Below are 55747 nucleotides of genomic sequence, written 5' to 3'. Positions count from 1 at the left end.
GTAGACGTTCCAGGCCGGCGGGGTCCGCCGGGCGCCCACCCGCACCTCCAGCCCCTGGAGCACCACGGCCTGTTCCCCTGTGCCGTGGAGGGTGACCTCGACGGTCTGGGTCCCGGCGTGCACGGCCCGCTGCACCCGCGCCCAGGCGGGCGCGTCCGCTTCCACGGGCAGCGGGGGGACGGACTCCGGGGCCCGTTCGGAGAGGTAGGCGTGCTCGCAGCCGGCGGCCTCCTGGCAGGACTACGGGAAGCCGGCCGTCGAGGAGGGCGCGCACGTCTACGGCGTCGGCGCCTCCATCCCGGAGTCCGAGCCGGGCGTGCACCTGTACGGGATCGGACGCGACGGCTCCACCGTGACCGTCGTGAAGTGGGGCCAGATGGGCAACCTGCCCGACGCCCCCGTACCCGCCTTCAAGAAGACGACCACGACGGCCGTGAACAAGCTCAGTCCCTGAGCCTCGGCCCCCGGGACCGGCCGCCCGGTGGGACCATGGAACCGAGGCCTCCGAGCAGGGTGAGGCGATGGCCATGCGTACCGGAAACGAGCCGGCGACCGCCCGCAGTCCGCTGCGGCTGCGGTTCTGGCTGAGCCTGTGGGGTCTGGTCTGGGCCGCCGCCGGGGCGGCCGCGTTCTCGCTGGCCGGCCGTCCCGGATGGGCGGCCGCCTGCGCGGCGCTCGCGCTGGTGGCCGCCGTCGACCTGGCCGTCGTCGTCCGGCACATCCACCAGGGCCCGCACTACCAGCCGGGCCCGGACGTCCCCCCGTACGAGCCTCCGCGCGGCACCCCCTAGGGGGTGGTCCGGCGGGTCAGGATCGGACAGTCCCGGGCCCGGCCCTGATCCGCCGGCCCCCCTAGCTCTCGAAGCGGGCCGCCTCCAGGTACTCGGGCTGGGGATCGAGGGCGGCGGCGAGCCTGAAGTGGCGGCGGGCCCGCTCGGGGCGGCCGGCCCGCTCGTGGGTACGGGCGAGCGCGAAGTGGGCGAAGGCGTTGTCCGGCTCCCGCTCCAGCACCAGCTCGAACTCCAGCTGTGCGGGCCGCAGCTGCGCCGCCGCGAAGAAGGCCCGGGCGCGCAGCAGCCGGGCCGCGGTGTTCTCCGGGTGCGCGGCTATGACGGAGTCGAGCAGCCGGACCGCGCCGCGCGGGTCCCGGGCGGCGAGGAGCTGCTCGGCGGCCCGGTAGTCGATGACGTGCGTCTCGGGGCTCGCGGAACCCGACGACCCGGCGGGTCCGGGTCCGGTGGACGGCGGCGGCGGCGGGGGCGTGGTGTCGGACACGGTGTCTTTCCTTCCCTCTACGGGCGCGTTCAACGCCCTTCGCCGCCGCGCCTATTCCGCGGCGGCCCGGGCCGTCAGCTCCTCCCAGACCTTGCGCACCTGGGGCTCCAGCGCCTCCAACGGCCCGTCGTTGTCGATCACGAGCGTGGCCACCGCCAGCCGCTGCTCCCGCGTGGCCTGGGCTGCCATCCGGGCGCGGGCCTCCTCCTCCGTCATCCCGCGCAGTGCGGTCAGCCGGGCCAGCTGCGTGCCGGGGGCCGCGTCCACGACCACGACGAGGTCGTACAGGGGCGCGAGGCCGTTCTCCGTGAGGAGCGGTACGTCGTGCACCACGATCGCGCCGGGTCCCGCCGCCGCCTCCAGCTCGGCGGACCGGGCCCCGACGAGCGGGTGCACGATGGCGTTGAGGGTCTGGAGCTTCGCCGGGTCGGTGAAGACGATCGCCCCCAGCCCGGGGCGGTCCAACCGCCCGTCGGCGGTGAGCACGGAGTCCCCGAAGGCCTCCACCACGGCCGCGAGCCCGGGCGTGCCCGGCTCCACGACCTCCCGCGCGATCCGGTCGGCGTCGACGACGACCGCCCCGTACCCCGCCAGCAGCCGCGAGACCTCGCTCTTGCCGGCACCGATTCCGCCTGTCAGGCCCACTTTCAGCATGCTCAGCACCCTAGGCGGTGTCCCCCTCCCGAGGAACACCGCCCGACGAACACCGCCCGGGGGACGGCCCCGGTCCTACCCTTCGCCCTCGCGCTCCGCCAGGAACCGCTCGAACTCGCGGCCGATCTCGTCCGCCGACGGGATCTCGGCCGGCTCGGCGATCATGTTGCCCCGGGTCTCGGCCCCGGCGGCGGCGTCGTACTGGTGCTCCAGGCCCTGGACGAGGCCGACGAGCTCCTCGTCTCCCTCGCGGATCTGCCGGTCGATCTCCGTCTGGGTGCGGTGCGCCTCGGTGCGCAGGGCGTGCGCGACGGCCGGCAGGACCAGCCCGGTGGCGGCCGTGATGGCCTCCAGGGCGGTCAGTGCCGCGTCCGGGTACGCGGAGCGGGCGACGTAGTGCGGAACGTGCGCGGCGACGCCGAGCACGTCGTGTCCGGCCTGGGCGAGGCGGAACTCGACCAGCGATTCCGCGCTGCCGGGCACCTGGGCCTCGTCGAAGGGGCTGCGGTGGCCGGGCATCAGGTCGGTGCGGTTGCCGTGCGGGGTGATGCCGACGGGCCGGGTGTGCGGAACGCCCATGGGGATGCCGTGGAAGTTGACCGAGAGGCGGACCCCGAGCCGCTCCACGATCTGCCGGACGGCGACGGCGAAGCGCTCCCATTCCACGTCCGGCTCGGGGCCGGAGAACAGCAGGAACGGCGCGCCGGTGGCGTCCTGGACCAGGCGCACCTCCAGGCGGGGCTCCTCGAACTCGCTCCAGTGGTCGCGCTGGAAGGTCAGCAGCGGACGGCGTGCCCGGTAGTCCACCAGCCGGTCCGCGTCGAAGCGGGCCACCACCTGGTGGGGCAGGGTGTCGAGGAGGCGTTCGACGATCTGCTCGCCGGTCTCGCCCGCGTCGATGTACCCCTCGAAGTGGTACAGCATGACCAGTCCGGCCGAGTCCTGGGTCAGCGCCAGGTCCGCCACCGCCAGACCCTTGGCATCCCATTCGTACAGACCCTGTGGATCAAGCACCGTCACCACTCCTCCCTCGCGCCGTGTTCCCTGCGAAGAACGTCCGGGACCGCGCGGCCATTCCCAGGTGGGCGGTATTGACACAAACGCAATGCGACGGCGGGCGGACCCACGGTGGCGGTGGGGCCCGCGCCCGGCGCCCGCCAACCGGGAACGCGGCGAGGCCCGCCCCCCGAAGGGGACGGGCCTCGTCGTTCAGCTCAGCTCACACCGGGGTGTGATGCGCTGCGATCAGCTCTGGCCGCCGGCCAGCTTCTCGCGGAGCGCGGCCAGGGCCTCGTCCGACGCCAGGGCGCCGGAGGTCTCGTCCGCACCCTCGGAGGAGTACGAACCACCGGAGACGCCCGCACCGGCGTTGCCACCGGCGGCCGGGGCGGCAGCGCCCTCGGCGGCAGCGGCCTCGTCGGCCTCGCGGCTCTTGATGACCTGGGCCTGGTGCTGCTCGAAGCGGACCTGCGCCTCGGCGTACTGGCGCTCCCACGTCTCGCGCTGGGTCTCGTAGCCCTCGAGCCAGTCGTTGGTCTCGGGGTCGAAGCCCTCGGGGTAGATGTAGTTGCCCTGGTCGTCGTAGGACGCGGCCATGCCGTACAGGGTCGGGTCGAACTCGACCGACGCCGGGTCGGCACCGAAGGACTCGTTGGCCTGCTTGAGGGACAGCGAGATCCGGCGACGCTCGAGGTCGATGTCGATGACCTTGACGAAGATCTCGTCGTTGACCTGGACGACCTGCTCCGGGATCTCCACGTGGCGCTCGGCCAGCTCGGAGATGTGGACCAGACCCTCGATGCCCTCGTCCACGCGGACGAACGCACCGAACGGAACCAGCTTGGTGACCTTACCCGGGACGACCTGGCCGATCTGGTGGGTCCGGGCGAACTGCTGCCACGGGTCCTCCTGCGTCGCCTTCAGCGACAGGGAGACACGCTCGCGGTCCATGTCGACGTCGAGGACCTCGACGGTGACTTCCTGGCCGACCTCGACAACCTCGGACGGGTGGTCGATGTGCTTCCAGGACAGCTCGGAGACGTGGACGAGACCGTCGACGCCGCCCAGGTCCACGAAGGCACCGAAGTTGACGATCGAGGAGACGACGCCGGAGCGGACCTGACCCTTCTGCAGGGTGGTGAGGAACGTCTGGCGAACCTCGGACTGGGTCTGCTCGAGCCAGGCGCGGCGGGACAGGACCACGTTGTTGCGGTTCTTGTCCAGCTCGATGATCTTCGCCTCGAGCTCCTTGCCCACGTAGGGCTGGAGGTCGCGGACGCGACGCATCTCGACGAGGGAGGCCGGCAGGAAGCCACGGAGGCCGATGTCGAGGATGAGACCACCCTTGACGACCTCGATGACGGTACCGGTGACGATGCCGTCTTCTTCCTTGATCTTCTCGATCGTGCCCCAGGCACGCTCGTACTGAGCGCGCTTCTTGGACAGGATCAGGCGGCCTTCCTTGTCCTCCTTCTGGAGAACCAGGGCCTCGATCTCGTCGCCGACCTTGACGACCTCGTTCGGGTCGACGTCGTGCTTGATCGAGAGCTCGCGGCTCGGGATCACGCCTTCGGTCTTGTAACCGATGTCGAGCAGGACCTCGTCCCGGTCGACCTTCACGATGACGCCGTCGACGATGTCGCCGTCGTTGAAGTACTTGATCGTCTCGTCGATCGCGGCCAGGAAGGCTTCCGCGTTACCGATGTCGTTGACCGCTACCTGCGGAGGGGTGGTGGCGGTGGTCTCGGTGCTGCTCGTCATGTGGGAAAGGGCTCCGGTTACGGACAGAAAGTCGTAGGTACTGCTACGCCGGGAGCCCTTATCGGCACCTGCCGAAGAAGCCGGACAGCCAAAGAAGCCCCAAGATCCCCTGAAAGGGGGAAGGGCCTCGAAAACCGAGGGGACATTCAACAGATGCAAGCGCAGCCTGCTAGGTCTGAGGAGCACAGGCTCGCAGCGCAACTTGTAGCATACGGGGGCAGCCGGACAGGGTCAATGCGCGAAGGCGCACACCGCGGGCAGATCACCGCATAACCGGCGCAATTCGTGGGCGGAGACGCGGTGATGAGCGCTCCGCACGAGTTTTCCGGCCACCCGGACCACCGAGCCATCCGCAGACTACGACGACGGGCCCCATGAACCAAGAGGACTACGCCCCCGAAACCGACGCCGAGGACGACGCCGAGGCCACCCGGCGCGACGCCGGCGAGGCGGAGAGCAGCCGGGCCAGCCGCGGCTGGTGGGACCGCAACGCCGACGAGTACCAGAGCGAGCACGGCGCCTTCCTCGGCGACGACCGCTTCGTCTGGGGCCCCGAGGGCCTCGACGAGGCCGACGCCGCGCTGCTGGGCCCCGCCGCCTCCCTCAAGGGCAAGGACGTCCTGGAGATCGGCGCCGGCGCCGCCCAGTGCTCGCGCTGGCTCGCCGCGCAGGGCGCCCGCCCGGTGGCCCTGGACCTCTCCCACCGCCAGCTCCAGCACGCCCTGCGCATCGGCGGTGACGTCCCGCTCGTCGAGGCCGACGCCGGCCGGCTGCCCTTCCGCGACGGCTCCTTCGACCTCGCCTGCTCCGCGTACGGGGCCGTCCCCTTCGTCGCCGACCCGGTGAACGTCATGCGGGAGGTGTACCGCGTCCTGCGCCCCGGCGGCCGCTGGGTCTTCTCCGTGACCCACCCGATCCGCTGGGCCTTCCCCGACGAGGCGGGCCCCGAGGGGCTCTCCGTCTCCGCGTCGTACTTCGACCGGACCCCGTACGTCGAGCAGGACGACGAGGGCCGCGCCGTCTACGTCGAGCACCACCGCACGATCGGCGACCGGGTCCGCGACGTGGTCGCGGGCGGCTTCCGGCTGCTGGACCTGGTGGAGCCGGAGTGGCCGGAGTGGAACAGCCAGGAGTGGGGCGGCTGGTCCCCGCTGCGCGGCAACCTGATCCCGGGCACCGCGGTCTTCGTGTGCGAGAGGGACTGATCGCTTGATCCGCCAGGCCGCCCTCGACTCCCTCCCCGTACGGGAGGCCGTTCCCGCGCTCCTCTCGGCGCTGGACGGCCACGGCACCGCCGTGCTGTGCGCCCCGCCCGGCACCGGCAAGACCACGCTCGTGCCCCTCGTGCTCGCCGGACTGGTGGGCGGGGGCCCGCGGCGGCGGGTGGTCGTCGCCGAGCCCCGCCGGATCGCCGCCCGCGCGGCGGCGCGGCGGATGGCGTGGCTGCTGGGCGAGGCCGTCGGCGGCTCGGTGGGCTTCACGGTGCGCGGGGAGCGCGTCGCGGGCCGGGACACGGCGGTGGAGGTGGTGACCACCGGGGTGCTGCTCCAGCGCCTCCAGCGTGACCAGGAGCTGGCCGGGGTCGACGTGGTGGTGCTGGACGAGTGCCACGAGCGGCACCTGGACGCCGACACCGTCGCCGCGTTCCTGCTGGACGTGCGCGAGACCCTGCGCCCGGAGCTGCGCCTGGTGGCGGCCTCGGCGACGACCGACGCGGCCGGCTGGGCCCGGCTGCTGGGGGACGCGCCGGTGGTGGAGGCCGCCGGGGTCGCGTACCCGGTGGAGACGGTGTGGACGCCGCCGGCCCGGCCGGTGCGGCCGCCGCACGGGATGCGGGTGGATCCGGCGCAGCTCGCGCACGTGGCGGCGGTGGTGCGCCGGGCCCTGGCGGAACGTTCCGGCGACGTGCTGTGCTTCCTGCCCGGCGTCGGCGAGATCGCCCGGGTCGCCGGGCAGCTGGCCGGGGTGGACGCGGAGGTGCTCCAGGTGCACGGCCGGGCGCCGGCCGTGGTGCAGGACGCGGCGCTGACCGCCTCGGAGCACCGCCGGGTGATCCTGTCGACCGCCGTCGCGGAGTCGAGCCTGACCGTGCCGGGCGTACGGGTGGTCGTGGACTCCGGGCTGGCCCGCGAGCCCCGGGTGGACCACGCCCGGGGGCTGGGCGCGCTGGCGACGGTACGGGCTTCCCGCGCGGCGGGCCGCCAGCGGGCGGGCCGGGCCGGGCGGGAGGCGCCGGGCGTGGTGTACCGGTGCTGGGCCGAGGCGGAGGACGGGCGGCTGCCCGCGTTCCCCTCCCCCGAGATCCGGATCGCGGACCTGGCGCCGTTCGCCCTCCAGGCGGCCTGCTGGGGCGACCCGGACGCGGCCGGGCTGGCGCTGCTGGACCCGCCGCCGGCCGGGGCCATGGCCGCGGCGCGGGAGGTCCTGACGGCCGTCGGCGCGGTGGACGCGGCCGGGCGGCCGACGCCGCGCGGGCTGCGGATGGCCCGGCTGGGGCTGCACCCGCGGCTGGCCCGGGCCCTGCTGGACGGCTCCGCCGCGCTGGGTGCCCGGCGGGCGGCGGAGGTGGTGGCGCTGCTGAGCGAGGAGCCGCCGCGGGAGTACGGGGACGACCTGGCCGCCGCGTGGCGCCGGGCGCGGCACGGGGGCGACCCGTACGCCGGGCGCTGGCGCGCGGAGGTCGCCCGCCTGGAGCGGTCGCTGTCCGGTGACACCGCTGCGCGGGGCCACTCCCCCACCCCGCCCCCGGCGGCCGGGCCCGCCCCCGGGGCGGACGACCACGCCGCCGGGCTCGTCGCTGCGCTCGCCTTCCCCGAGCGGGTGGCACGGGCCAAGGGCCAGGGGGCCTTCCTCATGGCCGGCGGCACCGCCGCCGAGGTGGGCGAGGGGTCGCCGCTGCGGAACGCTCCCTGGCTGGCGGTGGCCGTCGCCGACCGGGCACCGCATTCGGCGTCCGCACGGGTCCGGCTGGCCGCCGTCCTCGACGAGGACACCGCCCGGACCGCCGCCGCGCACCTGTCCGCCTCCGGCGAGGAGGTGCACTGGGAGGACGGCGACGTGGTCGCCCGCGCCGTGGAGCGGCTCGGGGCGGTCGAGCTGGTCGCGCGCCCGCTGCGCGAGCCGGCCCCGGAGCTGGTGCGGGCCGCCCTGCTGGACGGGCTGCGCGCCGAGGGGCTGGACCTGCTGCGCTGGTCCCCGGACGCGCTGGCGCTCCGGGCCCGGCTCGGCTTCCTGCACCGCACGCTGGGCGGCGCCTGGCCAGACGTAGCGGACGACGCGGCGCTGCTGGAGCGGGCCGGGGACTGGCTGGAGCCCGAGCTGTCGCGGGCCCGCCGCCGCGCCGACCTGGGGCGGATCGACGCGGGGCAGGCCCTGAACCGGCTGCTGCCCTGGGCCACCGGTGAGGCGGCCCGGCTCGACGAGCTGGCGCCCGAGCGGATCGAGGTGCCCAGCGGGTCCCGGATCCGCGTGGACTACACGGCCGGGCAGCCGGTGCTGGCGGTGAAGCTCCAGGAGCTGTTCGGGCTGGCCGAGACGCCCCGGGTGGCGGGGGTTCCCGTACTCGTCCACCTGCTGTCGCCGGCGGGCCGGCCGGCCGCCGTCACGGCCGACCTGGCCTCCTTCTGGCAGGGCGGCTACCGCGCCGTCCGGGCGGAGCTGCGCGGCCGCTACCCGAAGCACCCGTGGCCGGAGGATCCGGCGGCGGCCGAGCCCACCCGGCACACCAACGCCCGGCTCAGGGGGCGGTGATCCCGGGGGTCCGGCGTCCCCGGGCCTCCAGCCAGAGGGCGGCGGCGAGCAGCGCCAGGCCGGCCAGGGCGAGGCCGGCCGGGGCGTGGGTGTGGAGCGCGAGGACCTTCGTACGGTTGGCGGCGACCAGGTCGAGGGTGTGCTTCGCGTAGTCCTCGCGCATGGTGACGTGTCCGGCGAAGGCGGTCAGCTTGCCGTCGGGGGCTCCGGCCGCGATGCCGCCGCGCATCTCCTGCTGGATGTCCTGTTCGGCGTTGACGGGCGCGCCGGTGACGGGGTCGACCCAGAACCTGGCCTTGACCGTGTACCAGAGGGTGGTGCCGGTGGTCTGTTCGATGGTGGCGGGGTCGATGCCCTCGATCGGCATCTTCTTCGGCATGGGGACCTTGGTCCAGGGGACGGTCTGCTCGAAGTAGTAGACCTCCATGCCCCGGTAGGTGCGCGGGCCGACGTAATGGACCGGCGAGGAGGTGCGGGTCTGCGCATCGAAGTAGAGGTAGTCGCGCGGCTCGGTGAAGAAGGGCCATTTGAACTCGATGCCCTCGCGTTTGACCGGGTCCCCGTCGACCATCTCGCCGGTGGCGTGCACCGGGTCCTGGGTGTGGGCGTCGAAGATGTAGCGCTCGGGGATCTGGGAGACCATCTTGCCGTCCGGCCCGATGATGTAGGAGAGCGTGTCCCAGACGACGACGTCCTTGCCGGCGTCGGCCTCGATCTCCTTCGACGCCTCGACGTTGCCCTTGAGGGTCTGGACGATGGTGACCTTGTCGACCTTCTTGGGCTGCATGCCGCCCGCGTAGTCGAGGAGGGTGGCGTCCTTGGCCTCCAGGACCATCTCCTGGTACTGGCTCGGCGGGATCTTGGCGAGCCTGGGGTACGCGTACCAGCGCAGCAGCGGTGCCAGGGCTGCGCAGAACACGGCCAGGGCAAGCAGCACGAGGCTCGCTCTGCGTCGCACGGCCGGCCTCCTCTACTTTCCGGGCGCGGCGGGCGCGGTGGTGAGCAGCGGTCTGGGCGAGGTCTTGCCCTCCGGCACCCCGGCGGCCGTTACGGCGAGGACGAGGGCCAGCGCGGCGGCCAGCCCGACGGCGGCGGCGGCGAGTGCGCGCATGGCGGGGCCTCCGGAATCTGATGGATCGTCAGCGGAGGCGTACCGTAGCAACGCGGCGGCGAGATGAGAACCGTCTGGGCCCGCGGGTACGGGCACCGGCCGGCCCCGGGTGTCCGTACCCAGGCGGGCGGCTGCTCCGGGCTCGGGTTCAGGACTGGTCCCAGGCGTCGATGGTGAGCACCTGGTCCGCCGGGCAGGCGGCGATGCGGTCGGGGTGCAGCCTCACGTCGAAGGGTGCGCGGCCGTGTCCGGAGCCGGAGCCGGGCAGGTGTCCGTCCGCGAACAGCGGCAGTACGTCACCGGCGCGGGCGGTGTAGCGGCTGGGGTAGCCGGAGCGCCACAGCTCCTCGGCCCGGCCCGCCCTGACGAGTTCGGCGAGCCAGTCCAGGCCGTACAGGCCGACCAGCCAGTACGCGAGGGTCGCCGCCTCGCGGTCCTCGGGAGTGGCGCGGTCCCGTTCCTCCGGGGTCCCGCGCCAGAGGGTGATGCTCCAGCCGAGCATGCAGTACGTCCTTCCGTCGGTGGTGCGCTCTGCGGGGCGGCGCCCTCAGCCGGCCGTCGCGGGGCTCGGCGTGGCACTCGGCGCGGACGACGGGGTCGCCTTCGCGGTGGCCGTCGGGGTGGGGGCGGCGCTGGGGGAGGAGCTGGGCTTCGGGGTGGGAGCGGGGCTCGGCGTCGGCTTCGTCGACGGCGACGGAGTGGGGGTGGGGGTGGGCTTCGTCGACGGCGTCGGGGTCGGGGTCGGGGTGGGCGTCGGAGTAGGCGTCGGGGTGGGGGTGGGCGTCGGCGTGGGCTTCGGAGTGGGCGTCGGCGTGGGCTTCGGGGAAGGGGTCGGCGACGGGGTGGGCTTCGGGTCCGACGGCCGGGGGCCCGCCGGGACGCCCGCGCCCGCACCGGCACCGCTGCCGCCCGCGTCCGGGACCTCGTGCGCGCCCTGGAGGTAGTACGCGAACCAGGACCGCACCGTCCGCAGGTACTCCGCGGACTGGTTGTAGGACAGCACGGCCCGGTCCAGGTCCGCCCCCGTCCGCAGGTCGCGGCTGCCCGCGCACAGGTAGCGCCCGGCCGCCAGCGCGGCGTCGTGGACGTTGTTCGGGTCGCGCCGCCCGTCGCCGTTCGCGTCCTGGCCCCAGGCCGCCCAGGTGGACGGGATGAACTGCATCGGCCCGACGGCCCGGTCGTAGCGGGAGTCGCCGTCGAAGGCCCCGCCGTCGGTGTCGGAGATGTTCGCGAAGCCGTTCCCGTCGAGCACGGGGCCGAGGATGGGCCGCAGGGTGGTCCCGGCGGCGTCGACCTGCCCGCCGCGGGCCTGCCCCGACTCGACCTTGCCGATCGCGGCGAGCAGCTGCCAGCGCAGCCCGCAGCCGGGGTCGTCCGCCGCCACCCGCTGCTCGGCGGCACGGTACGCCGCGAGCACGCTCGCCGGTATCCCCTGCGCGCCCTCCACCACCGGCTGGACCGCCGTCGGCACCACGGCCGGCGAAGGCGTCGGCGCGGGCTGCGGCTCGGCCGCCGGCTGTCCTTCCGGCAGGACGACGGCGGGTGGCCGGGGGCTTATCAGCGGCGGGAGTTCGGTGAAGTAGGCGGAGTCACCGCCGGTGCCCCCGGCCGCCTGCTGCGGCCGGGCGGCCTCCTCGCCGGCCGCCGCCGTCCGCTCCTCGTCGGCGCCCGCCGGGGCCTGTGACGCCGTCATGGCGGCGGCCACCAGCGCCGAGACAAGAGCCGCGGCCGCACCCCTGCGCAGGCCGCGTCCGAATATCCGTGCCGACATGACGGGTCCCCTCCCCTAGACGTCCGCGTGACCCTACGTCAGCTCTCTGCACACGGCACGCGATGCGCCGCGGAAATTCACCACATCCCCACGTTCCCTCGCAGCTCACGCATACTGTCCGGACCCCGAACCTCCCAGGAGACCCCGTGCCCTTCACTCTCAGCCACGCGGCCGCCGTACTTCCGGCCATACGCCGGGCCGGGCACGCCCGGGGGCCGCTGGTCGCCTCGGCGCTCGTCCTCGGGTCGTTCGCCCCGGACACCTTCTACTTCGCGGACGCCGTCGTGAACGGCCTGATGGGCTACGGCCGCTTCGCGCACTCCCTGCTCGGCGTGGCCACCGTGGACGCGGTCCTGACCGCTCTCCTCGCGGCGTGCTGGCTGCTGCTGCGCGAACCGCTCGTCGCGCTCCTGCCGCGCGAGCGGCGGGGCCGGGTGCACGCCTTCGTCCGGGGCGAGAACTGGCGGGGACGCCCGGCGGCCGCGCTCGCCCTGTGGTTCTACCTCTCGGCTGTGGCCGGCTCCCTCACCCACGTGGTGTGGGACAGCTTCACGCACCTGGACCGCTGGGGGACGGAGGCGCTGCCCTGGCTCGGCGACCCGCTCGCCTTCGGCCTGCCCCTCTACTCCTATCTCCAGTACGGCTCCTCGGCGCTGGCCGCCTGCGCGCTGCTCTGGTTCACCGTCACCGGCCTGCGGAGGCTGCCCGCCGTACCCGCGCCCGCGTCCGTACCCGTCCTCGGCCGCGCGGAGCGGTGGGGCGCCGCCGCCCTGATCGCCGGCTGCGCGGCCGTCGGGATCACCCTGCGGGTGATCCGCTTCTACACCTTCTACGACCGGATCCGCACCCCGCTCGACATCATCCCGACCGTCTGCTTCGGCGCGGGCGGCGGGCTCACCGTCGGGCTGCTGCTGTACGGGGCCCTCGTACGGCTGCGCCACCGCCGCGACCGGGACCGGCCCCGCCGCCCCGGCCTGGAAACACGGACGCCCGTCCCCACCGCCTGAGGCGGGGACGGGCGTCCGGGCACCGCGTACGGGATCAGTGCGCGGCGGACTCCCAGTCGCCGCCGACGCCCACCGACACGTCCAGCGGGGCCCGCAGCTCGACGGCCGCGCCCATCTCCCGGCGCACCAGCTCCTCGACCCGCTCCCGCTCACCGGGGGCGATCTCCAGGACGATTTCGTCGTGGACCTGGAGCAGCATCCGCGACTTGAGCCCGGCCTCGGCGAGGGCCTTGTCCACGCGCAGCATGGCCACCTTGACGATGTCGGCGGCGGTGCCCTGGATCGGGGCGTTCAGCGCCATCCGCTCGGCGGCCTCGCGGCGCTGGCGGTTGTCGCTGTTGAGGTCCGGCAGGTAGCGGCGGCGGCCGAACACCGTCGCCGTGTAGCCGGTCGCCCGGGCCTCGTCCACCACGCGCTGGAGATAGTCGCGGACCCCGCCGAACCGCTCGAAGAACGTCTCCATCAGCCCGCGCGCCTCGGCCGGCTCGATGTTCAGCTGCTGGGCCAGACCGAACGCGGACAGCCCGTACGCCAGACCGTACGACATGGCCTTGATCTTGCGGCGCATCTCGGCGTCGACCTGGGAGCGCTCCACGCCGAACACCTGCGAGGCGACGGTGGTGTGCAGGTCCTCACCGGACAGGAAGGCCTCGATCAGGCCCTCGTCCTCGGAGAGGTGCGCCATCACGCGCAGCTCGATCTGGCTGTAGTCGGCCGTCATCAGGGACTCGTAGCCCTCGCCGACGACGAAGCCGCGGCGGATCGCCCGGCCCTCGTCGGTGCGCACCGGCACGTTCTGCAGGTTGGGGTCGGTGGAGGAGAGCCGGCCCGTGGCCGCGGTGGTCTGGCTGAAGCTGGTGTGCACCCGGCCGTCCGCGGCGATCGCCTTGACCAGGCCCTCGACGGTCACCCGCAGCTTGGCCTGCTCCCGGTGCCGCAGCATGATCACCGGCAGTTCGTGGTCGGTCTGCGTGGCCAGCCAGGCCAGCGCGTCCGCGTCCGTGGTGTAGCCGGTCTTCGTCTTCTTCGTCTTCGGCAGGTCCAGCTCGCCGAAGAACACCTCCTGGAGCTGCTTGGGCGAGCCGAGGTTGAACTCGTGGCCGACCGCCGCGTGCGCCTCCTTCACCGCCTGCTGCACGGCGCCCGCGAACTGCTGCTCCATGCCCTCCATGTGGTCGCGGTCGGCGGCGATGCCCGCCCGCTCCAGCCGGGCCAGCAGCTCGGAGGTGGGCAGCTCCATCTCGTGGAGCAGCTCGACCGCGCCGACCTCGGGCAGCTTCGCCGTGAAGGCGTCGCCCAGGTCCAGGACCGCGCGGGCCTGCGCCATCAGCGCGTCCGCCTCGGCGGTGTCGTCGGCGCCGAAGGCGAGCTGGCCGTCGGCGGCCGGCGGCTGGAGCTCACGGCCCAGGTACTCCACGGACAGCACGTCCAGCGCGAACGAGCGCCGGCCCGGCTTGACCAGGTAGGCGGCGAGCGCGGTGTCCATGGTGACGCCCGCCAGGGTCCAGCCGTGCTCGGGGAAGACCCGCATCAGGCCCTTGGCGTTGTGCACCACCTTGGGGCGCGCCGCGTCGGCCGCCCAGGCGGCGAAGGCCCGCTCGTCGGCCTCGTCCAGGGCGGACGGCTCGAACCAGGCGGCCGCACCGCCGGCCGAGGCAAGCGCGACCTCGCTGACGTTCCCCGTGCCCAGCATCCAGCTGTCCACGGTGGACACGCCCAGCGGACCGGCCGCGTGCTCCCGGAGCCACGGCGCGAGCTCGCCCGCGCCCAGCACGGAGCCGTCCAGCTCCACACCCGCCGCCGGAGCCGGCGCCTCCGCCTCGGCCGAACCCGGGTCCACGGCCAGCAGGCGCTCGCGCAGCGAGGCGTTGCGGATCTCCAGCACGTCCAGCACCCCCGTCACCGCGGTGCGGTCGTACGGGGCGCGGGCCAGGTCGGCCGGGGTCTTGGGCAGCTCCACGTCCTTGACCATCTCGGTCAGCACCCGGTTGAGCTTCACGGCCTCCAGGTGGTCCCGGAAGTTCTGCCCGGCCTTGCCCTTGACCTCGTCGGCCCGCTCCACCAGCTCCGCGAACGACCCGAACTGGGTGATCCACTTGGCGGCGGTCTTCTCGCCGACGCCCGGGATGCCCGGCAGGTTGTCCGACGGGTCACCGCGCAGCGCCGCGAAGTCCGGGTACTGCTGCGGGGTCAGCCCGTACTTCTCCTCCACCTTCTCCGGCGTGAACCGGGTCAGCTCGGAGACGCCCTTCGTCGGGTACAGCACCGTCGTGTGCTCGGAGACCAGCTGGAAGGAGTCCCGGTCGCCCGTGACGATCAGCACGTCGAAACCGAGGGAGTCCGCCTGCGTCGCCAGCGTCGCGATCACGTCGTCGGCCTCGAAGCCGTCCACCGCGAAACGCGGCACCTTCATCGCGTCGAGCAGCTCGCCGATCAGCTCGACCTGCCCCTTGAACTCGTCCGGGGTCTTCGAGCGGTTCGCCTTGTATTCGGGGAACTCCGTCGTGCGCCACGTCTTGCGGGACACGTCGAACGCCACCGCGAAGTGCGTCGGCGCCTCGTCACGCAGGGTGTTCGCCAGCATCGACGCGAAGCCGTAGATGGCATTGGTCGGCTGGCCCGTGGCCGTCGTGAAGTTCTCCGCGGGCAGCGCGAAGAACGCCCGGTAGGCCAGGGAGTGCCCGTCCATGAGCATCAGGCGGGGGCGGTCCGCTGCGGTCGGCTGGTCGGTCTTCTTCGATGCTGTCTCTGCCACGCCCCCGATCCTAGGCGCCCCCACCGACAAATCCGCCGTCGGCGATGTCGGCGGAGCGTGACAGGATCGGAGGTGCACGCGAATACTGCTCGAAGGGGAGCGACATGGCCACGAAGCCGCCCGCAGGTGATCCCGTACAGGACGCGCCGCACGTCGGGCCCCCTCAGCACGCCGCGGCGGGCCTGCCCGCCATCGCGCACACCCTGAAGATCGCGAACGAGCAGATGGGCCTGGCCCGCACCGCGCGGACCCTCCTCAAGGTCAACCAGAAGAACGGCTTCGACTGCCCCGGCTGCGCCTGGCCCGAAGGCGACAAGCGGCACACCGCCGAATTCTGCGAGAACGGCGCCAAGGCCGTCGCCGAAGAGGCCACGCTGCGCCGCGTCACCCCCGACTTCTTCGCCGCCCACCCGCTGCCCGAGCTCGCCGCCCGCAGCGGCTACTGGCTCGGCCAGCAGGGCCGCATCACCCAGCCGATGTACCTGCCCGAGGGTGCCGACCGGTACGAGCCCGTCAGCTGGAAGAAGGCCTTCGCGATCATCGCGGAGGAGCTGGGGGCCCTGTCGTCCCCCGACGAGGCCCTCTTCTACACCTCCGGCCGCACCAGCAACGAGGCCGCGTTCCTCTTCCAGCTCTTCGCCCGCGAATTCGGCACCAACAACCTGCCGGACTGCTCCAACATGTGCCACGAGTCCTCCGGCTCCGCACTGAGCGAGACCATCGGCATCGGCAAGGGCAGCGTCTCCCTCGAAGACCTCCACCGCGCCGACCTGATCATCGTCGCCGGACAGAACCCGGGCACCAACCACCCCCGCATGCTCTCCGCGCTGGAGAAGGCCAAGGAAGCCGGCGCGAAGATCATCTCGGTGAACCCGCTGCCCGAAGCCGGCATGGAGCGGTTCAAGAACCCCCAGACCCCCCTCGGCATGCTCAAGGGCACCCCCCTCAACGACCTCTTCCTGCAGATCCGCATCGGTGGCGACCAGGCCCTCTTCCGCCTCCTCAACAAGCTCGTCATCGAGACCGAAGGCGCCCTCGACGAGGACTTCATCCGCGACCACACCCACGGCTACGAAGACCTCGCCGCCGCGGCCGAGGACGCGGACTGGGACGAGACCCTGACGGCCACCGGCCTCACCCGCCCCGAGATCGAACGCGCCCTGGCCATGATCCTGGCCTCCGAGCGCACCATCATCTGCTGGGCCATGGGCCTCACCCAGCACAAGCACTCCGTCGCCACCATCCGCGAGGTCGTCAACCTCCTCCTGCTCCGCGGCAACATCGGCCGCCCCGGCGCCGGCGTCTGCCCCGTCCGCGGCCACTCCAACGTCCAGGGCGACCGCACCATGGGCATCTTCGAACGCCCCGCGCCCGCCTTCCTCGACGCCCTCGACAAGGAATTCGGCATCACCTCGCCCCGCGCCCACGGCTACGACGTGGTCCGCTCCATCGAGGCCCTCCGCGACGGCAAGGCCAAGGTCCTCTTCGCCATGGGCGGCAACTTCGTCGCCGCCACCCCCGACACCGACGTCACCGAAGCCGCGATCCGCCGCGCCTCCCTCACCGTCCACGTCTCCACCAAGCTCAACCGCTCCCACGCGGTCACCGGCCGGCGCGCGCTGATCCTGCCCACCCTCGGCCGCACCGACAAGGACGTCCAGAAGAGCGGCCGCCAGTTCGTCACCGTCGAGGACTCCATGGGCATGGTCCACGCCTCCCGCGGCAACCTCGCCCCCGCCTCCCCCCACCTCCTCTCCGAGCCCGCCATCGTCGCCCGCATGGCCCGCGCCGTCCTCGGCACCGCCTCCAAGACCCCCTGGGAGGAGTTCGAGAACGACTACGCGGCCATCCGCGACCGCATCGCCCGCGTCGTCCCCGGCTTCGAGGACTTCAACGCCCGCGCCGCCCGCCCGGCCGGCTTCCAGCTCCCCCACGGCCCCCGCGACGAACGCCGCTTCCCCACCAGGACCGGCAAGGCCAACTTCACCGCCGCCCCCGTCGAGTACCCGGAGGTCCCCGCCGGCCGGCTCCTCCTGCAGACCCTGCGCAGCCACGACCAGTACAACACCACCATCTACGGCCTCGACGACCGCTACCGCGGCATCACCGGCGGCCGCCGCGTCGTCATGGTCAACCCCCAGGACGCCGCCGAGCTCGGCCTCGCCGACGGCTCCTACACCGACCTCGTCGGCGAATGGAAGGACGGCGTCGAACGCCGCGCCCCCGGCTTCCGCGTCGTCCACTACCCCACCGCACGCGGCTGCGCCGCCGCCTACTACCCCGAGACCAACGTCCTGGTCCCCCTCGACTCCACCGCCGACACCAGCAACACCCCCGCCAGCAAGTCCGTCGTCATCCGCTTCGAACCGGCCTGATAGAACGAGCGCAGACACTGGTTAACGATCGTTGACGAACGGAGCACGCCCATGGCCGACGAGCAGCAGCACGCCGTGAAGTTCCCCCAGGCAGTCCTCGACGAGTACGCCGCCCTGGGCATAGACCTGCCCGCCCTCTTCTCGGCGGGCGCCCTGGGGCAGCGCATGGAGATCCAGATCCTGGAAGCCTCCGCCGAACGCGTCGTCGCCACCATGCCGGTCAAGGGCAACACCCAGCCCTACGGACTCCTGCACGGCGGCGCCTCCGCCGTACTCGCCGAAACCCTCGGCTCCGTCGGCGCCATGATGCACGGCGGCAGCAAGAAGATCGCCGTCGGCGTGGACCTCAACTGCACCCACCACCGCGGCGTCCGCGACGGCCACGTCACCGGCACCGCCACCCCCGTCCACCGCGGCCGCTCCACGACCACCTACGAGATCGTCATCACGGACGACCAGGACCGCCGCGTCTGCACCGCCCGCCTCACCTGCCTGCTGCGCGACACGGAGTCTTAACACCCCGTCCGGTACGAGCCGTTGTGCCGCCCCCGGCGCCGGTCTAGCGTTCCCGCATGGGATCCGGACCGGCGCCGCGCGGCGCCACGGCCACACGCGGCACGACGGCGCTCCTCGCCGCCGCCGCCCTCCTCGGCGCCGCCCTCACGGCCTGCGCCGGACCCACCCGCGCACCCCACACCGCCCCCGCGCCCCGCACCACCCCGCCCCAGGCCCTCTGCGCCGCCCTCATCACCCACTGGGCCGGGGTGATCCTCGACGCCGGCGAGGACGAGGACGCCGTCGGCCTCGACTACCAGGCCATGGGCCTGTCAGGCGACCAGAACGAGATCCTGCGCGCCGTCCTCGAAGCCGCCCGCGCCGAACAGCGCACCGAGGGCACCGCCGCCGCCCGCGAGAGCGCCGCCCGCGACGCGGAAGCCCGCTGCGCCGAGCGCCACCGCTCGGGCACCCCGACCGGCGGGCCCTGGCAGTGAGCGCCGGCATCGGCCCGGTCGAGCCCGGGGAGGGCACGGGGGACGGCCAGGGCCCGCGCAGGGGTCCGCGTACGCCCCGGGCGGACGGGATCCGCTCCCGCTACGCGCGCCACCGCAGGGCCGTCCTCACCGTCGCGTCGGCCGCCGTACTGGTCGCGGCCGCCGCCCGCATATACGCCACGCGGCCCGAGCCGCCCCGGCCCGAGGTCCCGCCCGCCCCCTCGCAGGCCCTGTCCCTCACGTACGGGGATCCGGTGGAGCCGGCCCCGGCCGGAGCCGCCTTCGCCTTCACTGTGCGTGTGCGGACGACGGTCGGGCCGGCCGTCACGGTGGAGCGGATCGGCCAGCCGTCCCCGGCGCTGAGCGTGACGATCCGGCCACCGCTCCCGGCCACGGTCGGTGTGGGGGAAGTGCGCGAGCTCCTCGTTCTCATTCAGGCAAAAGACTGCGTGCATGTAGCACGGAATTCGGGGCTCCCATTCCTGGAAGTGACCCTGAGTAATGGATTCCAGAAAGAGGATCACAGTTACATCCCCGGTGACCGATATGCCAGGGATCTTTCCGTCGCCCTGACCAGGGCCTGTCCCGAAGCCCGAGACACGGCCACCACCGGGCCGTCATGAGCAAAAACCCCCAGAGTCCTGGCGTGACAGGACCCAAACCGCTCAATGGTCCTGCCGTGTCTCACCATGCGGACAAGACGAACCGGCCTGAATTCCCCCGTTCCACCCGCCGTGAACCGCTATGTATTACGCCGTGGCATAACAAGAGAGTCACATCATTGGCCTCAGCCCTCCATAACCGCCGATGGGCCGCCTAGAGTCACGGCCAGTTACCGCGACCGCCGGATTTCTTCAGTTCGGTTCCCCGCGTTCGACTCGACGCGTCCCACGGGGGACGCGGCGCCAGGAAAGGACTGATCGTGCGTTCTCGTCAGCTCATCGCCGTGACCGCCGCCCTCGCCGCGGGCGCTCTCACTCTCACCGCCTGCGGCTCGCGCGACGACAAGGGCGGATCCACCGGAGACGGTGGCACCACCGTCGTCATCGGCGTCGACGCCCCGCTGACGGGCGACCTCTCCGCCCTCGGCCTCGGCATCAAGAACTCCGCGGACCTCGCCGCCAAGCAGGCCAACGAGAAGAAGTACGTCAAGGGCGTCACCTTCAAGGTCGAAGCCCTCGACGACCAGGCGCAGGCCTCCTCCGGCCAGCAGAACGCCACCAAGCTCACCGCCAACAAGGACGTCCTCGGCGTCGTCGGCCCGCTCAACTCCTCCGTCTCCGAGGCCATGCAGAAGGTCTTCGACGACGCCAAGCTGGCCCAGATCTCCCCGGCCAACACCAGCCCGTCCCTGACCCAGGGCCCCAAGTGGGCCGAGGGCCAGAAGACCCGCACCTACAAGAGCTACTTCCGCACCGCCACCACGGACGCCATCCAGGGCCCGTACGCGGCGCAGTACCTCTTCAACAAGGCGGGCAAGAAGAAGGTCTTCATCATCGATGACAAGAAGACCTACGGCGCCGGCCTCGCCGGAACCTTCAAGGGCGAGTTCACCAAGCTCGGCGGCCAGGTCGCCGGCGAAGGCCACATCGACCCCGAGTCCAAGGACTTCTCGGCCATCGTGACCCAGGTGAAGTCCTCGGGCGCCGACGTCGTCTACTACGGCGGCGAGTACCCGGCGGCCGGCCCGCTCAGCAAGCAGATCAAGGCCTCCGGCACCAACATCCCGCTCGTCGGCGGCGACGGCATGAAGGACAAGAAGTACGTCGAGCTGGCCGGCGAGAGCGCCCAGGGCGACCTCTGCACCTCCGTCGGCGCCCCCGTCGAGAGCCTGGCCTCCGCCAAGGAGTTCGTCGACAACTACAAGAAGGCCGGCTACAAGGACGACTACTCCGCCTACGGCGGCTACTCGTACGACTCCGCCTGGGCCGTCATCGAAGCCGTCAAGAAGGTCGTCGACGCCAACAACGGCAAGCTCCCCTCCGACGCCCGCGCCAAGGTCCTCGAGGCCGTCCAGGGCGTCAACTTCGAAGGCGTGACCGGCAAGGTCTCCTTCGACGAGTTCGGCGACGCCACCAACAAGCAGCTCACCGTCTACAAGGTCGAGGGCGACGACTTCAAGACCGTCGAGTCCGGCACCCTCGCCGGCTGACCTCCCACCGGCTGACCCCCTAGCCCTCACCCCTCACCTGCCGCGCGGGGCGCGCACCATGGCGCCCCGCGCGGTGTCACATCCGTCGAAAGACTCGGAGGACCTGCGGTGCACGAACTGCCGCAACAGCTGGTCAACGGCCTGCTACTGGGATCCATGTACGGGCTCGTCGCCATCGGCTACACGATGGTCTATGGCATCGTCCAGCTCATCAACTTCGCCCACGGCGAGATCTTCATGACCGGCGGGTTCGGAGCCCTCACGGTCTGGCTGATGCTCCCCGGCGGCACCACCATGTGGGTGGCCCTGCCCCTCATGCTCATAGGCGCCATCATCGTCGCCACCCTCATCGCCGTCGGCGCCGAACGGTTCGCCTACCGGCCCCTGCGCAGCGCCCCCCGCCTCGCCCCGCTCATCACCGCCATCGGCCTCTCCATCGTCCTCCAGCAGGTCGTATGGGCCTGGTACCCCGACGCGAAGTCCTCCGTCGTCTTCCCCGAAATCCCCGGCGGCCCCTTCCACCTCGGCAGCATCACCATCCAGACCGGTGACGTCTTCCTGCTCCTCGCCGCCCCCATCTCCATGGCCTTCCTCGGCTTCTTCGTCAAGAAGACCCGCACCGGCCGCGGCATGCAGGCGACCGCCCAGGACCCCGACACCGCGAAGCTCATGGGCATCAACACCGACCGCATCATCACGGTCGCCTTCGCCCTCGGCGCCGCCTTCGCCGCCGTCGGAGCCGTCGCCTACGGCCTCAAGTACGGCGAAGTCAACTACCGCATGGGCTTCATCCTCGGCCTCAAGGCCTTCACCGCAGCCGTCCTCGGCGGCATCGGCAACATCTACGGCGCCATGATCGGCGGCATCGTCCTCGGCCTCGCCGAAACCCTGACCACCGCCTACATCGCCGACGTACCGGGCATGCAGCAGCTCGGCGGCCAGTCCTGGGGCAACACCTGGGCGTTCGTACTCCTCATCCTCGTACTCCTCTTCCGGCCCCAGGGCCTGATGGGCGAGCGCGTGGCGGACAGGGCGTGAGAACCATGACGACCACCACAGACACCACGCCGCAGACGGCGGCCACCGGCCGAACGGGAATCTCCTTCCCCGAGAAGACCGCCCGCGCCCTCGCGACCGCCGGCGGCGCCCTCACCGTCATCTCCTGCTTCCTCGCCTGGACCTGGACCTCCGCCTTCCCCGGCGACCTCACCGTCTACGGATACCCCGGCGGCCTCCAGTGGCTCGTCCTCGTCGGCGGCGCCCTCACCACCCTCTTCGGCCTCAGCTCCTACGGCATCAAGGGCCTCCAGTGGATCGCCCCCGCCGGAACCGACGCCGCCATCAAGCTCTGCGCCCTCGGCACCCTCCTGACCGTGGCCTACACCGCCTGGGCGATCAGCAACACCCTCGGCGGCCTCGTCAACCTGGAGCCCGGCGGCTTCGTCGCCATCGTCACCGCGCTCGCCGCCTACCTCGGCGCCCGCTCCCTCCCCTTCGAACGGCCCGCCACCGAACTCGCGGACCCCGAAGACACCCGGTGGGAGCAGACCAAGCACAACATCGGCAACACCTGGGCCGTCACCAAGGCCGCCCACGCCGGCGGCACCGCGAAGCCGGCCCGCGCCCTCCCGGCCTACGCCGAGATCCTCATCATCACCGCCGTCCTCGCCGTCGCCCTCGGCGTCTTCACCTACGGCGTCACCACCCCGTACCAGGAACTCTTCATCGGCTTCCTGATCACCGCCGGCTTCGGCTTCACGGCCCTCAACAAGGCCGGCCTGGTGGCCCGCTTCACCACCCTCACCAACAAGCACCGCAACGTCGCCCTCGTCGGCGCCTTCGTCGCGGCCGCCGCCTTCCCCCTCACCCAGACCGACGACCAGTACGCGACCCTCGGCGTCAACATCCTCATCTTCGCCACCGTCGCCCTCGGCCTGAACATCGTCGTCGGCCTCACCGGCCTCCTCGACCTCGGCTACGTCGCCTTCCTCGGCGTCGGCGCCTACACCGCCGCCCTGGTCTCCGGCTCCCCCAACTCCCCCTTCGGAGTGCACCTCCCCTTCTGGGCCGCGATCCTCCTCGGCGCGCTCGCCTCCATGGTCTTCGGCGTCCTCATCGGCGCCCCGACCCTCCGCCTGCGCGGCGACTACCTCGCCATCGTCACCCTGGGCTTCGGAGAGATCTTCCGCATCTCGATGAACAACCTCGACGGCGTCTCCGGCCCCGACCTCACCAACGGCCCCAACGGCGTCGCCGGCGTCCCCAACGTCAACCTCTTCGGGTTCGACTTCGGCGCCACCCACAGCATCGCCGGAATCGCCGTCGGCCGCTTCGCCAACTACTTCCTGCTGATGCTCCTGGTCACCCTCATCGTGATCATGGTCTTCCGCCGCAGCGCCGAATCCCGCATCGGCCGCGCCTGGGTCGCCATCCGCGAAGACGAGACCGCCGCCGAAGCCATGGGCATCAACGGCTTCCGCGTCAAGCTCATCGCCTTCGCCCTCGGCGCCACCCTCGCCGGCCTCGCCGGAGCCGTACAGGCCCACGTGAACTACACCGTCACCCCGGACCAGTACGTCTTCGCCAACGCCGTCCCCCCGAACTCCGCCTTCCTCCTCGCGGCAGTCGTACTCGGCGGCATGGGCACCATCTCCGGCCCCCTCGTCGGCGGCGCCCTCCTCTTCATGATCCCCAACAAGCTCCAGTTCCTGGGCGAGTACCAGCTCCTCGTCTTCGGCATCGCGCTCGTCATCCTGATGCGCCTGCGGCCCGAAGGCCTCATCCCCAACCGGCGCAACCAGCTCGAACTCCACAAGGACCTCGAAGCGCCCACAGTCCTCGGCAAGGCAGGGGCCTGATCCATGACCACCACCACGACCGAAACGGTCCTCGACGCCCGCGGCGTCACGATGCGCTTCGGCGGCCTCACCGCCGTCAAGAACGTCGACCTCACCGTCCGCAGCGGCGAGATCGTCGGCCTCATCGGCCCCAACGGCGCCGGCAAGACCACCTTCTTCAACTGCCTCACCGGCCTCTACATCCCCACCGAGGGCGAAGTCCGGTACAAGGGCACGGTCCTGCCCCCCAAGTCCTTCAAGGTCACCGCGGCCGGCATCGCCCGCACCTTCCAGAACATCCGTCTCTTCAACAACATGACGGTCCTGGAAAACGTCCTCGTCGGACGCCACACCCGCACCAAGGAAGGCCTCTGGTCCGCCCTCCTGCGCCTCCCCAGCTTCGGCAAGGAAGAGCAGGCCAGCCGCGAGCGCGCCATGGAGCTGCTGGAGTTCATCGGCCTCGACCACAAGGCCGAGCACCTCGCCCGCAACCTCCCCTACGGTGAGCAGCGCAAGCTGGAGATCGCCCGCGCCCTCGCCAGCGACCCGGGCCTCATCCTCCTGGACGAGCCCACCGCCGGCATGAACCCGCAGGAGACCCGCGCCGCCGAAGAGCTCATCTTCGCCATCCGGGACAAGGGCATCGCCGTCCTCGTCATCGAGCACGACATGCGCTTCATCTTCAACCTCTGCGACCGCGTCGCCTGCCTCGTCCAGGGCGAGAAGCTCATCGAGGGCACCGCCGGCGAGGTCCAGAGCGACGAGCGCGTCATCGCCGCCTACCTCGGCGAGCCCTTCGAAGGCGCCCCCGGCGCCGAGGAGGTCGCCGAGGTCGAGGCCGCCGAGGAAGCCGCCGAAGCCGAGGTCGTGGCCGAAGCCGAAGCCGCCGTCGAGGCCACCGAGGACGAAGCCGCGGAAGCCGCGGAAACCGCCGAGGGCGCCGAGAGCACCGGCACCGGCGAGGCGGACAGCACCACCAGCACGGACGGAGAAGCCAAGTGACCGCACTCCTCGAGGTCGAGGACCTCCGCGTCGCCTACGGCAAGATCGAAGCCGTCAAGGGCATCTCCTTCACCGTCAACGAAGGCGAGATCGTCACCCTCATCGGGACGAACGGCGCCGGCAAGACCACCACCCTGCGCACCCTGTCCGGCCTGATCAAGCCCAAGGGCGGCCAGATCAAGTTCCAGGGCAAGTCGCTGAAGAAGGTCCCCGCGCACGACATCGTCTCGCTCGGACTCGCCCACTCCCCCGAGGGGCGGCACATCTTCCCGCGCATGTCGATCGAGGACAACCTCCTCCTCGGCGCCTTCCTCCGCAACGACAAGGAAGGCATCCAGAAGGACATCCAGCGCGCCTACGACCTCTTCCCGATCCTGGGAGAGCGCCGCAAGCAGGCCGCCGGCACCCTCTCCGGCGGCGAGCAGCAGATGCTCGCCATGGGCCGCGCGCTCATGTCGCAGCCGAAGCTGCTCATGCTGGACGAGCCCTCGATGGGCCTCTCGCCGCTGATGATGCAGAAGATCATGGCGACCATCGCCGAGCTCAAGGCGGCCGGCACCACGATCCTGCTGGTCGAGCAGAACGCCCAGGCCGCGCTGTCGCTGGCCGACCAGGGCCACGTCATGGAGATCGGCAAGATCGTCCTGTCGGGCCCGGGCCGCGAGCTCCTCGTCAACGAGGACGTCCGCAAGGCCTACCTCGGCGAGGACTGACCCCGCCGGTTCGTTCAAAGCCGTGAGGCCCGTCTCCCCTCGGGGGGAGACGGGCCTCACGCGTTGGCGCTGCCGCTACTTGCCGGCGTTCTGCTTCTTCTCCTCGGCGTCCTCGATGACCGCCTCGGCGACCTGCTGCATGGACATGCGGCGGTCCATGGAGGTCTTCTGGATCCACCGGAACGCGGCGGGCTCGGAGAGCTTGTACTCGGTCTGGAGAATGCTCTTGGCCCGGTCGACGAGCTTGCGGGTCTCCAGGCGCGCGGAAAGGTCCGCGACCTCCTTCTCCAGCGCCTTCAGCTCCGCGAACCGGGACACGGCCATCTCGATGGCCGGGACGACGTCGCTCTTGCTGAAGGGCTTGACGAGGTACGCCATGGCGCCGGCGTCCCGCGCCCGCTCGACGAGGTCTCGCTGGGAGAACGCGGTGAGCATCAGCACGGGGGCGATGGACTCCTCCGCGATCTTCTCGGCGGCGGAGATCCCGTCGAGGACGGGCATCTTCACGTCGAGGATCACCAGGTCGGGGCGGTGTTCGCGCGCGAGCTCGATGGCCGTCTGCCCGTCCCCGGCCTCGCCGACGACGGAGTAGCCCTCTTCTTCGAGCATTTCTTTCAGGTCGAGACGGATGAGCGCCTCGTCCTCGGCGATGACGACGCGGGTCGTCAGCGGCGGAACGTGCGACTGGTCGGCGTCGGGCGTGGGCGTCGACTCGTGCTCGGCGGTCACGGGGGCTCCTCTTTGCGGGGCATAACAAGCTCCCCCGAGCCTACCTAGCTACGGTAAGGTGGTGCCACGCAGGGATCCCTGATTCCTTCGTTTCTTAGGCCCCAGTACTCCAACTGGTCAGAGAGGCCGCTCTCAAACAGCGGACAGTGTGGGTTCGAATCCCACCTGGGGCACCTTTCCTTTAATTTCAAGGTCACGCGAGATTCATCGACCTTCGCCCCATTAGGGGAATCCGCCCGAAAAGGCACGTGTGAGCGCAAGATTTTCTCCAACGTCGCCCATATGTACGATCTGGCGACTCGCCGACATGCGCTAAGGGCTGTCCCGTAATCCCCGGTGGATCGGCGCACGGCGTCGGATGCGGTGCATCGCAAGGCGGAGGGGCGCCCCCGTACTGGGCGTATTCGGGCGTTCCGACAACGCAGCGAGGTGCCGTAGCCGGCGTCGTGCGCCCGCCGGGGATTACGGGACCGCCCTTAGCTCTTCTGGGCAAGGGAAGAAGCCTCAACTCGGTGAGCAAGGAAACCGGGATATCCCGCTCCGCAATCCGCGCTTGGCAGGCAGGGGGAACCGCGCCGAAGTCCGCTCGCGCCCTGCGCAGAGCCTACGGATGCGGCCTCGTATGCCCATCTGCTCGGCCTCTACCTCGGCGACGGCTGCATCAGCCCCCATCCACGCCGTGGCCACCACCTCCGGATCGCGTGCGCCGACGCCTGGCCCGGTCTCATCGAGCAGTGCCGCGCAGCGATCCTGGCCGTACGGCCGACCGACAAGGTCTACGTGTTGCAGCGCCAAGGCTGCGTGGCCGTCACCAGCTACGGACGGCACTGGACCTGTCTCTTCCCTCAGCACGCACCGGGCAAGAAGCACGAGCGGCGCATCGCCCTCCAGTCCTGGCAACAGGAGATGGTCGACGCGCGCCCATGGGAGTTCATCCGCGGACTGATCCACTCCGACGGATGCCGGATCACCAACTGGACCGTCCGGAACGGCAAGCGCTACGAGTACCCCCGGTATTTCTTCACCAACAAGTCCGCGGACATCACACGGATGCTCACCGACACCCTGGACCGGCTCGGCGTCCAGTGGAAACAGGCGGACAAGCAGAACGTCTCCATCGCCCGGAAGGAATCCGTCGCGCTCATGGACGCCCACGTCGGGCCGAAGTACTGACAGCCTTGAGTCTCCAGTGGGTGGAGACCGCAGGATGGGGGCATGGACGGCGTGACGGAGTTGTATTCGATCGGGGAGCTGGCCCGGAGGACCGGGTTGGCGGTGCGGACGATCCGCTTCTACTCCGATACGGGGGTCGTCGCGCCGTCCTGTCGTAGTCGTGCCGGGTACCGGCTGTACGACGTCGACGCGCTGGTGCGGCTGGAGCTCGTGCGGACGCTGCGGGAGCTGGGGGTGGATCTGCCCAGCGTGCGGCGGGTGCTGGATCGGGAGCTGTCGGTGGCCGAGGTGGCTGCCGCGCACGCCGATGCGGTGGAGGCGCAGATCCGGGCGTTGCGGTTGCGTCGGGCGGTGTTGCGGCTGGTGGCCGGGCGCGGGTCGGGTCCCGAGGAGGTTCGGTTGATGCATGAGGTGACGCGGTTGTCGGGCGAGGAACGCCGGCGGTGGGTGGAGTTGTTGGTGGAGGGGGCCGACGAGTCGGTGGCGGCGATGGTGCGGGCTTCGGCGCCGGAGTTGCCGGAGGATCCGTCGGTGGAGCAGGTGGCGGCGTGGGTGGAGTTGGCGGGGCTGGTGGGGGATGCGGGGTTCCGGGAGGTGTTCCGGGGGGCGCCGGGGGTGGAGGCGCCGGTTGATCCGCGGGTGGAGCGGTATTGGCGGTTGGTGTGGGTGGTGAACGGGTGGGAGGTGGTTCCGGGGTTGGTGCCTTAGGTTGGGGCGTCCGTTGGTGTGGGTGTTGGAGGGACGTCTCGATGAGCGAGAAGGCTCGGAAGCTGTTCGACGCGCTGGATCTGAACCATGACGGGGAGTTGACCCGTGCGGAGGTGATCTCGGCTCTGCGTGCGAAGGGGCCGACGTTGGCGGCGCAGGGGGATCTGCCGTTCTGGGGTCTGGGGGACGCGGATGCGTCGTCGGCCCTGTTCGATGCGGCGGACAAGAACGGTGATGCGGTGTTGTCGTTCGAGGAGTTCGAGGCCGAGGTGGATCGTCGGTTCGGTTGGTGACGGCCCCGTGTACGACGCCGCCGGGCCGCCCCTCGTGAGGGGCGGCCCGGCGGTGTTGTGGGTGGTGTCAGCGGACGGGGTCGCCGATGTGGTGGATGCGGACGAGGTTGGTCTTGCCGGTGACGCCGGGGGGTGAGCCGGCGGTGATGACGACGATGTCGCCGGGGACGCAGCGTCCGATGCGCAGGAGTTCTTCTTCGACCTGGGCGACCATGGCGTCGGTGGAGTCGACGTGGGGGCCGAGGAAGGTTTCGACGCCCCAGGTGAGGTTGAGCTGGGAGCGGGTGGCGGGGTCGGGGGTGAAGGCGAGGAGGGGGATGGGGCTGCGGTAGCGGGAGAGGCGGCGGACGGTGTCTCCGCTCTGGGTGAAGGCGACGAGGAATTTGGCGCCGAGGAAGTCGCCCATTTCGGCGGCCGCGCGGGCTACGGCTCCGCCTTGGGTGCGGGGCTTGTTGCGGTCGGTGAGGGGCGGGAGTCCCTTGGCGAGGATGTCCTCTTCGGCGGCTTCGACGATGCGGGCCATGGTGCGGACGGTTTCGACGGGGTGTTTGCCGACGCTGGTTTCGCCGGAGAGCATGACGGCGTCGGTGCCGTCGATGACGGCGTTGGCGACGTCGGAGGCTTCGGCGCGGGTGGGGCGGCTGTTGTCGATCATCGAGTCGAGCATCTGGGTGGCGACGATGACCGGCTTGGCGTTGCGCTTGGCGAGTTTGATGGCGCGCTTCTGGACGATGGGGACTTGTTCCAGGGGCATTTCGACGCCGAGGTCGCCGCGGGCGACCATGATGCCGTCGAAGGCGGCGACGATGTCGTCGATGCTTTCGACGGCCTGGGGCTTTTCGATCTTCGCGATGACGGGGAGGCGTCGGCCTTCCTCGTCCATGACGCGGTGGACGTCTTCGATGTCGCGGCCGGTGCGGACGAAGGAGAGGGCGATGACGTCGGCGCCGGTGCGCAGGGCCCAGCGGAGGTCTTCGATGTCCTTGTCGGAGAGGGCGGGGACGGAGACGGCGACGCCGGGGAGGTTGAGGCCCTTGTGGTCGGAGACCATGCCGCCTTCGATGACGCGGGTGTGGACTCGGGGGCCGTCGACGGAGGTGACTTCGAGGGTGACGCGGCCGTCGTCGACGAGGATGCGTTCGCCGGTGGTGACGTCGTCGGCGAGGCCCTTGTAGGTGGTGCCGCAGGTGTGGCGGTCGCCCTGGTGGTCTTCGACGGTGATGGTGAATTCGTCGCCGCGTTCAAGGAGTACGGGGCCTTCACGGAAGCGGCCGAGGCGGATCTTCGGGCCTTGAAGGTCGGCGAGGATGCCGACGCTGCGGCCGGTCTCGTCGGAGGCCTTTCGTACGCGCTGGTAGCGCTCCTCGTGTTCGGCGTAGGTGCCGTGGCTGAGGTTGAGGCGGGCGATGTCCATTCCGGCTTCGACCAGGGCTTTGATCTGGTCGTATGAGTCGGTGGCGGGGCCCAGGGTACATACGATTTTCGCTCGGCGCATGGGAGCGAGCGTATGCCCTACCGGGGGGTAGGAAATGAGGTACGGGCGTCTCCTCAACAACCTTTGGGCGAAAGCTTGTTGACATCTTTTGAATGTGCACGGGGGTGCTCCGATGAGCACCCCCGGAGGGGTGGCTCAGAGCTGTGGCGGGGTCATGGTGAAGCGGGCGTTGACCTGGGCGTGGACGGTCTGGCGCTGGGGTTCGAGGTCGAGGGGCGGGGCCCCGGCGTCGTCGGATCCGGCGAAGGTCATGGAGCGGTAGGCGCCGGCGGGGGCGGCCATGGCGAGGGGGGCGGCGTTCTCGGCTCCGAGGTCGGCGAGCTCGATGAGGGCGGCGAGGTCGGCGCCGAGGGCGTGGGCGTATTCGCGGGCGCGCTGGACGGCTTCGAGTACGGCTTGGCGGCGGGCTTCGCCGTGGGCGGGTGAGGTGGGGCGCAGGGCCCACCAGGGGCCGTCGACCTGGGTGAGTTCGAGGTCGGCGAGGCGGGTGGTGAGTTCGCCGAGGGTGGTGAAGTCGTTGAGTTCGGCGGTGATGTGGACGCGGCCGTGGTAGGCGCGGATGCGTTCGCCGCGGCCGTGGCGGGTGAGTTCGGGGGTGATGGAGAAGGAGCCGGTTTCGATTTTCTCGACGGGTTCGCCGTAGCTCTTGAGGAGTTCGAGGACGGTGTTGTTGCGGCGGGTGAGGTCGTCGAGGGCGGTGCGGCGGTCGGTGCCTCGGGCGCTGACGGTGATGCCGATGCGGGCGATTTCGGGGTCGACTTCGAGGCGGGCTTCTCCGCGGACGGCGACGCGGGGTACTTCGGGGGTTCCGTAGGGCTGGTGGGTGGCGTTCGGGGCGTCCTGGGTCATGGTTTCACTCTCGCACCGTGGCCCGTACGGGTGTGGTCATCGGATCGAAACCTGAGGGGGGTGTTGCGGCTTGTTACCGGTGGGTCAGAATCTACGCGCGTCGTTCACGCTTCGTAACACGCCTCACAAGGGGAGATGGCAATGGCGTTTGACCGTAGGACGTTCATGGGGGCTTCGGCTGCCACGGGTGCGGCTGTGGCGATGGCGGGGGCCACGAGCTCTCCGGCCGCCGCCGCGCCCGCTCCGTCGAAGGGGCCGAAGACCTACGCGTTCACCGTGATGGGTACGACCGATCTGCACGGGAACGTCTTCAACTGGGACTACTTCACGGACAAGGAGTTCGACGACAAGGCGCACAACGACGTCGGTCTGGCGAAGATCTCGACGCTGGTGGAGCAGGTCCGCGCGGAGAAGGGGCGTTGCAACACGCTCCTGATCGACGCGGGCGACACCATCCAGGGCACGCAGCTTTCGTACTACTACGCGAAGGTGGATCCGATCACGGCGCGGCGTGGTCCGGTGCACCCGATGGCGCAGGCGATGAACGCGATCGGCTACGACGCGGCGGCGCTGGGGAACCACGAGTTCAACTACGGCATTCCGGTGCTGCGGAAGTTCGAGGAGCAGTGTGATTTCCCGCTGCTGGGGGCGAACGCGCTGGACGCGAAGACGTTGCGGCCGGCGTTCCCGCCGTACAGCATGCACCGGCTGCGGACGCCGCACGGGCGGGACGTGAAGGTGGCGGTGCTGGGTCTGACGAATCCGGGGATCGCGATCTGGGACAAGGCGAACGTGCAGGGGAAGATGACGTTCCCGGGGCTGGAGGAGCAGGCGGCGAAGTACGTGCCGAAGCTGCGGTCGATGGGTGCGGACGTGGTGATCGTGTCGGCGCATTCGGGGTCGAGCGGTACGTCCTCGTACGGTGACCAGCTGCCGTACGTCGAGAACGCGGCGGGTCTGGTGGCGGAGCAGGTGCCGGGGATCGACGCGGTTCTGGTGGGGCACGCGCACACGGAGATCCCGGAGTACCGGGTGAAGAACAAGGCGACCGGCAAGGACGTGGTGCTGTCGGAGCCGCTGAAGTGGGGGCAGCGGCTGACGCTGTTCGACTTCGAGCTGTCGTGGGAGCGGGGCCGCTGGTCGGTGGCGAAGGTTTCGGCGAAGGTGCTGAACTCGAACACGGCGGCCGAGGACCCGAAGATCACGCGGCTGCTGTCGGACGAGCACCGCAAGGTGGTGGCGTACGTCAACCAGGTGATCGGGACGTCGACGCGGGCGATGTCGTCGGCCGAGGGTCCGGTGAAGGACGTGCCGATCATCGACCTGATCAACCACGTGCAGGCGGAGACGGTGAAGGCGGCCCTGGCCGGTTCGCAGTGGGGGTCGCTGCCTGTGCTGTCGCAGGCGTCCTGTTTCTCGCGGACGGCGGCGATACCGGCCGGCCAGGTGACGATCAGGGACGCGGCGGGGCTGTACCCGTTCGAGAACACCCTGGAGGCGCGCCTGCTGACGGGTGCGCAGCTGAAGGACTACCTGGAGTACTCGGCGCGGTACTTCGTGCAGACGGCTCCGGGTGGTGCGGTGGATCCGGCGAAGCTGACGAACGCGGAGAGCATCCCGGACTACAACTACGACGCGGTGTACGGGCTGACGTACGACATCGACATCGCGCAGCCGGTGGGTTCGCGGATCACGGGGCTGTCGTTCGCGGGGAAGCCGGTGGATCCCGCGGGGCAGTTCGTGTTCGCGGTGAACAATTACCGGGCTTCGGGTGGTGGGGCGTTCCCGCACGTGCCGAAGGCGAAGCAGTTGTGGGCGAACTCGGACGAGATCCGCAACACGATCATCCAGTGGGTGAAGGCGAAGGGCACGGTGGATCCGGCGCAGTTCGCTTCGGTGGACTGGCGGCTGACGCGGGCGGGCGTGCCCGTGTTCTAGGCGTTGCGGTCGTCCTGCGACGTGTGTGCGGCCGGGTCCTGCTGTGGCGGGTCCCGGCCGTTCGCGTCAGGGGTGGTCGACGAGGGGGCGGAGTTCGACCGGGGGGTGGGGGCGGGTGGGGGTGCGCTGTTCGAGGCCGAAGGTGGTGAAGGCGGTGCGGTGGGGCTGGGGGTAGGGCTCTTTGCCGGTGAGGGTGTTGAGGATGGCGGCGCTGCGCCAGGCGGCGAGGCCGAGGTCGGGGGTGCCGACGCCGTGGGTGTGGCGTTCGCCGTTCTGGACGAAGACGGTTCCGCTGACGGAGGGGTCGAGGATCATGCGGTAGCGGTCGTCGATGCGGGGGCGGCCGGAGGAGTCCTTGCGCATGTAGGGGTCGAGGCCGGCGAAGAGGCTGGTGAGGGGGCGTTCCTTGTAGCCGGTGGCGAGGACGACGGCGTCGGTGGTGAGGCGGGAGCGGGTGCCCTGCTGGGTGTGTTCGAGGTGGAGTTCGATTTTGGTGGTGGCCACGCGGCCTGCGGTGCGGACGGTGACTCCGGGGGTGAGGACGGTGTCGGGCCAGCCGCCGTGGAGGGTGCGTCGGTAGAGCTCTTCGTGGATGGCGGCGATGGTGGCGGTGTCGATGCCCTTGTGGAGTTGCCATTGGGCGGGGACGAGGCGGTCGCGGACGGGTTCGGGGAGGTCGTGGAAGTAGCGGGTGTAGTCGGGGGTGAAGTGTTCGAGGCCGAGCTTGGAGTACTCCATGGGGGCGAAGGAGGGGGTGCGGGCGAGCCAGGTGAGGCGTTCGCGGCCGGCGGGGCGGGTGCGGAGCAGGTCGAGGAAGACTTCGGCGCCTGACTGGCCGGAGCCGATGACGGTGACGTGTTCGGCGCCGAGGATGCGCTGGCGGTTGTCGAGGTAGTCGGCGGAGTGGATGACGGGGACGGCGGGGGCGTCGGCGAGGGGGCGCAGGGGTTCGGGGACGTAGGGGGCGGTGCCGATGCCGAGGACGAGGTTGCGGGTGTAGGTGCGGCCGAGGGCTTCGGCTTCTCCGTCGGTGTCGAGCTGGGTGTAGTCGACTTCGAAGAGGTCGCGTTCGGGGTTCCAGCGGACGGCGTCGACCTGGTGGCCGAAGTGGAGTCCGGGGAGGCGTCCGGCCACCCAGCGGCAGTAGGCGTCGTACTCGGCGCGCTGGATGTGGAACTGCTCGGCGAAGTAGAAGGGGAAGAGGCGTTCCTTGTGCTTGAGGTAGCTGAGGAAGGTCCAGGGGCTGGTGGGGTCGGCGAGGGTGACGAGGTCGGCGAGGAAGGGGACTTGGAGGGTGGCTCCTTCGAGGAGGAGTCCGGGGTGCCAGCGGAAGTCGCGGCGCTGGTCGTAGAAGGCGGTGGCGAGGCGGTCGACGCCTTGTTGGGGGAGGCCGTGGGCGAGGGCGGCGAGGGAGAGGTTGAAGGGGCCGATGCCGATTCCGACGAGGTCGTGGGGTGCATCGTGCTGGGCGGTCATCGGTGGGTGCTGCCTTCCAGGAGGGCTACGAGGGTGTCCAGGTCCCGCGTGGTGGTGTGGGGGTTGAGCAGGGTCGCCTTGAGCCAGAGCCGGCCGTCGGCGGTGGCGCGGCCGAGGACGGCGGTGCCGTCGTGGAGGAGGGTGCGGCGCAGGGCGGCGAGGCGGTCGTCGTCGGTGGGGGTGGGCCGGAAGAGGACCGTGGTGATGGTGGGGTGTGCGTGGAGTTCGAAGCCGGGGTGTGCGTCGAGGAGTTCGGCGAGCCGGTGGGCTGTGGCGCAGGTGTGGTCGATGAGCCGGGCGAGGCCGTCGCGGCCGAGTGAGCGGAGGGTGGCGACGATCTTGAAGGCGTCGGGGCGGCGGGTGGTGCGCAGGGAGCGGCCGAGGAGGTCGGGGAGGCCGGCTTCGGTGTCGTCGGTGGCGTTGAGGTAGTCGGCCTGGTGGGCGAGGGGTGCCAGGAGGGTGCTGTCGGGGACGGCGAGGAGGCCGGCGGCGACGGGTTGCCAGCCGAGTTTGTGCAGGTCGAGGGTGATGGACCGGGCGCGGTGGAGGCCGTTCAGCTTGGTGCGGTGGCGGGGGCTGAAGGCGAGGGCTCCGCCGTAGGCGGCGTCTACGTGGAGTTCGGCGCGGTGGCGCTCGCAGACGTCGGCGAGGGCGTCGAGGGGGTCGATGAGGCCCGCGTCGGTGGTGCCGGCGGTGGCGGTGACGAGGGCGGGGCCGGGGGTGCGGGCGAGGGCCTCGTCGAGGGTGGTGGGGTCGAGGGTGCCGGTGGGGGTGGGGAGGGCGGTGGTGGGGGGCAGGCCGAGGAGCCAGGCGGCGCGGGGGATGGAGTGGTGGGCGGCTGCGCCGTGGAGGACGGTGAGGCGGGGGCCGTGGCGTTCGCGGGCGAGGAGGAGGGCCAGCTGGTTGGCTTCGGTGCCGCCGGTGGTGAGGAGGGCGTCGGCGTGGGGGGTGTCGTAGAACTCGGCGGCGAGGGTGCGGGTGAGGAGGGCCTCGATGGTGGAGGCGGCGGGGGCCTGGTCCCAGGAGTCGAGGGAGGGGTTGAGGGCGCTGACGGCGAGGTCGGCGGCGGCCGCGACGGCGAGCGGGGGGCAGTGCAGGTGGGCCGCGCAGAGGGGGTCGGCGGGGTCGGCGGCGCCGGCGGCGAGGGTGTGGACGAGGGTGGCCAGCGCTTCGTGGTCGCCGGTGCCGTGGGTGGGGAGTACGTCGCCCAGTGCGGTCCGGACGCGGGCCGTGACGGTGTCGGGGCCGCCGGCGGGGAGGGGTCCTCTGCGTGCCGTCGCGCCGGTGTGGAGGGCGGTGAGGACGGTGTGGAGGAGGGGGCGGAGGGCGTCCGGGCCGTGGGCTCCGCCGGCGAGCGGGGGCGCGGGGGGTGGCGCGGGCTCGGTCATGGGCGGGCCTCCGGGGCAGGCGGACCGGCGGAACCGCTGCGCGGGGCCGGGGGTGGGCGGGACACCCTGCCGGTACAACGATCAGACCCGAATGGGGTAACCGGGTGGGGCCGGTGTGTTGCCTGCCGGGTGCGGTTCCGCTGCGCGGGGCTGTCCCCTGCCCTCCCTCCCGCCGTTCCCCGGGCGCTGCCCGGACCCGCGCCTCGAACGCCGGCGGGTCCGGATCCGGGCATGGCTGAGCGCCGCAGTTGCCAGGTCAGTACCAACTGCGGCGCTCGGTATGGGGGGCCGGGAGGGCCCGGGGGTCAGCCTGCGAGGAGGGTGAGGGTGTCGATCACGCGGTTCGAGAAGCCCCACTCGTTGTCGTACCAGGCGACGACCTTGATGTGGCGGCCCTCGACGCGGGTGAGCTCGGAGTCGAAGATCGAGGAGGCCGGGTTGCCCGTGATGTCGGAGGAGACCAGCGGGTCGTCCGAGTATTCGAGTACGCCGGCCAGCGGGCCCGCGGCCGCGGTGCGGTAGGCCTCCAGGACCTGCTCGCGGGTCACGTCGCGGGCGACGGTGGTGTTGAGCTCGACGATGGAGCCCACCGGTACGGGTACGCGGATCGAGTCGCCGGACAGCTTGCCGTCGAGCTGCGGCAGGACGAGGCCGATGGCCTTCGCGGCGCCGGTCGAGGTCGGCACGATGTTGACGCCGGCGGCGCGGGCGCGGCGCGGGTCGCGGTGCGGGCCGTCCTGGAGGTTCTGCTCCTGGGTGTAGGCGTGCACCGTGGTCATGAAGCCGTGCTCGATGCCGGCGAGGTCGTCCAGGACGGCGGCCAGCGGCGCGAGGGCGTTGGTCGTGCAGGAGGCGTTGGAGACGACGGTGTGCAGTTCCGCGTCGTAGGCGTCGGTGTTGACGCCGTAGGCGAGGGTGACGTCGGCGCCGTCGGAGGGGGCGCTGACGAGGACCTTGCGGGCGCCGGCCTTGATGTGGGCGCGGGCGGCTTCGGCGGAGGTGAAGCGGCCGGTGGCTTCGAGGACGAGGTCGACTTCGAGGTCGGCCCACGGCAGCTGGGCGGGCTCGCGTTCGGCGAGGACCTTGATGCGGTGGCCGTCGACGACGAGGACGTCGCCTTCGACGGTGACCGGGCGGCCGAGGCGGCCGGAGGTGGTGTCGTAGGCGAGCAGCCGGGCCAGGGTGGCGGGTTCGGTGAGGTCGTTGATGGCGACCACCTGGAGGTTGGTGTCGCGTTCGAGGAGCGCGCGCAGCACGTTGCGTCCGATGCGGCCGAATCCGTTGATGGCGATGCGAGTCATGTGCCTGTCCCTTCTGTTCGCGCCATCAGGTTCGCGTGTGGCGGGCGGGCGTGACAGGGGCGAGATCGCCATGGTTCGAAAGGATCCCGCCAGGGGGTCGTCAGTCGCCCTGGGTGAAGGTGCGGCGGTATTCGGTCGGGGTGGTGTCGAGGATGCGCTGGAAGTGGAGGCGCAGGTTGGCTCCGGTGCCGAGGCCGACGTCGGCGGCGATCTGTTCGACTCCGCGTTCGGAGCGTTCGAGGAGTTCGCGGGCGAGGTCGATGCGGGCGCGCATGACCCATTGCATGGGGGTGTATCCGGTGTCTTCGACGAAGCGGCGGGAGAAGGTGCGGGGGGATACGGCGGCGTGCTGGGCGAGGGTTTCGAGGGTGAGGGGTTCGGCGAGGCGGTGCAGGGCCCATTCGCGGGTGGCGGCGAAGCGTTCGCCGAGGGGCTCGGGGACGCTGCGCGGTACGTACTGGGCTTGGCCGCCGCTGCGGTAGGGGGCCGCGACGAGGCGGCGGGCGGCGTGGTTGGAGGCGGCGACGCCGAGGTCGCGGCGCAGGATGTGCAGGCACAGGTCGATGCCGGAGGCGGCGCCGGCGGAGGTGAGGACGCTGCCTTCGTCGACGAAGAGGACGTTCTCGTCGACGTGGACGTGGGGGTGTTTGGCGGCGAGGGCGCGTGCGTAGTGCCAGTGGGTGGTGGCGCGTTTGCCGTCGAGGAGGCCGGTGGCGGCGAGGGCGAACGCGCCGGTGGAGATGGCGGCGAGGCGTGCGCCGCGCCGGTGGGCGGCGGTGAGGGCGTCGAGGACGGCCTGGGGCGGGTCGTCGCGGTCGGGGAAGCGGTAGCCGGGGACGAAGACGATGTCGGCCCAGGCGAGTGCGTCGAGTCCGTGGGTGACGTAGTAGGAGAGTCCGTCGCCGCCGGTGACGAGGCCGGGTGCGGCGCCGCAGACGCGGACTTCGTAGGGCATGCTCGCGCGGGTCGTGAAGACCTGTGCGGGGATGCCGACGTCGAGCGGTTTGGCCCCCTCAAGGACGAGAACGGCGACGCGATGCAGGTGGGAGGGCGGCACAGGACAAAGCGTACGCGGGTGGGCGGGGCCCGTCGGTGCGGCCGGGGTGGTGGTGTGGCCGCCCGACGGGCGGGGGTGCGTACGGGGTCAGGCGCCGCGGACGCGCAGGGCGCGGGCGAGGTCGTCGAGCTGGTCGCCGAGTACGCGGCGCAGCATGGGGATGATCTCGGGGTCTTCGAGGCAGGTGCGGCCGGCCTGGAGGCTGGTGTGGTCGACGGCGTGGGCGGGGAACGCCCAGCGGCCGGCGGCTTCGCCGATGGCGGGGCCGCGGCGGGTGGCGAGGGCGACGGCTTCGGGGTAGTAGCGGGGTACGTAGTCGCGTACGAGGTCGCTCTGTTCGGGCTGCCAGAAGCCGTGGGCGGTGGCGGTGAAGAGGTAGTTGGACAGGGTGTCGTCGTGGAAGAGGCGCTGCCAGGCGGCGGCCTTGGCTTCGGGGGTGGGCAGGGAGGCGTGGCAGCGGGCGGCGCCTTGCTGTCCGGTGGCGCTGGGGTCGTCGGCGAGGGCGGTGTCGATGGCGGCTCCGTCCACGGCGCCGAGTACGCAGAGGCGGGCGAGGATGCGCCAGCGGAGTTCGGGGTCGAGTTCGGGGCCTCCGGTGACGGTGCCGTCGGCGAGCCAGGCGGCGATGGTGTCGGGCTGGGTGGCGCTGTCGATGAGGGTGCGTACGGCGGCGAGGCGCAGGCCGGGGTCGGTGCCGTCCTCGGTGCGGCGCAGGAGGTCGCGGGTGGCGGTGGTGATGAGGCCGAGGGCGGTGTCGCGGTCGGCGGGGGCGACGTAGAGGTCGGCGATCTGGGTGCGGGCGAAGTCGAGGACGCCCTGGACGACGGCGAGGTCGGGTTCTTCGGGGATGTGGGCGGCGAGGGTGTGGAGGTAGTCGAGGGGGTCGAGTTCGCCGTCGCGGACCATGTCGCGCAGGGAGCCCCAGACGACGGCGCGGGTGAGGGGGTCGGGGATGCGGGAGAGGTCGCGGAGGGCGGTTTCGAGGGAGGTTTCGTCGAGGCGGATCTTGGCGTAGGTGAGGTCGCCGTCGTTGAGGACGAGGAGGTCGGGGCGGGGGCCCGCGGAGGAGAGGATCTCGTCGGTGGGGACGTCGAGGCCGAGGAGTTCGGTGCGTTCGAGGGTGCCGTCGGCGGCGCGGGTGTAGGTGCCGGCGTGGATGCGGTGGGGGCGGCTGCCGTGGCGGTCGACGGTGAGGGTCCAGCCGCCGGGGCTGTCCTGGATGCGGGGGGTGAGGGTGTCGGTGCCGGTGGTGCGCAGCCAGGTTTCGGCCCAGGCGTGGACGTCGCGGTCGGTGTGGGCGGCGAGGGAGTCCACGAAGTCGGCGAGGGAGGCGTTGGCGAACTTGTGGCGGGTGAAGTGGGTGTTGATGCCGGCGAGGAAGTCCTTCTCGCCGAGCCAGGCGACGAGCTGGCGCAGGGCGGAGGCGCCCTTGGCGTAGGAGATGCCGTCGAAGTTGAGGAGGGCGGAGGCGGTGTCGGGGACGTCGTCGGGGCCGGGGGCGACGGGGTGGGTGGAGGAGCGCTGGTCGGCGGCGTAGCCCCAGGGCTTGCGTTCCATGCCGAACGCGGTCCAGGTGCCGGTGAAGCGGGTGGCTTCGGTGAGGGTCTGGTAGCCCATGTATTCGGCGAAGGACTCGTTGAGCCAGATGTCGTCGAACCAGGCGAGGGTGACGAGGTCGCCGAACCACATGTGGGCCATCTCGTGGGCGATGACCATGGCGCGGCGCTGGCGTTCGGTGTCGGTGACGGCGGAGCGGAAGACGAATTCGTCGCGGAAGGTGACGAGGCCGGGGTTTTCCATGGCGCCGGCGTTGAACTCGGGGACGAAGGCCTGGTCGTAGGAGTCGAAGGGGTAGGGCTCGGTGAACTTCTCGTGGTAGCGGTCGAAGCAGGCGGTGGTGACGGAGAGGATCTCGTCGGCGTCGGCGTCGAGGTGGGGGGCGAGGGACTTGCGGCAGTGGATGCCGAAGGGGAGGCCGGCGTGGGTGGTGGTGATGCTGTGCCAGGGGCCTGCGGCGATGGCGGCGAGGTAGGTGGAGATGACGGGGGTGGCGGCTGACTGCCAGACGCCGGCTCCGTCGCTCTTGTCGCGGTTGCCGAAGTGGGTGGTGATGCCGTTGGTGAGGACGGTCCAGTGTGCGGGGGCGGCGACGGTGAACTCGAAGACGGCCTTCAGGTCGGGCTGGTCGAAGGCGGGGAAGACGCGCTGGACGTCGTCCATGAACATCTGGGAGTAGACGTACGTCTCCCCGTCCGCGGGGTCGGTGAAGCGGTGCAGTCCCTCGCCGGTGCGGGAGTAGCGCATGCGGGCGTCGATGCGCAGCTCGTGGGGGCCGGGGGTGAGGCCGGTGAGCGGGAGCCGGTTGCCGTCGAGGGTGGCGGGGTCGAGCGGGTTGCCGTCGAGGGTGGCGGTGCGCAGCTCGTCCGGCTTGAGTTCGACGAAGGTGTCTCCGGCGGCGCGGGCGGTGAACCGGATGACGGTGGTGGAGTCGAACGTCTCTTCGCCGGTGGTGAGGTCGAGGCCGACGACGTAGTTGTGGACGTCGAGGAGCTGGGCTCGGAGCTGCGCTTCGTTGCGCGTCAGTGCGGACATGCGGCCCATGCTGCCGGATGGCCGCGCCCGCTCCCAGGGGTTTCGCGGGCGGGTGGGGCGGGTCCGGGGCGGGTGGTGCGGCCGGGGCCGGGCGGGTGCCCGCCCCGGGGCCTGTTACTCCTCGCCGGCGGCGATGGTCTCGTGGTGGCGGATGACTTCGGCGATGATGAAGTTGAGGAGTTTTTCGGCGAAGGCCGGGTCGAGTTTGGCGCTTTCGGCGAGCTGGCGGAGGCGGGCGATCTGGCTGGCCTCGCGGCCCGGGTCGGCCGGGGGCAGCTGGTGCTTGGCCTTGAGGTGGCCGACCTGCTGGGTGCACTTGAAGCGCTCGGCGAGCATGTGGACCACGGCCGCGTCGATGTTGTCGATGCTGTCGCGCAGGCGGGACAGTTCGGCGGTGACGTTCTCGTCGATCTCGTCGATGTCGCTGTTGTTCATGGTTCCCGAGCTTACGTGGCGGGCGTCGTCGGCACCTCTGTCAGTCGGTCCGTGAGACGGGGACCGGGACGGGTGGTTCACAGGGGCAGGTGGGCGGTGACGAGCCAGCCGCCTTCGGGTGCGGGGCCGGCGGTGAGGGAGCCGCCGAGGGCTTCGGCGCGTTCGGCCATCCCGGCCAGGCCGTAGCCGCCGCCGCGCGCGTTTTCGGAGAGTTTGGCGGGGTGTCCGCCGTCGTCGGCGATGCGTACTTCGAGGCCGGTGGGGATGGTGCGCAGGCCGATGCGGACGGCGGTGGCGGTGGCGGCGTGTTTGGCGATGTTGGTGAGGGCTTCGAGGACGATGCGGTGGGCGGTGGCGGCGACGTGGGCGGGGAGGCGGCTTTCGAGGCCCTGTTCGATGTAGAGGACGACGGGCGGGCCGGTGGCGGAGAAGCGTTCGGTGAGTTCGCGGATGTCGGCGAGACCGGCGACGGGGGCGGTGGCGGGGGCGGTGGCGGGCTGGGTGCCGGGGCCGTCGTTCTCGCGGAGGATCTTGACCAGGCGGCGCATGGAGCCGAGGGCCTGGTCGCCGGCGGTTTCGATGCGGCCGAGGACCTCGGCGGCGCGGTCGGCGTCGACGCGGGTGAAGCGGGCGGCGCGGGCTTCGACGACGATGCCGGTGACGTGGTGGGCGACGAGGTCGTGGAGTTCGCGGGCGAGTTCCAGGCGTTCGGCGGTGCGTACGGCGTGCAGTTCGCGGACGCGTTGGACGGACTGGAGGCGCAGGAGGAGGGAGTAGGCGGCCACGACGACGGCGAGGACGGAGAAGAGGAGGGTGAAGCGGCCGGGGCTGGTGTCGCGGACGGGGGCGGCCATGCAGCCGAGGCCGAGGACGGGGCCGAGTACGGCGGCGGTGCGGGCGGGGGCGCGCAGCAGGACCTGGGAGAGGAGGACGAGCAGGGCGATGGCCTCGCCGGCGCCCCAGACGATGACGGGGCGGTTGCCGAAGACCAGCAGGAGGGTGACGGTCCAGGTGGTGGCGGCGGCGAACCAGGCGCGGGTCAGGAGGCGGATGCCGGGCCAGGGTGCGGCGCTGAGGCAGACGAGGAGGCCGGAGGCCCAGACGGCGGCGTGCGGGGGGCTGGGCTGGCGGGCGAGGACGATGCCCTCGAAGGTGACGAGGGAGAGCAGGAGCAGGCAGAGCAGCAGCCGGATCCGGTCGGCGGCGCGGGGGTGGCGGCGTGCCCAGGAGGCGAGGGGGCTCATGGCCGGCCCCGGGGTCCGGTCTCGACGGGGTCGGGGCCGGACGGCGGGGTGCCGGGCCCGCCGGGGGTCACGGCCCCGTGCCCGGGGCGGCGGCCGGTCCGGCACGGCCGTCGGCCGGGGGGCCCGGGGAGCCTGGGGAACCCGGCGGGGCGTGGCCGGGACGTGGGTGCCGTACGGGCCCGCCGGCGGGGCCGGGTCACGCGGCCGTGGCGGCGAGGCCGCTTTCCCAGGCCCAGGCGGCGATCTCGACGCGGTTGCGGGCGTCGAGTTTGGCCTGGACGTTGGCGAGGTGGGTTTTGACGGTGGAGAGGGAGACGTACAGTTCGGCGGCGATCTCGGCGTTGGTGAGCCCGCGCGCGAGGCAGCGGACGACTTCCCGTTCGCGTTCGGTGAGGGGTTCGGCGGGGCGGCGGGCGGTCTGGGCGGCGGGTGTGCGGGGGGCCATTTCGCGCAGCAGGCGCACGGTGATGGCGGGTGAGACGAGGGCGTCGCCGACGGCCGCGGCGCGGACGGCTTCGACGAGCATGGCCGGGCTGGCGTCCTTGAGGAGGAAGCCGGAGGCTCCGCCGTGCAGGGCCGCGTGGACGTATTCGTCGAGGTCGAAGGTGGTGACGATGACGATGCGGGTGGTGTCCTGGCCGGCGAGCCGGCGGGTGACTTCGAGTCCGTCGAGCCTGGGCATGCGGATGTCGAGGAGGAGGACGTCGGGCCGGTGCTCGGCGACGGCCGCGAGGGCCGCTTCGCCGTCGACGACGTCGGCGACGACCTCGATGTCGGGCATGCTTTCGAGGATCATGCGGAATCCGGTTCTGACCATTTCCTGGTCGTCCGCGATGACCACTCTGATCGTCATGCGCCGCCTGCCCCACTGTCGCCCGCCGATGCCGCTGGATTCCTCCCATGGGACCCGCGCGCGCTGCCGCCCGCAACCGCAGGGCGGCGGGAGGCACGGATATCGACCTTAGGGGCGTTCGGGACATTGCGCCTCGCCCTTCCGGCCGGTTCGGGCCCGGCCGGAAGGACGAGTGAGAGGGGCCGAGGGGAACTGCCGGGGACTACAGGGCGGCCGCGGCGGCCTTGATGTCGGCGGCGAAGGTGGAGACCTCGGTGTACACGCCGGGGTAGCCGGCCCGGGCGCAGCCCTCGCCCCAGCTGACGATGCCGACCTGGATCCAGGCGTTGCTGCTGTCGCGGCGGAACATGGGGCCGCCGGAGTCGCCCTGGCAGGTGTCGACTCCGCCCTGGGCGTAGCCGGCGCAGATCTCCTCGCCGGGGACGAGGTCGTTGCCGTAGGAGCTCTGGCAGGAGGCGTCGGAGACGAAGGGGACCTGGGCCTTGAGGAGGTAGCGCTGCTGGCCGCCGCCTTCGCGGGCGGCGCCCCAGCCGGCGACGGTGAAGGTGCCGTTGTCGTAGGCCTTGGTGTCGGCGATCTTGAGGGTGGGCAGGTTGATCGGCTTGGCGAGCTTGATCAGGGCCCAGTCCTTGCCCTTGCCGTTGTAGCCGGGGGCCTGGAGCACCTTGGTGGACTTGACCTTGGTGGCGCTGCTGCTCTGGAGGTCGACGACGCCGGCGGTGGCGGTGATGGAGGTGTTGTTGCCGGAGCCGCTGACGCAGTGGGCGGCGGTGAGGACGATCTGCTGGGTGTAGAGGGCCCCGCCGCAGCCCATGGAGAGGCGGACCATGAAGGGGAACTCGCCCTGTGCGGCACGGGTTCCGCCGACGACGGGGGTGGGTGAGGCGTTGGCGCCTGCGGGCTGGAGGCTGACGGCGGCGAGGGTGACGGCGCCGACGGCGAGGGCGCGCTTGACGATTCTGCCAAGGGTGGTCACGGTCAACACACTGCCTTTCGTGGGGGGTTGGGCTGTGCGTGCCATCGGGTGAATGACGCGTCCATGACACATCCACCACCGCGCCCGCATCAAGAACGCCTTTTCGGACAAGTTCCGGCCCCGCCGCCGGGGGCGAATCACCATTCACCGGGCGGCCACGAAAAGTTTCCTACCAGCCAGTAGACATGGGTGCGGTTCTGGCCAACTCTGGTCACGTACATGCCAAACCGTGACCGAGGAGCGCCCCCACATGCGCAGCACCCGCCGCACCCGCACGTCCCGTACCGCCGCCGCCACCGTGGCCGTCGCCGCCGCCGTGCTGACCCTGCTTCCGGCCACCGCCGCCGAAGCGGCCCCCGCCGCCCCCGCGCCGGTCCCGGCGCCGGTCACCGCCGCCGCCATCACCTCCGCGCCCGGCGGCAACGCGGCGATCCTCGGCATCGACTACGCCACCTGGCAGCGCGACGTGGCCGCCGTCATCGACGCCGCGCGCCCCGCCATCGAGCGGCGCATCGCCGCCTCACCGGCCGGCGAGAAGCCCGCGATCGTCCTCGACATCGACAACTCCTCGCTGGAGACGGACTTCCACTGGTTCTGGACGTTCCCGACGCCCGCGATCGAGAAGGTCCGCGCACTGACCCAGTACGCGGACCAGCGCGGTGTGGCGATCTTCTTCGTCACCGCCCGCCCCGGGATCGTGTACTCGATGACCGAGCGGAACCTGAAGTCGGTCGGCTACCCGGTGAGCGGGCTGTACGTGCGTGACCTGCCGGCCCTGTTCGAGCAGGTCAGCGCGTACAAGACGGCCAAGCGGGCCGAGATCGAGGCGCGCGGCTACACGATCATCGCCAACATCGGGAACAACGAGAGCGACCTGGTCGGCGGGCACGCCGAGCGCACCGTCAAGCTGCCCGACTACGGCGGCAAGCTGTCCTGACCCGGCGCCCCCCGGCGGCCGCCCCCCGGCGGCCGCCCATGCCGGGGCCGCCGGTTCAGCCGCCGCACCCTCCGCAGTTGTCGAGGCCCCGTCGCCACACCTGAGGGCTCTGCGGCTCGCAGGCGTCCTCGTCGGCCCAGGAGCCGCGATCGTCGTCCTTCTTCTCCTCGACGACGCCCACGATCATGCCCGTGAGCGTCACGGGCGCGATGGCGATGGCGATCATCCACCAGCCGATGCCCGCCTGGACGCCCTGGAAGTCCGGGTCCCACAGGATCCAGCCGAGCGCCCCCCATACCGCGAGGATCAGCGCCCAGCCGATCGCCAACCAGCGGTCTTCCCGGCTCATGCTCCACCCCCGTCACCGTCGTACCCGGCTCGTGCCCTGGGCGCGGCACCGGAACACGTGGCTCCGTCAGGTATCTCCGGCGGCGCCCGCTTCGCCCGCGATCGCGTTGACCGCCGCCCGGGCGAAGGCCGTCGCCGGGCCGACGGTCGCCCCCGGGCCCGGACGCACTGGGCGCCGGCGCGGGCGATGGACAACATGATGGGCCGGCCGCGGTTCAGCGAGCGGATGTAGCGGGTAGTCATATGGCAGCGCACGAGAAGGGCTCCGGCCCCGACCCCTCGCCAGGGGGCCGGGCCCGGAGCCCTTTCCGCTAGGGCTTGTTCCTCGGACCGCCCGGGCAGACCTGCCAGGCGAGGTGGTAGAGGGTGCTGACGCTGGCGTCGGTGGAGTCCATGGCCATGAAGCTCGTGGTCTGGGGGCTGGAGGTGCCGGCGTTCACGCGCAGTTCGGTGTTGATGTTGAAGTTGCGCTTCTCGCCGCACGGGGCCCAGACGAGGTCCGCGTATTCCGTCTTGTCGCTCGTCTGCCAGTTGTCGTTGAGGGGGCCGTTGAACTGGTGGGTCCGCTGGGACGTCTGCGGCATTCCCTGGAAGTAGTAGTTCGCCCTTTCCTGGCCGGACGCGCCGGGCTGGAGGAATGCGAATCCGCGGTAATCGGCCTGCACGATGGCGTAGGTGAAGCCGGAGGGCACGTGGACGCGGAGATTGAGCTGGCAGTTCTTGCGGAAGGCGGTCGGCGGGGCGCCGGGGCCGACCTGGGCCATGTAGTCGCTGTAGGTGACGGTGAAGGCGGTGTTGTCGGGGGCGACGGCGACCTGGGCGGTGCCTTCGCGGCAGCCGGAGCCGTTGACGGTGGCGAGTTCGATCACGATCTTGTCGGGCGGGACGGTGATCGGGCCGCCGGCGACGGCGGGGGTGGACGCGGTGACCAGGGCGGCGGCCGCGGCGCCGATGAGCAGGGTGCGGGTCCTGGGACGGGACATCGTTGTCACTCCTGACCTTCGAGTGGCTTCGGGCGCTGGCGTCAGCGGGCGGGACATTCCTTCCACTCGAAGTGGTAGACGGTGCTGACGCTGCCGTCGGTCGAGTCCATGCTCATGAAGCTCAGTGCCTGCGGGCTGGACGTGCCCCCGTAGACCCGCAGTTCGGTGTTGACGTTGAGGTTGCGCTCCTCGCCGCAGGGGGCCCAGACGAGGTCGGCGTACTCGGTCTGGTCGCTGGCCTGCCAGTTGTCGGTGAAGGGGCCGTTGAACTGGTGGGTGCTGCGGGCCGTCTGGGCGGCGCCCTGCAAGTAGTAGTTCGCGCGCTCCTGGCCGTAGGCCCCGCGCTGGAGGTGGGCGAAGCCGCGGTAGTCGGCGCGGGCGATGGCGTACGTGAACCCCTGGGGGACGTGGATCCGCAGGGCCAGCTGGCAGTTCTTGCGGAACTCGGTGCCGCCGGAGCCGGCTCCGGTCTGGGCGAGGTAGTTGCTGTAGGTGACGGTGAAGGCCGTGTTGTCGGAGGCGGCGGCGACGGTGGCGGTGCCCTGGGGACAGCCCGAGCCGTTGACGCCGACGACGTCGACGGTGATGCGGCCGGGCGGCGGAATGTACGGGGGGTCGGCCTGGGCCCGGGCGGGTGCGGCCACGGCCGACAACACCGCGATGGCGGCGCCGACGGCAATTCTGCGGAGCGGCATGTTCGGTTCCCCATTCGTCGGGAATTCGGCGTGGACATGCCATCACGCTGCCGCTGGGGCGGGGAGGGCGTGATACGGCCAACGCCGTTCCGGGGTTTCCCGGGCACCTTTCCTGGCCGGAACCGGCGGAGCCGCCGCGTCCGTCACACCGCCCATCAGCCCGGGCCCGCCGGGCCTGATCCACCCCGTCGCCCACGATGGCCGGTTCCCCGGCCCCGGGACGGCGCCGCCCCGCGCCGCACCCGCCCCTCCCCGGGAAGCGGGGGCGGGGAGGGGCGGAGCCGCACCGCACGAGCCGACCGGGCCGGAGCCGAGGGCCGGAGCCGAGGGCCGGAGCCGAGGGCCAGGCCGGGCCAGGCCGGGGCGGCGGGTCGCCCGGGCCGGGGTCAGCGGGAGCCGTACGGGGGGAGCGGGGGCTCGGATTCCGCGAGGAGCTTCGTCACGGCGACCCCCGCCCCGGACGGGGTCCAGCGGGCGCCGCGGTCGGCGGTGGGGCCCGGGCGCCAGCCCTCCATCACCGTGATCCGGCCGCCCTCGGCCTCGAAGACCCGCCCCGTGACGCCCTCGGAGTCCCCGGAGCCCAGCCACACCACCAGCGGGGACACGTTCTCCGGGGCCATCGCGTCGAAGCCCCCGGCCGCCTCCGGCGCGGCCATCGACCCGGCGAAGGTCTGCTCCGTCATCCGGGTCCGCGCCGCCGGGGCGATCGCGTTGACCTGGACCCCGTACCGGCCCATCTCGGCCGCCGCCACCAGCGTCAGGCCGAGGATCCCCGCCTTGGCCGCGCTGTAGTTGCCCTGGCCGACGGAGCCCAGCAGCCCCGCCCCCGAGGAGGTGTTGACCACCCGGGCGGCCCGCGGGCGTCCGGCCTTCGCCTCGGCCCGCCACCACGCGGCCGCCGACCGCAGCGGCAGGAAGTGCCCCTTGAGGTGCACCCGCATCACCGCGTCCCAGTCGGCCTCACCGAGGTTGACCAGCATCCGGTCCCGCAGGAACCCGGCGTTGTTGACCAGGGTGTCCAGGCCGCCGAAGGCGGAGACCGCGCAGTCCACGAGCGAGGCCGCCCCCTCCTGCGACGCTATGTCCCCGCCGTGCGCCACCGCCTCGCCGCCCAGTGCCCGGATCTCCTCGACGACCAGCGACGCCGGGCTGTCGGGCCCGGGACGGCCGTCGAGGCCCACCCCGAGGTCGTTGACGACCACCCGCGCGCCCTCCGCCGCGAAGGCCAGGGCGTGGGCCCGGCCCAGTCCCCGTCCCGCGCCCGTCACGATCACCACGCGTCCGTCCGCAATGCCCATGTCCGCCTCAGCTCTCCTTGTTGACCGTTGCCGCGTCCAGGAACGCGGGGCGCTCCCCGCCCCCGTGCACCAGCAGGCTCGCGCCGCTCACGTAGCCGGCCCGGCCGGAGGCCAGGAACACCGCCGCCTCCCCCACGTCCGAGGGCTCGGCCAGCCGTCCCAGCGGCACGGTGGCGCCGACCGCCGCGATGCCCGCCTCGTCCCCGTAGTGCAGGTGCGCCAGCTCGGTCCGCACCATGCCCAGGACGAGCGAGTTGACGCGTACTTCGGGCGCCCATTCCACGGCCATCGAGCGGGCCAGGTTCTCCAGGCCCGCCTTGGCCGCACCGTAGGCCGCCGTCCCGGGCGAGGGGCGGGTGCCGCTGACGCTGCCGGTCATCACGACCGAGCCGCGGCTCTCGCGCAGCCAGGGGTAGGCGGCGAGCGAGGCCGTCATCGGGGCCAGCAGGTTGAGTTCGACGACCCGCGCGTGCCGCTCGGCACCGCCCTCCCCCAGCAGCCGGTACGGGGTTCCGCCGGCGTTGTTCACCAGGCAGTCGAGCCGCCCGTGGCGCTCGCCGACGGCGTCGAAGAACTCCCGTACGGCGGCCGGGTCGCACAGGTCCACGGCGGTGAAGGCGGCCTGCCGCCCGCCCGCCGCCACCGGCTCCTCCGGCGGCCGCCGGGCGCAGACGACGACCTCCGCCCCGGCCGCGAGGAACGAGCGCGCGATCCCGGCGCCCACCCCCCGGGTTCCGCCGGTGACGACGACAACCCTCCCCTTGAGCTCCATCGGCTGCTACCTTCCTCACCTAACAAATGTTTGGTGGAAAGGTAGCTGATCCGCTCATGGGTGTCTCCACCTCCGGCCCGGCCAAGGGCATCGCACTCGTCACAGCCGACTTCCCGCCCGTCAACGCGCTCCCGGTGCGGGGCTGGTACGACCTGGCCGACGCCCTGCGCGCCGCCGGCCGGGACCCCGAGGTCCGCTGCGTGGTCCTGGCCGCCGAGGGCCGGGGCTTCAACGCCGGGGTCGACATCAAGGAGATGCAGCGCGACACCGGGCACGGAGCCCTCGTCGGCGCCAACCGCGGCTGCTACGAGGCCTTCGCCGCCGTCTACGAGTGCGAGGTGCCGGTGGTCGCCGCCGTGAACGGGTTCTGCCTGGGCGGCGGCATCGGCCTGGTCGGCAACGCCGACGCGATCGTGGCCGGCGAGGACGCCGTCTTCGGGCTCCCGGAGCTCGACCGGGGCGCCCTCGGCGCCGCCACCCACCTGGCCCGGCTCGTCCCGCAGCACCTGATGCGCGCCCTGTACTACACCTCGCGCACCGTCACCGCCGCCGAACTCCACGCGCACGGCTCCGTCTGGAAGGTGGTCCCGCCCGAACGGCTCCGGGACGCCGCCCTGGAACTGGCGGCCGAGATCGCCAAGAAGGACGGCTACCTGATCCGCCTGGCCAAGGCGGCCATCAACGGCATCGACCCCGTGGACGTGCGCCGCAGCTACCGCTTCGAACAGGGCTTCACCTTCGAGGCCAACCTCAGCGGGGTCGCCGACCGCGTCCGCGACACCTTCGGCAAAGGACAGGAGGAGACCGCATGACGGACAAGACGATGACCCCCGACGAGGTGGTCGGACAGCTGAGCAGCGGAATCACCCTCGGCATCGGCGGCTGGGGCTCCCGGCGCAAGCCCATGGCCCTGGTGCGGGCACTGCTCCGCTCGGAGATCACCGATCTCACCGTGGTCTCGTACGGCGGCCCCGACGTCGGGCTGCTGGCCGCCGCCGGACGGATCCGCAGACTCGTGGCCCCCTTCGCCACCCTCGACTCCATCGCGCTGGAGCCGAACTTCCGGGCCGCCCGCGAGAGCGGGGCCATCGCCCTCACCGAGTACGACGAGGCCATGTTCATGTGGGGGCTGCACGCCGCCGCGAACCGGCTCCCCTTCATGCCCGTCCGGGCCGGCCTCGGCTCCGACGTGATGCGGGTCAACCCGGAACTACGCACCGTCACCTCCCCCTACGCCGACGCCGAGGAGTTCGTCGCCGTCCCCGCCCTGCGCCTGGACGCGGCCCTGGTGCACCTCAACCGCGCCGACCGGCTCGGCAACGCCCAGTACCTGGGCCCGGACCCCTATTTCGACGACCTCTTCTGCGAGGCCGCCGACGCCGCGTACGTCTCCTGCGAACAGCTCGTGGAGAGCGCCGAGCTGGCCAAGTCCGGCCCCCCGCAGTCCCTCCTCGTCAGCCGGCACTCCGTCACCGGGGTCGTGGAGACCCCGAACGGCGCGCACTTCACCTCCTGCGTGCCCGACTACGACCGCGACGAGGCCTTCCAGAAGCTGTACGCCTCCACCCCCTGGCCCGAGTTCGCCGCCCGCTTCCTGGCCGGCGGGAGCGAGCACGACTACCAGACCGCCGTCCGGACCTGGCACGAGGAGCAGAAGTGACCGCCGCGACCGCCGCCACCCGGCAGGAGTACTGCGTGATCGCCTGCGCCGAGGCATGGCGCGACAACGGCGAGGTGCTCGCCAGCCCCATGGGGCTGATCCCCTCCTTCGGGGCCCGGCTCGCCAAGCGCACCTTCGCCCCCGAGCTGCTACTCACCGACGGCGAGGCCATGCTGGTCGGCCTCGACGGCACGCCCGAGGGCTGGCTGCCGTACCGCCGCCACCTGACGATGGTCACCGGCGGACGGCGGCACGTGATGATGGGCGCCGGCCAGATCGACCGGTACGGCAACCAGAACATCTCCTGCATCGGCGACTGGGAGCGGCCCTCCCGCCAGCTCCTCGGGGTGCGCGGCGCGCCCGTCAACACCCTGAACAACCCCGTGAGCTACTGGGTCCCCAAGCACTCCCCCCGGGTGTTCGTCGAGCGCGTCGACATGGTCAGCGGAGTGGGATACGACCGCGCGGAGGCGGCCGGGGTGACCCGCTACCACCGGCTGCCGCGGGTGGTCAGCGATCTCGGGGTCTTCGACTTCACCGGACCGGACCGCTCGATGCGCCTCGCGTCCCTGCATCCGGGCGTCACGGTCGAGCAGGTCCGCGCGGCGACCGGGTTCGAGCTGGCGGTCGCGGACGGGGTCCCGTACACGCGGGAGCCGAGCGCCGAGGAGCTGCGGCTGATCCGCGAGGTGATCGACCCCCGGGGCCTGCGCGACCGGGAAGTCCGGGTCTGAGGCGAGGAGCCGGAGAGGCGGGGAGTCTGCGATGGAGACGGCATTCACCGAGCTGGTCGGGGTCCGCTACCCGATCGTGCAGACGGGCATGGGCTGGGTGGCCGGGCCGCGCCTGGTCTCGGCGGCGGCGAACGCGGGGGCGCTGGGCATCCTGGCCTCGGCGACGATGACCGTGGAGCAGCTGCGCGCCGCGGTCAAGGAGGTCGGGTCCCGTACGGACGCGCCGTTCGGGGTGAACCTGCGGGCGGACGCCGGGGACGCGGCCGAGCGGGTGCGGCTGATCATCGACGAGGGCGTGCGGGTGGCCTCGTTCGCGCTCGCCCCGTCCCGGGAGCTGATCGCCCGGCTGAAGGACGCCGGAGTGGTGGTGATCCCCTCGATCGGGGCGCGCCGGCACGCCGAGAAGGTCGCGGCCTGGGGCGCGGACGCGGTGGTCGTGCAGGGCGGCGAGGGCGGCGGGCACACCGGTGACGTGGCCACGACGGTGCTGCTGCCGCAGGTGGTCGACGCGGTGGACATCCCGGTGATCGCGGCGGGCGGCTTCAGCGACGGCCGCGGCCTGGTCGCGGCCCTGGCGTACGGGGCGGCGGGCATCGCGATGGGCACCCGCTTCCTGCTGACCTCCGATTCCACCGTCCCGGACGCGGTGAAGGCCGAGTACCTGAGGGCCACGGTCAAGGACGTCACCGTCACCACGGCCGTCGACGGGCTGCCGCACCGGATGCTGCGCACCGAACTGGTCACGGCCCTGGAGCGGTCGGGCCGCGCCGGGGCGCTGGCGCGGGCGGTCCGGCACGCGGCCGGGTTCCGGAGGCTGTCGGGCCTGTCCTGGGCGCAGATGGTGCGCGACGGCCTGGCGATGAAACACGGCAAGGACCTGTCCTGGAGCCAGGTCCTGCTGGCGGCGAACACCCCGATGCTCCTGAAGGCGTCCATGGTCGAGGGCCGTACGGACCTCGGTGTCATGGCATCGGGCCAGGTCGCGGGGGTGATCGAGGATCTGCCGTCCTGTGCGGAACTCGTCTCCCGGGTCATGGCCGAAGCACGACAGGCAATGGAAGCACTGCACTCGCTCCACACCCTGCCACCACCAGGGTGATCCCCCTTCTCCGTTACAGGAGTCGCAAAGATGAGCCGTGCCCGAATCCGCCTGGCGACCGCGGCGGCCGCCGCCGCCCTCGCCATCGGGACCCTGCCCGCCGCCTCCGCGTACGCGGCGCCGGCGGACAGCGCCGCCGCCGCCAGGCACCCGTACCACTGGCAGTACGCGCCGGAGACGATCCGGCAGATCCCCCTCCAGGGCGCCGTCAACCTCCGGGACATCGGCGGCTACCGCACCTACACCGGCGGTCAGGTCCGCCAGGGGCTGGTGTACCGCTCCGACGCGCTGAGCAAGCTGACCCCGGCGGACATCACCACCGTCTCGGGTCTCGGCCTCACGAAGGTCGTCGACTTCCGCATCGCGATGGAGCTCCAGTACGACGGCGCCGACCGGCTGCCGTCCGGGCTCTCGGCCACCTCCCGCCCGATCAGCGACCTGGGCCTGTACGGCACCCTGGTCGGGGCGATAGCCACCGGCGACCCCGTGAAGCAGGAGCAGATGCTCGGCGGCGGGCGCGCCGAGGCGTACATGCGGGACATCTACCGCACCTTCGTGACCAGCCCCGAGAACCGGGCGCAGCTGGCGACGACCCTGCGGGAGATCGCGGACGGGAGCCAGGGCCCGCTGCTGTACCACTGCACGTCCGGCAAGGACCGTACGGGCTGGCTGAGTTACGTCCTGCTGCGTTCGCTGGCCGTGCCCCAGGAGACGGCCGAGCGGGACTACCTGGCCTCGAACACGTTCCGGGCGGCGTACGACGCCCAGGTGCGGGCGGGTCTGAAGCAGTCGGGGCGGATGCAGAACCCGGACCTGCTGATCCCGCTCCAGGAGGTCCGCCAGGACTACCTGGACGCGGCGACGGCGCGGCTGGAGGCCGACTACGGGAGCTTCTACGGCTACCTCACGGACGGGCTGGGCCTGGACCTGCGGACGCTGGTGAAGCTGCAGGACAAGCTGGTCCGCTAGCCGGGCGGCGAGGCCCGCAAACGCCGGACGCCGGGCGGTGCGCAGTGCGCGCCGCCCGGCGTCCGGTGGTCGTACGTCGTGCCGCGGGGGTCAGACCGCCCGGCGGCGGCCCTGGCCGCCGCCCGTGCCGACGCGGCTGCGCGCGGAGGCCGCGGCGGCACCGCCGCCGGAGGACGAGCCGCCGGAGCGCCGGCCCTGGGCGGGGGCACCGCCGGTGCCCTGGCCGCCGCCCTGGCCGCGGCGGGCCTGGCCCGAGCCGGCGGCGGGGGCCTGGCCGGAGGCGGAGCCGCCGGAGCGCCGGCCGCGACCGCCGGCCGCGGGGGCTGAGCCGGTCGCGGAGCCGCCGCGGGAGCCGCCCGCGCGGCGGCGCGAGGAGCCGGAGCCCGAGCCGGTGCGCGGCTTGGGCTGCGGGGGCTGGGGGACCTCCAGCACGACGGGGACGCCGGAGGGCTCGCGGGCGCCGGTGAGGCGGGACAGCTCCTCGTCGGAGGACTTGACCTGTGCGGTGCGCGGGGTGATCCCGGCGTCCGACATCAGGCGGGACATGTCGCGCTTCTGGTCGGGCAGGACCAGGGTGACCACGCTGCCGGACTCGCCGGCGCGGGCGGTACGGCCGCCGCGGTGCAGGTAGTCCTTGTGGTCGGTCGGCGGGTCCACGTTGACGACGAGGTCGAGGTCGTCGATGTGGATGCCGCGCGCGGCCACGTTGGTGGCGATGAGCGCGGTGACCTCGCCGGTCTTGAACCAGTCCAGGGTGCGGTTGCGCTGCGGCTGGGAGCGGCCGCCGTGCAGGCCGGAGGCGCGGACGCCGTCGGCGAGCAGCCGCTTGACCATGCGGTCGACGCCCCGCTTGGTGTCCACGAACATGATGACCCGGCCGTCGCGGGCCGCTATGCGGGTCGCCACGGCCTTCTTGTCGGTCTCGTCCATGACGTACAGGACGTGGTGCTCCATGGTGGTGACCGCGCCGGCCGACGGGTCGACGGAGTGGCCGACCGGGTCGCTCAGGAACATCTTGACGAGCTTGTCGATGTTCTTGTCGAGGGTCGCCGAGAACAGCATGGTCTGGCCGCCGGGCTCGACCTGGTTGAGCAGGGCGGTGACCTGCGGCATGAAGCCCATGTCGGTCATCTGGTCGGCTTCGTCGAGGACGGTGACGGAGACCTGCGAGAGGTCGGCGTCACCGCGGTCGATGAGGTCCTTGAGGCGGCCGGGGGTGGCGACGAGCACCTCGGCGCCGCGGCGCAGGGCGCCGGACTGCCGGTTGATCGACATGCCGCCGACGACGGTCGCGATGCGCAGGTTGACGGCCGTGGCGTAGGGGCTCAGGGCGTCGGTGACCTGCTGGGCCAGCTCGCGGGTCGGTACGAGGACCATCGCGAGCGGCGCCTTGGGCTGGGCGCGGCGGCCGGCGGTGCGGGAGAGCAGGGCCAGGCCGAAGGCGAGGGTCTTGCCGGAGCCGGTGCGGCCGCGGCCGAGCAGGTCACGGCCGGCGAGCGAGTTCGGCAGGGTGGCGGCCTGGATGGGGAACGGCTCGGTGACGCCCTGGGCGGCGAGGGTCTTCAGCAGCGCCTCGGGCATGTCCATGTCCTCGAACGCGGCGACCGGCGGGAGGGCCGGGGCGGTCGGCTCGGGCATGGTGAATTCCTGGGGCCGGGGGGCGGGGGCGGACTTCTGCCGTCCCGCACCAGCCTTCGGACGCCCCTGTGCCGCACCTCGACCCCGGGTGGGGCGGCGGCTGGGTCGTGCGGAGCTGGAGCTGGTCATGCGAGAAAGCCCTCCTGAAACCGGCAGGTAAAACAAAGGTCGAGACAGCAGACAAGCCGGGGCCCGCACCTCGCGGTGCGGACCCCGGCATGCTGAAGAACTTAGGCGGGGAGGATGTTCTCCGCCTGGGGGCCCTTCTGGCCCTGGGTGACGTCGAACGTCACGCGCTGACCCTCGGTCAGCTCACGGAAGCCAGAGGTGGCGATGTTCGAGTAGTGGGCGAAGACGTCCGGGCCGCCACCGTCCTGCTCGATGAAGCCGAAGCCCTTTTCCGAGTTGAACCACTTCACGGTACCGTTAGCCATTTGAATCTCCTGAATAGGCGGCAAGGGCCCCATCCGGGAGGATCCGGGAAAAACAATAAAAGCGCCTGCGGAGCATTCCCGTCAGGCGCACATAAAGTTCATGGGTACCACAACTGCAACGCCCCTAAGCTAGCACACCCCGGCCGGGCGGCGCTGCGACCTGCGCCACCCGGCCGCAACCCCGCCGGACCGGCCCCCGGTCAGAGCCGCTCGATGATCGTCACGTTCGCCTGGCCCCCGCCCTCGCACATCGTCTGGAGGCCGTAGCGGCCGCCGGTGCGTTCCAGCTCGTGCAGCAGGGTGGTCATCAGCTTCACGCCCGTCGCGCCCAGCGGGTGGCCCAGGGCGATGGCGCCTCCGTTGACGTTGACCCGGTCCGGGTCGGCGCCCGTTTCCTTCAGCCAGGCCAGGACCACCGGGGCGAAGGCCTCGTTGATCTCGACCAGGTCGATCTCGTCCAGGGTCAGCCCGGTCTTCTTCAGGGCGTGCGCGGTCGCCGGGATCGGGGCGGACAGCATG

General features: G+C 71.8%; 53 protein-coding genes, 1 tRNA gene and 1 pseudogene (2 of these 55 running past the window's edge). 24 read left to right on the top strand and 31 right to left on the bottom strand.

The genetic code is table 11. The features are described 5' to 3' along the window. Positions 1-165, bottom strand: partial view of a hypothetical protein gene (locus ACZ7IF_RS08525; RefSeq protein ID WP_470965131.1) — the 5' portion only. 345 nt of this gene lie to the left of the window's left edge; 165 of the gene's 510 nt are visible here — the first part of the coding sequence; it begins with the start codon at positions 163-165; its stop codon lies beyond the left edge, outside the window. A gap of 151 nt (positions 166-316) precedes the next feature. On the opposite strand from ACZ7IF_RS08525, the gene ACZ7IF_RS08520 reads away from it, so the two are divergent. Further along, positions 317-454, top strand: a complete 138-nt coding sequence (locus ACZ7IF_RS08520; protein WP_470965128.1) for a hypothetical protein — start codon at positions 317-319, stop codon at positions 452-454. 73 nt (positions 455-527) lie between these two features. Next, positions 528-791 (top strand): DUF6343 family protein, encoded by a 264-nt coding sequence (locus ACZ7IF_RS08515; RefSeq protein ID WP_470965125.1) that lies wholly within the window; start codon positions 528-530, stop codon positions 789-791. Between the two features lie 61 nt (positions 792-852). Here the strand turns inward: ACZ7IF_RS08515 and ACZ7IF_RS08510 are convergent, their stop codons facing one another. From ACZ7IF_RS08510 to rpsA, 4 genes are all read right to left on the bottom strand, one after another. Continuing rightward, positions 853-1185, bottom strand: a complete 333-nt coding sequence (locus ACZ7IF_RS08510; protein ID WP_469113470.1) for a tetratricopeptide repeat protein — start codon at positions 1183-1185, stop codon at positions 853-855. A gap of 141 nt (positions 1186-1326) precedes the next feature. Continuing rightward, positions 1327-1929: a dephospho-CoA kinase gene (gene coaE, locus ACZ7IF_RS08505; RefSeq protein WP_470965122.1), complete on the bottom strand. Its 603-nt coding sequence runs from the start codon at positions 1927-1929 to the stop codon at positions 1327-1329. Positions 1930-2004: 75 nt separating this feature from the next. After that, positions 2005-2943 (bottom strand): PAC2 family protein, encoded by a 939-nt coding sequence (locus ACZ7IF_RS08500; RefSeq protein WP_470965119.1) that lies wholly within the window; start codon positions 2941-2943, stop codon positions 2005-2007. Between the two features lie 231 nt (positions 2944-3174). Further along, positions 3175-4689 (bottom strand): 30S ribosomal protein S1, encoded by a 1515-nt coding sequence (rpsA, locus tag ACZ7IF_RS08495; protein WP_007263497.1) that lies wholly within the window; start codon positions 4687-4689, stop codon positions 3175-3177. A gap of 374 nt (positions 4690-5063) precedes the next feature. Here rpsA and ACZ7IF_RS08490 point away from each other — a divergent pair, with 374 nt between their 5' ends. Continuing rightward, the gene (locus ACZ7IF_RS08490) at positions 5064-5894 is read left to right on the top strand and encodes a class I SAM-dependent methyltransferase (protein ID WP_470965117.1); all 831 of its coding nucleotides are present in this window, start codon (positions 5064-5066) and stop codon (positions 5892-5894) included. 4 nt (positions 5895-5898) lie between these two features. After that, on the top strand, positions 5899-8439 hold the full coding sequence (gene hrpB, locus ACZ7IF_RS08485) for an ATP-dependent helicase HrpB (RefSeq protein ID WP_470965114.1): 2541 nt from the start codon (positions 5899-5901) through the stop codon (positions 8437-8439). Here the strand turns inward: hrpB and pgfA are convergent. The 4 genes from pgfA to ACZ7IF_RS08465 form a co-directional block, all read right to left on the bottom strand. Then, on the bottom strand, positions 8426-9397 hold the full coding sequence (gene pgfA, locus ACZ7IF_RS08480; protein ID WP_470965112.1) for a cell envelope lipid trafficking protein PgfA: 972 nt from the start codon (positions 9395-9397) through the stop codon (positions 8426-8428). The two genes, hrpB and pgfA, sit on opposite strands and share 14 nt — an antisense overlap. Before the next feature lie 12 nt (positions 9398-9409). Beyond that, positions 9410-9550, bottom strand: coding sequence for an SPW_0924 family protein (locus tag ACZ7IF_RS08475; RefSeq protein WP_405981209.1), 141 nt, complete (start codon positions 9548-9550; stop codon positions 9410-9412). Between the two features lie 148 nt (positions 9551-9698). Then, positions 9699-10052: a hypothetical protein gene (locus tag ACZ7IF_RS08470; RefSeq protein ID WP_470965110.1), complete on the bottom strand. Its 354-nt coding sequence runs from the start codon at positions 10050-10052 to the stop codon at positions 9699-9701. Between the two features lie 45 nt (positions 10053-10097). After that, a complete protein-coding gene (locus tag ACZ7IF_RS08465; RefSeq protein WP_470965107.1) occupies positions 10098-11321 on the bottom strand; it encodes a lytic transglycosylase domain-containing protein in 1224 nt (407 codons plus the stop codon). 146 nt (positions 11322-11467) lie between these two features. On the opposite strand from ACZ7IF_RS08465, the gene ACZ7IF_RS08460 reads away from it, so the two are divergent. Then, positions 11468-12328 (top strand): DUF4184 family protein, encoded by an 861-nt coding sequence (locus ACZ7IF_RS08460; protein ID WP_470965106.1) that lies wholly within the window; start codon positions 11468-11470, stop codon positions 12326-12328. 34 nt (positions 12329-12362) lie between these two features. Here ACZ7IF_RS08460 and polA read toward each other — a convergent pair whose 3' ends face one another. After that, on the bottom strand, positions 12363-15083 hold the full coding sequence (gene polA / locus ACZ7IF_RS08455) for a DNA polymerase I (RefSeq protein WP_470965103.1): 2721 nt from the start codon (positions 15081-15083) through the stop codon (positions 12363-12365). A 104-nt stretch (positions 15084-15187) separates the two neighbouring features. On the opposite strand from polA, the gene ACZ7IF_RS08450 reads away from it, so the two are divergent. Genes ACZ7IF_RS08450 through ACZ7IF_RS08440 form a run of 3 tightly spaced genes read left to right on the top strand, consistent with a single transcriptional unit; the run spans position 15188 to position 18450 of the window. After that, the gene (locus ACZ7IF_RS08450) at positions 15188-17458 is read left to right on the top strand and encodes an FdhF/YdeP family oxidoreductase (RefSeq protein WP_470965101.1); all 2271 of its coding nucleotides are present in this window, start codon (positions 15188-15190) and stop codon (positions 17456-17458) included. A 51-nt stretch (positions 17459-17509) separates the two neighbouring features. Continuing rightward, entirely contained in the window at positions 17510-17974 is a 465-nt protein-coding gene (locus ACZ7IF_RS08445) for a PaaI family thioesterase (protein WP_470965098.1), read from the top strand. A 56-nt stretch (positions 17975-18030) separates the two neighbouring features. Further along, on the top strand, positions 18031-18450 hold the full coding sequence (locus ACZ7IF_RS08440) for a hypothetical protein (RefSeq protein ID WP_470965094.1): 420 nt from the start codon (positions 18031-18033) through the stop codon (positions 18448-18450). Between the two features lie 100 nt (positions 18451-18550). Here the strand turns inward: ACZ7IF_RS08440 and ACZ7IF_RS08435 are convergent, their stop codons facing one another. Further along, the gene (locus ACZ7IF_RS08435; RefSeq protein ID WP_470965092.1) at positions 18551-18844 is read right to left on the bottom strand and encodes a hypothetical protein; all 294 of its coding nucleotides are present in this window, start codon (positions 18842-18844) and stop codon (positions 18551-18553) included. A gap of 528 nt (positions 18845-19372) precedes the next feature. Between ACZ7IF_RS08435 and ACZ7IF_RS08430 the strand changes: the two genes are divergently transcribed. The 5 genes from ACZ7IF_RS08430 to ACZ7IF_RS08410 all read left to right on the top strand — a co-directional run bounded on the left by ACZ7IF_RS08430 (position 19373) and on the right by ACZ7IF_RS08410 (position 25154). Further along, the gene (locus ACZ7IF_RS08430) at positions 19373-20602 is read left to right on the top strand and encodes a branched-chain amino acid ABC transporter substrate-binding protein (RefSeq protein ID WP_470965089.1); all 1230 of its coding nucleotides are present in this window, start codon (positions 19373-19375) and stop codon (positions 20600-20602) included. Between the two features lie 108 nt (positions 20603-20710). Continuing rightward, entirely contained in the window at positions 20711-21640 is a 930-nt protein-coding gene (locus ACZ7IF_RS08425; protein ID WP_469113117.1) for a branched-chain amino acid ABC transporter permease, read from the top strand. Between the two features lie 5 nt (positions 21641-21645). Then, positions 21646-23460 carry a branched-chain amino acid ABC transporter permease gene (locus tag ACZ7IF_RS08420; protein ID WP_470965086.1) on the top strand — a complete coding sequence of 605 codons (1815 nt, stop codon included), beginning with the start codon at positions 21646-21648 and terminating at the stop codon, positions 23458-23460. A gap of 3 nt (positions 23461-23463) precedes the next feature. Then, complete coding sequence (locus ACZ7IF_RS08415; RefSeq protein WP_470965083.1) at positions 23464-24441, top strand: ABC transporter ATP-binding protein; 978 nt, start codon at positions 23464-23466, stop codon at positions 24439-24441. Then, positions 24438-25154 (top strand): ABC transporter ATP-binding protein, encoded by a 717-nt coding sequence (locus ACZ7IF_RS08410; protein WP_427712357.1) that lies wholly within the window; start codon positions 24438-24440, stop codon positions 25152-25154. The genes ACZ7IF_RS08415 and ACZ7IF_RS08410 overlap by 4 nt, the downstream gene beginning before the upstream one ends. A 75-nt stretch (positions 25155-25229) precedes the next feature. Here ACZ7IF_RS08410 and ACZ7IF_RS08405 read toward each other — a convergent pair whose 3' ends face one another. Beyond that, complete coding sequence (locus tag ACZ7IF_RS08405; protein ID WP_470965081.1) at positions 25230-25883, bottom strand: ANTAR domain-containing response regulator; 654 nt, start codon at positions 25881-25883, stop codon at positions 25230-25232. A gap of 98 nt (positions 25884-25981) precedes the next feature. On the opposite strand from ACZ7IF_RS08405, the gene ACZ7IF_RS08400 reads away from it, so the two are divergent. From ACZ7IF_RS08400 to ACZ7IF_RS08385, 4 genes and pseudogenes are all read left to right on the top strand, one after another. Then, a tRNA-Leu gene (locus ACZ7IF_RS08400) sits at positions 25982-26056 on the top strand. 273 nt (positions 26057-26329) lie between these two features. Further along, positions 26330-27056, top strand: a pseudogene (locus ACZ7IF_RS08395) (transcriptional regulator). 42 nt (positions 27057-27098) lie between these two features. Continuing rightward, positions 27099-27764: a MerR family transcriptional regulator gene (locus tag ACZ7IF_RS08390; RefSeq protein ID WP_470965078.1), complete on the top strand. Its 666-nt coding sequence runs from the start codon at positions 27099-27101 to the stop codon at positions 27762-27764. 41 nt (positions 27765-27805) lie between these two features. Beyond that, positions 27806-28057, top strand: coding sequence for an EF-hand domain-containing protein (locus tag ACZ7IF_RS08385; RefSeq protein WP_470965075.1), 252 nt, complete (start codon positions 27806-27808; stop codon positions 28055-28057). Positions 28058-28124: 67 nt separating this feature from the next. Here ACZ7IF_RS08385 and pyk read toward each other — a convergent pair whose 3' ends face one another. Then, positions 28125-29552, bottom strand: coding sequence for a pyruvate kinase (gene pyk, locus ACZ7IF_RS08380; RefSeq protein ID WP_470965072.1), 1428 nt, complete (start codon positions 29550-29552; stop codon positions 28125-28127). Positions 29553-29687: 135 nt separating this feature from the next. Further along, positions 29688-30401 carry an SIMPL domain-containing protein gene (locus tag ACZ7IF_RS08375; protein WP_470965069.1) on the bottom strand — a complete coding sequence of 238 codons (714 nt, stop codon included), beginning with the start codon at positions 30399-30401 and terminating at the stop codon, positions 29688-29690. 141 nt (positions 30402-30542) lie between these two features. Between ACZ7IF_RS08375 and ACZ7IF_RS08370 the strand changes: the two genes are divergently transcribed. Then, positions 30543-32339: a bifunctional metallophosphatase/5'-nucleotidase gene (locus ACZ7IF_RS08370; RefSeq protein ID WP_470965066.1), complete on the top strand. Its 1797-nt coding sequence runs from the start codon at positions 30543-30545 to the stop codon at positions 32337-32339. A gap of 66 nt (positions 32340-32405) precedes the next feature. Here the strand turns inward: ACZ7IF_RS08370 and ACZ7IF_RS08365 are convergent, their stop codons facing one another. The 9 genes from ACZ7IF_RS08365 to ACZ7IF_RS08325 form a co-directional block, all read right to left on the bottom strand. Further along, positions 32406-33815 carry a lysine N(6)-hydroxylase/L-ornithine N(5)-oxygenase family protein gene (locus ACZ7IF_RS08365; protein WP_470965064.1) on the bottom strand — a complete coding sequence of 470 codons (1410 nt, stop codon included), beginning with the start codon at positions 33813-33815 and terminating at the stop codon, positions 32406-32408. Beyond that, a complete protein-coding gene (locus ACZ7IF_RS08360; RefSeq protein ID WP_470965061.1) occupies positions 33812-35203 on the bottom strand; it encodes a pyridoxal phosphate-dependent decarboxylase family protein in 1392 nt (463 codons plus the stop codon). Before ACZ7IF_RS08360 ends, ACZ7IF_RS08365 begins: the two co-directional genes overlap by 4 nt. 305 nt (positions 35204-35508) lie before the next feature. Further along, a complete protein-coding gene (gene gap / locus ACZ7IF_RS08355) occupies positions 35509-36504 on the bottom strand; it encodes a type I glyceraldehyde-3-phosphate dehydrogenase (RefSeq protein WP_470965058.1) in 996 nt (331 codons plus the stop codon). A 100-nt stretch (positions 36505-36604) separates the two neighbouring features. Further along, positions 36605-37561 carry a GlxA family transcriptional regulator gene (locus ACZ7IF_RS08350; protein WP_470965055.1) on the bottom strand — a complete coding sequence of 319 codons (957 nt, stop codon included), beginning with the start codon at positions 37559-37561 and terminating at the stop codon, positions 36605-36607. Between the two features lie 87 nt (positions 37562-37648). After that, a complete protein-coding gene (gene pepN / locus ACZ7IF_RS08345) occupies positions 37649-40153 on the bottom strand; it encodes an aminopeptidase N (RefSeq protein ID WP_470965052.1) in 2505 nt (834 codons plus the stop codon). A gap of 114 nt (positions 40154-40267) precedes the next feature. After that, positions 40268-40588: a chorismate mutase gene (locus tag ACZ7IF_RS08340; RefSeq protein WP_125817182.1), complete on the bottom strand. Its 321-nt coding sequence runs from the start codon at positions 40586-40588 to the stop codon at positions 40268-40270. Positions 40589-40665: 77 nt separating this feature from the next. Next, on the bottom strand, positions 40666-41832 hold the full coding sequence (locus ACZ7IF_RS08335) for a sensor histidine kinase (protein WP_470965049.1): 1167 nt from the start codon (positions 41830-41832) through the stop codon (positions 40666-40668). A 196-nt stretch (positions 41833-42028) separates the two neighbouring features. Next, on the bottom strand, positions 42029-42685 hold the full coding sequence (locus tag ACZ7IF_RS08330) for a response regulator (RefSeq protein ID WP_470965046.1): 657 nt from the start codon (positions 42683-42685) through the stop codon (positions 42029-42031). A 202-nt stretch (positions 42686-42887) separates the two neighbouring features. Beyond that, positions 42888-43706 (bottom strand): S1 family peptidase, encoded by an 819-nt coding sequence (locus ACZ7IF_RS08325; RefSeq protein ID WP_470965043.1) that lies wholly within the window; start codon positions 43704-43706, stop codon positions 42888-42890. 205 nt (positions 43707-43911) lie between these two features. Between ACZ7IF_RS08325 and ACZ7IF_RS08320 the strand changes: the two genes are divergently transcribed. Continuing rightward, positions 43912-44598, top strand: coding sequence for an HAD family acid phosphatase (locus ACZ7IF_RS08320; RefSeq protein ID WP_470965040.1), 687 nt, complete (start codon positions 43912-43914; stop codon positions 44596-44598). 55 nt (positions 44599-44653) lie between these two features. Here the strand turns inward: ACZ7IF_RS08320 and ACZ7IF_RS08315 are convergent, their stop codons facing one another. From ACZ7IF_RS08315 to ACZ7IF_RS08295, 5 genes are all read right to left on the bottom strand, one after another. Next, positions 44654-44947: a hypothetical protein gene (locus ACZ7IF_RS08315; protein ID WP_470965037.1), complete on the bottom strand. Its 294-nt coding sequence runs from the start codon at positions 44945-44947 to the stop codon at positions 44654-44656. 310 nt (positions 44948-45257) lie between these two features. Then, positions 45258-45929: a DUF4360 domain-containing protein gene (locus ACZ7IF_RS08310; RefSeq protein ID WP_470965034.1), complete on the bottom strand. Its 672-nt coding sequence runs from the start codon at positions 45927-45929 to the stop codon at positions 45258-45260. A 41-nt stretch (positions 45930-45970) separates the two neighbouring features. Then, complete coding sequence (locus ACZ7IF_RS08305; protein WP_470965031.1) at positions 45971-46624, bottom strand: DUF4360 domain-containing protein; 654 nt, start codon at positions 46622-46624, stop codon at positions 45971-45973. A gap of 386 nt (positions 46625-47010) precedes the next feature. Next, on the bottom strand, positions 47011-47922 hold the full coding sequence (locus tag ACZ7IF_RS08300; protein WP_470965028.1) for an SDR family oxidoreductase: 912 nt from the start codon (positions 47920-47922) through the stop codon (positions 47011-47013). A 7-nt stretch (positions 47923-47929) separates the two neighbouring features. After that, positions 47930-48694, bottom strand: coding sequence for an SDR family oxidoreductase (locus ACZ7IF_RS08295; RefSeq protein WP_470965025.1), 765 nt, complete (start codon positions 48692-48694; stop codon positions 47930-47932). A gap of 56 nt (positions 48695-48750) precedes the next feature. On the opposite strand from ACZ7IF_RS08295, the gene ACZ7IF_RS08290 reads away from it, so the two are divergent. Genes ACZ7IF_RS08290 through ACZ7IF_RS08270 form a run of 5 tightly spaced genes read left to right on the top strand, consistent with a single transcriptional unit; the run spans position 48751 to position 53156 of the window. Continuing rightward, entirely contained in the window at positions 48751-49506 is a 756-nt protein-coding gene (locus ACZ7IF_RS08290) for an enoyl-CoA hydratase family protein (protein WP_470965022.1), read from the top strand. Beyond that, positions 49503-50354 carry a CoA transferase subunit A gene (locus ACZ7IF_RS08285; RefSeq protein ID WP_470965019.1) on the top strand — a complete coding sequence of 284 codons (852 nt, stop codon included), beginning with the start codon at positions 49503-49505 and terminating at the stop codon, positions 50352-50354. Before ACZ7IF_RS08290 ends, ACZ7IF_RS08285 begins: the two co-directional genes overlap by 4 nt. Then, a complete protein-coding gene (locus tag ACZ7IF_RS08280; protein WP_470965016.1) occupies positions 50351-51088 on the top strand; it encodes a CoA-transferase subunit beta in 738 nt (245 codons plus the stop codon). Before ACZ7IF_RS08285 ends, ACZ7IF_RS08280 begins: the two co-directional genes overlap by 4 nt. A 31-nt stretch (positions 51089-51119) precedes the next feature. Then, positions 51120-52187, top strand: a complete 1068-nt coding sequence (locus ACZ7IF_RS08275) for an NAD(P)H-dependent flavin oxidoreductase (RefSeq protein ID WP_470965013.1) — start codon at positions 51120-51122, stop codon at positions 52185-52187. Between the two features lie 30 nt (positions 52188-52217). Then, the gene (locus ACZ7IF_RS08270) at positions 52218-53156 is read left to right on the top strand and encodes a tyrosine-protein phosphatase (RefSeq protein ID WP_470965010.1); all 939 of its coding nucleotides are present in this window, start codon (positions 52218-52220) and stop codon (positions 53154-53156) included. A 90-nt stretch (positions 53157-53246) separates the two neighbouring features. On the opposite strand, the gene ACZ7IF_RS08265 is transcribed toward ACZ7IF_RS08270, so the two are convergent. From ACZ7IF_RS08265 to ACZ7IF_RS08255, 3 genes are all read right to left on the bottom strand, one after another. After that, positions 53247-54923 (bottom strand): DEAD/DEAH box helicase, encoded by a 1677-nt coding sequence (locus tag ACZ7IF_RS08265; RefSeq protein ID WP_470965007.1) that lies wholly within the window; start codon positions 54921-54923, stop codon positions 53247-53249. Between the two features lie 101 nt (positions 54924-55024). After that, positions 55025-55228, bottom strand: a complete 204-nt coding sequence (locus ACZ7IF_RS08260; protein WP_125816912.1) for a cold-shock protein — start codon at positions 55226-55228, stop codon at positions 55025-55027. Positions 55229-55428: 200 nt separating this feature from the next. Then, positions 55429-55747, bottom strand: partial view of an acetyl-CoA C-acetyltransferase gene (locus tag ACZ7IF_RS08255; protein WP_470965004.1) — the 3' portion only. 839 nt of this gene lie beyond the right edge of the window; the window shows 319 of its 1158 coding nt (coding positions 840-1158); the start codon falls outside the window, past its right edge — the gene reads right to left on this strand; its stop codon occupies positions 55429-55431.

Source organism: Streptomyces sp. NPDC037421 (genome assembly GCF_055602105.1).
Note: the sequence above shows the minus strand (reverse complement) of the source record. Positions and strands in the feature narration are given on the sequence as shown.

Coding starts and splice junctions, on each gene's coding strand:
- ACZ7IF_RS08515 (WP_470965125.1), top strand. CDS start 528: ATGCGTACCGGAAACGAGCCGGCGACCGCCCGCAGTCCGCTGCGGCTG.
- coaE (WP_470965122.1), bottom strand. CDS start 1,929: ATGCTGAAAGTGGGCCTGACAGGCGGAATCGGTGCCGGCAAGAGCGAG.
- rpsA (WP_007263497.1), bottom strand. CDS start 4,689: ATGACGAGCAGCACCGAGACCACCGCCACCACCCCTCCGCAGGTAGCG.
- ACZ7IF_RS08490 (WP_470965117.1), top strand. CDS start 5,064: ATGAACCAAGAGGACTACGCCCCCGAAACCGACGCCGAGGACGACGCC.
- ACZ7IF_RS08475 (WP_405981209.1), bottom strand. CDS start 9,550: ATGCGCGCACTCGCCGCCGCCGCCGTCGGGCTGGCCGCCGCGCTGGCC.
- ACZ7IF_RS08470 (WP_470965110.1), bottom strand. CDS start 10,052: ATGCTCGGCTGGAGCATCACCCTCTGGCGCGGGACCCCGGAGGAACGG.
- ACZ7IF_RS08465 (WP_470965107.1), bottom strand. CDS start 11,321: ATGTCGGCACGGATATTCGGACGCGGCCTGCGCAGGGGTGCGGCCGCG.
- ACZ7IF_RS08450 (WP_470965101.1), top strand. CDS start 15,188: ATGGCCACGAAGCCGCCCGCAGGTGATCCCGTACAGGACGCGCCGCAC.
- ACZ7IF_RS08445 (WP_470965098.1), top strand. CDS start 17,510: ATGGCCGACGAGCAGCAGCACGCCGTGAAGTTCCCCCAGGCAGTCCTC.
- ACZ7IF_RS08440 (WP_470965094.1), top strand. CDS start 18,031: ATGGGATCCGGACCGGCGCCGCGCGGCGCCACGGCCACACGCGGCACG.
- ACZ7IF_RS08420 (WP_470965086.1), top strand. CDS start 21,646: ATGACGACCACCACAGACACCACGCCGCAGACGGCGGCCACCGGCCGA.
- ACZ7IF_RS08415 (WP_470965083.1), top strand. CDS start 23,464: ATGACCACCACCACGACCGAAACGGTCCTCGACGCCCGCGGCGTCACG.
- ACZ7IF_RS08390 (WP_470965078.1), top strand. CDS start 27,099: ATGGACGGCGTGACGGAGTTGTATTCGATCGGGGAGCTGGCCCGGAGG.
- ACZ7IF_RS08385 (WP_470965075.1), top strand. CDS start 27,806: ATGAGCGAGAAGGCTCGGAAGCTGTTCGACGCGCTGGATCTGAACCAT.
- pyk (WP_470965072.1), bottom strand. CDS start 29,552: ATGCGCCGAGCGAAAATCGTATGTACCCTGGGCCCCGCCACCGACTCA.
- ACZ7IF_RS08375 (WP_470965069.1), bottom strand. CDS start 30,401: ATGACCCAGGACGCCCCGAACGCCACCCACCAGCCCTACGGAACCCCC.
- ACZ7IF_RS08370 (WP_470965066.1), top strand. CDS start 30,543: ATGGCGTTTGACCGTAGGACGTTCATGGGGGCTTCGGCTGCCACGGGT.
- ACZ7IF_RS08365 (WP_470965064.1), bottom strand. CDS start 33,815: ATGACCGCCCAGCACGATGCACCCCACGACCTCGTCGGAATCGGCATC.
- ACZ7IF_RS08360 (WP_470965061.1), bottom strand. CDS start 35,203: ATGACCGAGCCCGCGCCACCCCCCGCGCCCCCGCTCGCCGGCGGAGCC.
- gap (WP_470965058.1), bottom strand. CDS start 36,504: ATGACTCGCATCGCCATCAACGGATTCGGCCGCATCGGACGCAACGTG.
- pepN (WP_470965052.1), bottom strand. CDS start 40,153: ATGTCCGCACTGACGCGCAACGAAGCGCAGCTCCGAGCCCAGCTCCTC.
- ACZ7IF_RS08340 (WP_125817182.1), bottom strand. CDS start 40,588: ATGAACAACAGCGACATCGACGAGATCGACGAGAACGTCACCGCCGAA.
- ACZ7IF_RS08335 (WP_470965049.1), bottom strand. CDS start 41,832: ATGAGCCCCCTCGCCTCCTGGGCACGCCGCCACCCCCGCGCCGCCGAC.
- ACZ7IF_RS08330 (WP_470965046.1), bottom strand. CDS start 42,685: ATGACGATCAGAGTGGTCATCGCGGACGACCAGGAAATGGTCAGAACC.
- ACZ7IF_RS08325 (WP_470965043.1), bottom strand. CDS start 43,706: ATGGCACGCACAGCCCAACCCCCCACGAAAGGCAGTGTGTTGACCGTG.
- ACZ7IF_RS08320 (WP_470965040.1), top strand. CDS start 43,912: ATGCGCAGCACCCGCCGCACCCGCACGTCCCGTACCGCCGCCGCCACC.
- ACZ7IF_RS08315 (WP_470965037.1), bottom strand. CDS start 44,947: ATGAGCCGGGAAGACCGCTGGTTGGCGATCGGCTGGGCGCTGATCCTC.
- ACZ7IF_RS08310 (WP_470965034.1), bottom strand. CDS start 45,929: ATGTCCCGTCCCAGGACCCGCACCCTGCTCATCGGCGCCGCGGCCGCC.
- ACZ7IF_RS08305 (WP_470965031.1), bottom strand. CDS start 46,624: ATGCCGCTCCGCAGAATTGCCGTCGGCGCCGCCATCGCGGTGTTGTCG.
- ACZ7IF_RS08300 (WP_470965028.1), bottom strand. CDS start 47,922: ATGGGCATTGCGGACGGACGCGTGGTGATCGTGACGGGCGCGGGACGG.
- ACZ7IF_RS08295 (WP_470965025.1), bottom strand. CDS start 48,694: ATGGAGCTCAAGGGGAGGGTTGTCGTCGTCACCGGCGGAACCCGGGGG.
- ACZ7IF_RS08290 (WP_470965022.1), top strand. CDS start 48,751: ATGGGTGTCTCCACCTCCGGCCCGGCCAAGGGCATCGCACTCGTCACA.
- ACZ7IF_RS08285 (WP_470965019.1), top strand. CDS start 49,503: ATGACGGACAAGACGATGACCCCCGACGAGGTGGTCGGACAGCTGAGC.
- ACZ7IF_RS08275 (WP_470965013.1), top strand. CDS start 51,120: ATGGAGACGGCATTCACCGAGCTGGTCGGGGTCCGCTACCCGATCGTG.
- ACZ7IF_RS08270 (WP_470965010.1), top strand. CDS start 52,218: ATGAGCCGTGCCCGAATCCGCCTGGCGACCGCGGCGGCCGCCGCCGCC.
- ACZ7IF_RS08265 (WP_470965007.1), bottom strand. CDS start 54,923: ATGACCAGCTCCAGCTCCGCACGACCCAGCCGCCGCCCCACCCGGGGT.
- ACZ7IF_RS08260 (WP_125816912.1), bottom strand. CDS start 55,228: ATGGCTAACGGTACCGTGAAGTGGTTCAACTCGGAAAAGGGCTTCGGC.